Below are 56,070 nucleotides of genomic sequence, written 5' to 3'. Positions count from 1 at the left end.
AGAAGCTAACGTTGGTGCTCCTCAGGTTGCTTATAAGGAAACGTTTACAAAGACTGTAGAAGTAGACAGCAAGTATGCAAAGCAGTCTGGTGGACGTGGACAGTACGGACATTGTAAGGTTCGCTTTGAGCCAATGGATGCCAATGGTGAAGAACTGTTTAAGTTCGAATCCAGCGTTGTCGGCGGTGCGATTCCTAAGGAGTACATTCCAGCAGTAGGGGAAGGTATTGAGGAAGCAACAAAGGCTGGTATTCTTGGTGGTTTCCCTGTAGTTGGTGTTAAGGCTACTGTATATGATGGTTCTTACCATGAAGTCGATTCCAGTGAAATGGCATTCCATATTGCCGGTTCTATGGCGTTTAAGGATGCGATGAACAAAGGTGGATCTATTCTTCTTGAGCCGATCATGAAAGTAGAAGTAACTATGCCAGAAGATTACATGGGTGATGTTATCGGTGATATCAACTCCCGTCGTGGTCGTATTGAAGGCATGGAAGACATCGGTGGAGGCAAGATGGTGAAAGCATATGTACCGCTTTCAGAAATGTTTGGTTATTCCACAGATTTACGTTCCAGAACTCAGGGACGTGGAAACTTCTCCATGTTCTTTGAAAAGTATGAACAGGTTCCGAAGAGTGTTCAGGAAAAAGTTCTTGCAGATAAAAAGGATAAATAATTCCTAACTGGTTCTACTGGGTTTCGGGCATCAGCAACCGCCCGAAACCCGTCAAATAGGCTTGAAAATAGTGCATAAATAGCATATAATAAAAAACAGCCTAACATATAAAAACAAAGCTCAGAAAGAGCATAATTAAGGAGGACGTTATAAAATGGCTAAAGCTAAGTTTGAAAGAAACAAAACCCATTGTAATATCGGTACCATCGGTCACGTTGACCACGGTAAAACAACTTTAACAGCTGCTATCACAAAGACACTTCATGAGAGATTAGGTACTGGTGAATCAGTAGCTTTCGAGAACATTGATAAGGCTCCAGAAGAAAGAGAGCGTGGTATCACAATTTCTACTTCTCACGTTGAGTATGAGACAGAGAAGAGACATTATGCACACGTTGACTGCCCAGGACATGCTGACTACGTTAAGAACATGATCACTGGTGCTGCTCAGATGGACGGCGCTATCTTAGTTGTAGCTGCTACCGATGGTGTTATGGCTCAGACAAGAGAGCATATCCTTCTTTCCCGTCAGGTAGGCGTTCCTTACATCGTTGTATTCATGAACAAATGTGATATGGTTGACGATGCTGAGTTACTTGAATTAGTAGACATGGAAATCCGTGAGCTGTTAAACGAGTATGAATTCCCAGGCGATGATACACCAATTATCCAGGGTTCTGCTTTAAAGGCTCTTGAAGATCCTACAAGTTCTTGGGGAGATAAGATCCTTGAATTAATGTCTGCAGTAGACGAGTGGGTTCCAGATCCAGTTCGTGAAACAGATAAGCCATTCTTAATGCCAATCGAGGACGTTTTCTCAATCACAGGTCGTGGTACTGTTGCTACTGGTAGAGTAGAGCGTGGTACATTACATGTATCTGATGAAGTTGAAATCGTTGGTATTCATGAAGAAACACGTAAAGTTGTTGTAACTGGTATTGAGATGTTCCGTAAGTTACTTGACGAAGCTCAGGCTGGTGATAACATCGGTGCATTACTTCGTGGCGTTCAGAGAACTGAAATCGAAAGAGGACAGTGTATCGTTAAACCAGGTTCTGTAACTTGCCATCGTAAGTTCACAGCTCAGGTTTACGTTTTAACAAAAGATGAAGGTGGACGTCATACTCCTTTCTTCAACAACTACAGACCTCAGTTCTACTTCAGAACAACTGACGTAACTGGTGTTTGCGAATTACCAGCTGGCACAGAGATGTGTATGCCTGGCGATAACGTAGAAATGTCTGTTGAGCTGATTCACCCAGTAGCTATGGAGCAGGGTCTTCGTTTCGCTATTCGTGAAGGTGGACGTACAGTAGGTTCAGGAAGAGTTGCTACTATCGTTGAATAATTAAAATTTAAAGCCGAGCCCTTTGTTATGAGGGGGTCGGCTTTTTCTTTTTGTCTTGTGGTACTAAAAATGAGAAGGGGAGAAAAGCCAAGCTCAATTAGTATAACTGGCGTGGCTATGTCGGAAATCGTGAATTCTAATTTGTTTTATACCGGTCCTGGCGCAGGTCCGTTACCGAAAGTAAAGTAATTCAAAAAGGACAACGAGAAAAGGGATGAAGTCGAAAGGAAGTTGGAAAAAGGAAGCAGGACCGCCATTGCTCCCACTACCAGGAAAAGGTAATTACACATTGATGTGAGATATGCTATTATAACGACATGAGATAACCGTGTACAAGGTGGTGAGCCTCCCCAGAAGGTGGGTGATGCCGATGTTTGACTTCAAGGACTTAATGCAGTTCGGAATGTTCATCATTGCATTACTTGCCTTTATCTATTCGCTGATAAAGAAGTAAGTACATAAAAAACCGCCCCTTGTACTTTGACGAGGACAGGGGCGATCTTTCAAACCATTATTCCGAGGTCAACCACTTTGTGGGCGGCTATCTCTTTGTAATTCAAATATACCATTAGTGCATTGTAATGTCAATGGTTTAGTTTATATAATCTCTATTAAAATATAGGCGGGTATTCGGTATTCCGAGCTCGCCTTTTTGGTACTAAAATGGCACTACAAAATTGTTCAGCCATCGCAAATGTAACAAACTTTCGGTAAAATCATCATAAAAACCATGGAAAACATCACCTTCAAAGGCTTACAAACCCTCTTAAAAGGTTGCTACTATCGTTGAATAATAATTAAATTTAAAGTCGAGCCCTTTGCTATGAGGGGTTCGGTTTTTTTGTCGTAATATTATAATGAATCTATTTTAAATAATCAAAGTTTGAAATTGAGTTATCTTATTTATTTGGATACAGGGGCTGTAAATCTGAAAGTTCAAATAAACATTGTGAACACCGGAAATATATGGTAATATATTTCCAGGAGTAATCGAATACAGGGTGAAACCTTCCAGATTTTATGTCTTTACGTCATAATGAGATGGGAGGTGGTGCTGGATATGTTTTCATTTGCAGACGTGCTTTTATTTTCAACCTTTATCCTGGCATTGCTGACTTACATAGATAAGTTAAAAAAATAGCCTACCCTGCGGCAAACAGGATAGGCGGTGTCCATTAGGACATTAGTCTTTATACTGGGAGCTTCCACCTTGTGTGGTGGTTACTCTTTTGTAATTTTAATATATCATTGGTGGACCGTACTGTCAAGTTTAATTTATAACCTTTGTAAAAGAAGGGAAAATCCCATTCATTAGTTGTAGTCCATAGGTATTCGATATTCCGGTTCTGCTTATATGGTACTAAAATAGTACTGAACATAGTTCGGACATTGCAAATAGAATAAAGTCTCAATGAAATCATCATGAAAGTCATGAGAAATACCGCTTTTAATGGTTTACAATGAATAATGAACCATTGATACGATCTTGTAACCACACATGTAGAAGAGGCTTATCCCAATCATGTTAAATTTAATAGAGAATGTCAAAATAGAAATCCATTAATAAATTCCGATATATATAATTCAATACTCAAAGGAGAAAATATGAGTGAGTTTCATATTAATTTATTTAAATTTTTTGATGAATTTGGTAATGCAAGAAAAATGGTTCTTTCAACCGTTGACAATAACAAAGTAACATCTAGAATGATGAGTGTTGTTCGAATAGAAGAAAGTTTTTATTTTCAAACGGATAAGACCTTTAGGAAATATCAGCAAATAAAAAACAATCCTTTGGTTGCACTTTGCATAGATAATATTCAGATTGAAGGAATTTGTAAAGAAATAGGGCATCCAACTAAAAGTGAACCTTTTTGTAATGTTTATAAAGAATACTTTAATAGCTCATATAAGATGTATTCTTCATTAGATAATGAGCGATTATTTATGGTAACACCTACATATGTAGAAAGATGGATCTATATAAAAGGAATTCCCTATTTAGAAATATTTGATATTAAGAAGGAAAGCTATAGCATAGAACGATACGAAACGTAAATATAAGATGGCTGAGATATGTTTTTCTTCCAGTGCTACTGGAAGATGTAATAGTACAGCTTCTTCACTAAGGCAAATTAATGATGAAGAAGCTGTAATGCTTTATTAACCATTTACTCCTTCTTGCAAGACTATTAAGAAGGATCATCCCCGATCTCTTTGTTCAGCCATAACAATCCATTTTTGAATCGTTGATCTGCAAAGGTATGGTGGCCTCCATGATCCTTAGTAACGGTCACTTTTCCAGGAAATTTGCTTTCCAGAAACTGAGCTGTCTGCTCTGCGTATTCTTTCGCCTTTTTCATAGGTCCTGATTTTCCTTTCCCTTCGCCTTCCCCATAATGCAGATAAATTGAGCGTGTCTCTTTGCTTAGAGAACTATTTTCTAAATATTCAGACCAATTACTATACCAGAAGGAGCTGCATATTCCAGCAACATGACGCCAGCAGTTTTGGATTGTCAGAGCATAGATTCCGATAAGACCTCCCAGAGAGTAGCCCAGCATAGAGCTGTTGTGTATATCTGCCTGATAAGTTTCGCAAAGCCAGGGAAGAAGACGATTCCTGAGAGATTCAAGATACTGGCTTCCCTCGCCACTAAAATCTGGAAAACGGGAGGACATAGCAGGTGCACGCCACGGGGTGTATTCGGACAGCCTGTCCACAGGGCATATCATCACCATTATAAATTCTCTTCCAATTCCTTTTTGCCAGAGGGTTTCTAACTCACTTATCACAGGGGAGAGGGCTTTATAAGCCTGATCTCCGTCTTGAACCAGGACGACTGGATATTTTTGTTCTCTATTCTTATCCCATGAGCGGGGCAGATATAGGTATAGCTTATGATCTTCCCATTGTGTTTCCATAATAGAAGGTTCTTTTTCTGTATTTTTTGAATTCATGATCCAATCCTTTCTTTTTTATTACCGCTTTTGATTCTGCTTGGAGCAAATCCCATGTGTTTTTTGAATAACCGGCTAAAATAGAATTCGTCTTTATAACCAACGGATACGGCGGCTTGTCTGACGCTGTATCCATTCTCACTTAGCAATGCAGCCGCAGTTTCCAGGCGGTATTCAATCAGATAGTCAATGGGACGGATCCCCATAACTTTATAAAAAAGATAGGAAAGCTGTTCTGGCTTTTTTTCAAAATTGGCGGCGATATCTGCCAGCGTCAAAGACTGGGTGTAATGGTTTCGGATAAACAGTGCAATTTCATTAATGATGTTTAATTCTTCTGCTTCCTGTTTGCTGATTTCAGAACAAAATAAGATATCAAACAGTTGTTGTGTCATGAAGTTCATGCGGAAACGGGAACGGATGTCATGGCAGTGAGAGAGTTTTAAAAACTCCTCCAGGCAGTCATGAACTCCTTTTTTATCAGTAATACTCAATTCGTACGCAGAATGTATAAAATCAGTGCTTCCTTTGTTTGTGTATTCAAAGGGATCATAATATAAATTGATGTGGCAGAAGGGCTCACTGCCTTCGACAAAAAACGTGAGCTGTTTTCCAGGACAGCCATGAATTACTTTTCCAGGTAAAGCATCAAAGCTTTCGGAGTCAAAGGAAATACGGGCCTTCCCACTAACAGGAAAGATAAAGGCTGCCCGTGTCGTCTCATATGAGGCAGGTGCCTGTTCTGGTAATTTATTAAAAGAGACTGCTTTGAGAATCGTCAATGGGAATCTGGCATATTCTTCGGCTAATTGAGTGCGAAATCCAGGCATTATAAACCTCCTTTCCTATCATTTCTGTCTTATTCATTATAGAGGAAGAGTTTTTTTTCGTCAATGAAGATGGTAATTGTGATATTTTTTATCATTTAATATTTAATAATTGTCCATGTATTTAAAGAATTATCTATTCCCATTCCCTGTGGAAATTCGTATAATGAGTTTCGGTTAGTTTAAACTAATAGATAGAAAGGAGGATTCTTTCTTTGAATCATCATATGTCAGAGGCATATATAGAGAATCAGAAAAGCAGAAGGGTCTTTGGATTGCTGCTGGCAGGTATGGTCTGTCTTCTTCTTGTCTCCATTGTGATATCCATGTCCTTTGGGTCCATGAAGATTGCTCCCTCTCATACTTATGGAATTCTTCTTGAAAAGCTGTTTGGAATCCGGTTAGATGAGTCATTAACCGGACGGATTTCAGAAGTAAATATTATTTGGGAAATTCGTTTTCCCAGAGTGCTTCTTGGAGCAGCGGTAGGAGCAGGTTTGTCCCTTTGCGGAATGGCAATGCAGGCGGCAGTTCAGAATCCTCTTGCAGAGCCTTATATTCTGGGAATTTCTTCTGGTGCTTCTCTTGGAGCAACATTTTCAATTATGCTGGGAATTGGTTCTTTAAGCTGGATATCCATCAATGGAAGCTCCTTCTGGGGATTCGCCGGAGCGTTAGGAGCTGCATTTTGTGTGTTGATGCTGGCTTCGGCGGGAAGCAAGATGACAAGTTCTAAGCTGGTTCTTTCCGGAACTGTGGTTAATGCTTTGTGTAATGCCTTAAGCAACTTTATTATTTTTATGGCTGTGGACGCCCAGGGAATGCAGAGCGTAAAGTTTTGGACTATGGGTTCTCTTGCAGGAGCAAAGTGGAAGAATATTCCTTTTCCTGTAATTTTAACGTTTTTGTGCGTTCTTATTTTCCTATCACAGTACAGAACTTTAAATGCCCTTCTTTTAGGAGATGAAGCGGCCGTAACGTTAGGAATACCTGTTGCCCGTTACCGGAGAGTTTATATGGTGTTATCCTCTCTTTTAACTGGTGTTTTAGTGGCTTATTGCGGTATTATTGGATTTGTTGGTCTTATTATTCCTCATATTACAAGAGCAGTAGCAGGGGCTGATCACCGGAGAATGACTCCACTGTGTGCGGTTGGCGGAGCAATCTTTATGATTTGGGCGGATACCTTTGCAAGAATTGCAGTAAAGAATTCCGAACTTCCCATTGGAATTGTTACAGCACTGATTGGAGCGCCGTTCTTTGTGTATATTTTAATACGCAAAAGCTATAACTTTCGGGAAGGATAAGGAGGAACACAATGGAGTTAAAAGTAGACGATTTAAAGGTCAATATTGGCAGCCTGGAAATCGTCAAAGGTGTATCTTTACATATAAAGGCAAACAGGTTTGTAGGGCTGTTGGGACCTAATGGAAGTGGCAAATCTACACTCTTAAAAGCGATTTACAGGGTTTTGAAGCCCAGCAGCGGAGTTGTTTATCTGAATGGAAAAAATCTGTCCAAGGTTCCGGAGAAGGAACGGGCCAGGGATATGGCAGTTGTATCCCAGTTTAATCAGGTTGGATTTGAATTTACGGTTCAGGATATTGTTATGATGGGGCGGACTCCGCATAAAAAGCGGCTGGAGGGAGAAAGTGAGGCTGACTATCAGATTGTTTCAGAAGCTCTTGATAAAGTGGGGATGAACCATTATTCCAAACGCAGGTATTCGACTTTATCCGGAGGAGAGAAGCAGCGGATTATACTGGCAAGAGCACTAGCCCAGGACCCCAAGATACTCATTCTTGATGAACCAACCAATCATCTTGACATAAAATATCAGCTCCAGGTTTTAAATATTGTAAAACATCTGGATATTGGTGTTCTTGCAGCTCTCCATGATCTTTCCCTTGCTTCCATGTTCTGCGATGAGATTTATATGCTGAAAGATGGGACAGTCATGGGAAATGGCAGTCCGGGAGAAGTGATTACCTCAGAGATGATACAGGATATTTATGATGTAAAAGCTTCTGTTTTAACAGATCCGGATACAGGACAGCTTTCCATTCATTACCGGATTTAATTACTATGATTATAGAAAAAGGAGATTATAATGAAAAAGAAATTAAAAGGATATCAGGCAGCAGCAGCCCTATGTGCAGTAGTTTTTTTTACCGTTGGATGTACTGCAAAACCAGCTAAGACAAATCAGGAGACAGAAACAAGTCAGACACAAGAGCAGACACAGGCTTCGGATTTTCCTCTTACTTATACTGCATATGACCTGGATGGAACCGGTCATGAGCAGACGGTCAATCAGGTGCCAGATAAGATTATTACCAACAATCAGTCCAGTACAGAATTGTTATTAAAGCTGGGACTGGGAGATCAGATCATTGCCACCGTTTTAAAAGATAACCCTACCACTGATGATTTAGCAGCCGCTTATGATGCCATTCCTGTTATGGCAGATAAGAGGGATATTTCTAAAGAAAAGATCGTAGGGATGGAACCTGATATTGTAGTTGGAAGGGTAAAATCATTTACTCCTGAGACCCTTGGTTCTGTCAGTGATTTAAATGATATGGGAATCGCTGTATATACCCAGGAGTCGACCCGGATGGATCAGGAGATTACCATGGATTCTATTCTTGGCGATATTGAACAAGTAGGAAAGATTTTTGATAAGAAAGATCAGGCTGATAAAATGGCAGAAGAGTTAAAAGACCGTCTGACAGCCACAGAAAATTCTTTAAAATCCTTAGACGGGGAGCCTTTAAAAGTTCTTCTTATGGTCAATTACCAGGACGGTACATTTGGCGGATACGGCAACAATGCCTCTCTTCAGAAAGATCTCCTGAAACGTCTTCATGCAGTCAATGTACTTGATAAAGGAGGCAGTGGTCTTTCCGCAGAAAACTTAATTTCCATGAATCCGGATGTGATTGTTTATGTAAAGGGAACCCATAACGAAGAAAATGACCAGAATGCAGTAGAAGATATGCTTTCCAATGAAATGTTTCAGAGTGTAAAAGCCATAGAAGACGAAAAGGTCATGTCAGTTTCCTACAATGATCTCATGGGAGGCGGTTACCGGACTTTTGATTGTATGGAGGAGATGGCAGACTTTTTCTATCCTGAGATCAGCAGATAAATACAAGCAGTTTGAAGACAGAAGCCTTAAGGTTTTATTACAAATTAGTAATAAAAACGTTATTGTAAAAATTAGGGAAATTGGTTATTATTGTATAGGACCTGATTATGACAATATGGAGGAATTAACATGAAGAAGATAAAGATAGGAAGGGCTGTAACCGGGCTTCTGTCGGCTGCATTTTTGTGCTGTGCCACTGCTTTTGTTTCGCTTGCAGATGTGAGTTCTGATCATGAGCAGACAGCCATTCAGTCCTGCCTGATCAATTCTGACAAGGAGAATGTGACCGTACAGGTGTCGGGAAATGTTAACATGGAAGGAACTGATGGTATCCTTTATCTGGTGGAGCAGCAGCCTTATCAGAACAATCTGGACGGAAGAACGGATTATGCAGCAAAAGCAGCACCTGGCAGCACAGTTTCATTTACATTTTCTTTAAACAGGAACACCGCTCAGGACAGACTCTACAGCAAGTTTGTGGTAGCCGTATGGGATGGCACCAAGTACATAGAGATCAGCAAACCCCATTACATCACAAACCCTGAGATGGTAGCTTCCAATACCACTCCATTCAGCGATCCCCTTACAAAAAAAGGATTGAACATCCAGCTTAATATGCTTAGCGATGCCTTTGATTTAGGAGTAAAGCATGTAGCTACCAATATTTCATTCCATCAGATTCTTGGTGAGGGAATTGATTATGAGTATGATGGAAAAACATATCATTTTGATAAGAATGTAATTAAAGGCTATGATGAGACCATCAGCGCGTTATCTGGGAAAGGTATGACTGTTACAGCCATTATTTTAAACGGCTGGAACGATGCCACTCCTGATCTTTTATATCCGGGAACCAAGAAGAATTCCAAAGCATTTTACTATATGTTTAATACAGCAACCCCTGAGGGACTTGACCAGACCAGAGCCATTGCTTCATTTCTGGCAGACCGCTACAGCGGTGCCAATCCTGATTCTGGAAAGATCTCCAATTGGATTGTAGGCAATGAGATTAATAACCAGCAATGGAATTATATAGGTGCAAGAGATCTTACCAGCTATGTAAAGGCTTATCAGAGTGCGTTCCGCGTTTTCTATACAGCAATTAAGAGTGTGAGTGCCAATGACAGAGTATATTTTTCTCTTGATTATAACTGGAATAACGAGATTGACAATAAGGTGAAATACGGAGGAAAAGCCGTTGTAGACAGCTTTAACTCCATTGCCAATGAGCAGGGACAGATGGATTGGGGCTTATCTTACCATCCTTATCCAGTTCCAATGACAGAGCCTGAATTCTGGGATAATGATAAGACAGGTCTTATTACCAATGATTTTAATTCTCCAGTCATTAATTTTAAGAATCTGAACACGCTGACCGATTATATGGCACAGGAAGCTTTAAAGTCACCGAATGGTCATGTACGCCACATCATTTTGACCGAGCAGGGATTTACCGCTACAAGCCAGTCAAGGGGCAATGTTCCTCAGATACAGGCAGCAGCTTATGCTTATTCTTACTACATGGTTGACAGCAATCCTTATATTGACGCCTACATCTTAAGCCGTCAGGTGGATGCACCTTCTGAGGTGAGAAGCGGGTTATCCTTTGGTCTTTGGGAATGTTCGATGGACCGGGGAGATGACATCGTTGCCACAAAGCGCAGGAAGATCTGGCAGGTATTCAGAGATATTGATAAAAAGAAATACACATTGGAATCAAGTGAATTCGCAAAACCTATTATTGGTATTGAGAAATGGTCTGATGTTGTGCCAAACTTCCGTTGGAAGGCTTTGGAGAAATAATAAAAAAGATATAGCGGCAGGTAATGAATTATCTGCCGCTATATCTTTTTTAATTGCCTGTAGACCAGGTCAATGCACCATAAGCGTCTAAGATGCCGCCGCTTAATACTTTTCCGTTTAAGGTGTCCAGTCTTCTGCTGGAGTCAAGTAAGATCTGTTTGGTCTCCAATAAGGAAATATCAGTACGGTACGAATAAAGCATAGCTGCTACTCCGGTTACCATAGGAGCCGCCATGGAGGTTCCGCTCATAAAGCCGTATCCGTTGTTAGGAATCGTACTCAGAATGTAGGAGCCTGGAGCAGCGATATCCACACTTTTTACTCCAAAGTTAGAATCTTTGCTCAAACTGCCGTCAAAAAGAATATTAGCTACAGATATTACGTTATCATAAGGCAGAGAAGCAGGGTATACTGGATTGATATCTGTGTCATAGCCAAGTCCGGATATACCGCCGTTGCCGGCTGAGACAACAAACAGCATCGGAGAATTTTTTATGGTCTCTGCCAGTTGTGGACTGTAACTGGTGGTACCCATACTTAAGTTGCAGATCGAGGCGCCGTTGGCTTGGGCGTAGTGAATTGCCTGGATAACAGCATCGGGGGTTCCGGTTCCATCTTTTCCTCCAAGTGCTTTTAACGGCATGATTTTAACATGTTGATTATCTGTAATGCCTGCGATTCCATAAGCACCTCTTGCAGCGCCGATGGTACCTGCTGCATGGGTTCCGTGGCTGTCATCCTTCCCGGAAAAGATCTGGTTGTTGCCGGAATAAAAATTCCATCCATGGATGTCGTCTACAAAACCATTTCCATCGTTATCAACACCGTCTCCGTCAATTTCACCTGGGTTTGTCCAGATGGAATCCTTTAATTCCTGGTGGTTGATATCAATGCCAGTATCAATGATGGCTACGATAACGGATCGCTTATTCTCTGCTTTGTCATAAAGTGTCCATGCAGGTTGTATGTTAATATCAATTCCCGGCACAGCTTTTGTTACTTTAGATTCATAATCCCCCGGACCTGGTTTTGGGAGGTCGATTCCCATGCTGGATTTGATTCCATCGTAAACATTATCAACAGACTGAAACTTTGACTGCAATTCAACAAGACGAAACTCTCCATCATTCTTTAACCCCCACTGGTAGGTGGAAAATTCATCTGCCGGTGACAGGTTTACAAGTCCTGGTCCAACGGCAAGAGAATGAAGCGCTTGTCCGGTTTCTGCGGAAAATGAATGGAGCAGGGAAGGTGCTTCTATGGTCTGGCTAAAAGACAGACTGCCAAGCAGTATAGCAAGAGACAGACATGCACCTTTCATTATTTTTTTCATTGTTTCTTTCTCCTCACTATGAAGCAATATTGAAACTATTACCATTATATCATAAACCCTACGTGCTAGCTCTTTAAATTATGTAAAAAAATAAATTTCTTTTTCGGTCATTCAATTAATAATTGAAATATATTTTTATTCTATGTTATGATTGTCTGGAAATAAGAAAAGAGGAAAGAAATATGTGTGAAAAAATCCAAAAAGCGTTACAGGGCGGTCTAATTGTTTCCTGCCAGGCATTACAGGGAGAACCTCTTTTTGGTGCCGGTCTTATGGCACCTATGGCTTTAGCAGCGCAAGAAGGAGGAGCAGCAGGAATCCGTGCAAATTCAGTTGAAGACATCTTGGAAATTAAAAAGATTGTAGACCTTCCGGTTATTGGGCTGATCAAACAGGAATATTCTGATAGTGAAGTTTATATAACACCAACTACGAAAGAAGTGGATGCACTTTCTGCCTGCAAAGCAGATATTATTGCAGTGGATTGTACCAGACGAAGCCGCCCTGGTGGCAGGACACTGGCAGATTTTTGGAAAGAAATCCGTGCAAAGTATCCCAATCAGCTTTTTATGGGGGATTGTTCTGATTATGAAGAAGGAATGTATGCCGCTGAAATGGGATTAGATTTTATCGGAACAACTTTAAGTGGATACACCAGTGCAACGAAAGGAAAAAGCTTACCAGATTTTGAATTAATGACCAGGCTTGTGAAGGATTGCAAAATACCGGTTATTGCAGAAGGAGGAATCTGGACCCCAGAGCAGTTAAAGAGATCATTCCAGTCAGGCGTATTTGCTGCTGTGGTGGGAAGTGCGATCACAAGACCAAAAGAAATCACCAGATATTTTATAGAAGGATCTGGTTGCCGTACAGGAAATCAATAAGATAAAAGAAAAAGGGAGCGTATCATCATGAAGGGTGATTTTTTAACCAGAATCCGTCTGGAGTACAACCAGTTTACAAAAGCGGAAAAGAAAGTAGCAGATTACATTCTTCAAAATTCCAGAGAGGTTCTTTTTATGTCCATAACTGGTCTGGCAGAAGCGTGTGAAGTAGGAGATACCAGCGTGTTCCGTTTCTGTAAAACGCTGAATTTAAAGGGGTATCAGGAGTTTAAGATGATGCTTTCTTTAAGTCTTCATGATGAGACAACGGGGCAGGGGAGGCTGGAAGGAGATATCAGCTTGAAAGATTCTTTTGCAGAGGTCTCCAGAAAGGTTCTTAATACCAATATGAGTGCTTTAGAGGAAACGTATTTCCTTTTGGATGAAGAACAGTTTTCAAAGACCATTGATTGTCTTCATGATGCAAAACGGATTTGTTTTTTCGGCGTTGGTGCCAGTATGATATCCGCTTTAAAGGCTGCAAATAAGTTTATGAGAATTGAACCAAAGGTATTTTGTATTCAGGATGCACATATGCAGGCAATGGCAGCCTCTATGATGGAAAAAGGGGAAGTGGCTGTGCTTTTTTCCTATTCCGGAGCAACAAAGGATACCATACATGCAGCCGAACTTGCGAGGAAAGCAGGCGCAGTTACGATCTGCATAACGAGATTTTTAAAATCGCCTCTTACTTCTTTTTCAGATATAACTCTTTTATGCGGTGCCAATGAAGGCCCTTTGCAGGGCGGATCAACATCATCAGAGATCAGTCAGCTCTTTTTAATTGATTTGATGTATACGGAATATTATAGAAGGTATTTTGAACAGTGTAACAGGAACAATGAGAAAGTTTCTGCTTCTGTGCTTGATAAAATGTATTGAGAATATGATTATAAGAAAACAGGAAAGGAGAGATCCCATGGAAGAACAGAAATTTCGAAATAAAATAACCTGGTTTACCTTTCTATTCAGTATGCTGGTTATATGGGTTCACTCCTACAATGCGGTGCTTTTTCTTGGAGGTACAAAAGCAGCTTACCAGGCGGATTATATGGAGCGTTTTTTAGGAAATACGGTAGCTCAGATGGCTGTTCCGGGTTTCTTTCTGATTTCTTCCTATCTGTTTTTCCGCACTTTTACCATAGAAAGAATCTGGCAGAAATGGAATTCGAGAATCAGGAGCATTCTTGTTCCCTATATTGTATGGAATTTTCTTTATTATATCGGGTATGCGGCAGGAAGCAGAATTCCGGTTCTCTCTCAGATCATTGGAAAAGGCAGAATTCCATTTACAATTAATCAGGCAGCAGGTGCGGTTCTTCATTATACTTATAATTACGTGTTCTGGTATCTGTATCAGCTTATTCTTCTTGTTCTTTTTGCTCCTCTTATTTATTTCTTTATCAGGCGTAAGATTACGGGAATCTTATTTCTTTCTGGTTTATTTGCAGCCATCTATATGGGCTGGAACCTGCCCTTTGTAAATCTGGATGCCATGTTCTATTATTCGTTTGGCGGATTTGCAGCAATACATGCAAAAGAGGCAGCAGAAAGTGTCTGGAGCAGGAAGAAATTTTTTCTTGGAATATTTCTTGTGATAGCAGCACTATTTCTTTATAAATTTGATTTTCCAGGAGAAGCAAAGGGGGAGATGGCGGCTTCAGCAGTTATATTCCGATTGTTTGTTCCACTTTCTTTGTGGCTGGCAGTCCCAGAAAAATATCTTTTTCCAGCAGAAGGCTATATGAGTCAGAACTTCTTTTTATATGCCCTTCATTTTGCCATAGTGCGGCTTATAAACAAAACAGGAGCATTTCTGCTCCCGTCTGTTCCCTTGATTCCACTTATTATTTTTCTAGCCATGCCGGCGGTCTGTGTGTGTATCAGTTATCAGATCAGCCGTCTGTTAAGACGGTTCCTTCCAAGAATCTGGTATCTGTTAAACGGAGGTCGATGACCAGCGTCCAGATGCACCGCAGGGCAGGATCAGCCCTGTCTTTGTAACGGGCAGTCCAACTTCTTCTGCTTTTACTTCGCCGCCGAACTTGTCTCTGACCTCTGTTGAAATCATGTAAGACAGTACAGAAGGAGCAAGCCCGGTGGTATAAGAGTTAATAAGGAAGAAAACCGGTTGTTCAGAGAGAATCTGAGTGCAGAGTTTAACAAGAGGGTAAATGGCATCTTCAATCTTCCAGATCTCGCCTTTTGGACCTCTTCCATAAGAAGGGGGATCCATGATAACCGCATCGTAACGGCTGCCTCTTCGTATTTCTCTTTCCACAAATTTCACACAGTCGTCAACGATCCAGCGGATAGGCGCATCTTCAAGACCAGAAGAACGGGCATTTTCTTTTGCCCAGCCAACCATACCTTTGGAAGCATCTACATGGGTGACGGCGGCACCAGCCTTTGCTGCGGCTAAAGTAGCGCCTCCCGTATAGGCAAACAGGTTAAGCACTTTCACAGGTCGTCCGGCTTTTTTAATCTTATCGCTGAACCAGTCCCAGTTGGCTGCCTGCTCCGGGAACAGGCCTGTATGTTTAAAACTAAATGGTTTTAATTGAAATGTCAGTTCTTTATAACCAATGGTCCATTGTTCAGGAAGATGAAAGAATTCCCAGTCGCCGCCGCCTTTGGCACTTCTGTGATAATGTCCGTTCATCTTTTTCCAGCCTTTTTCTGTCTTTGGGGTGGACCAGATTACCTGCGGATCAGGGCGCACAAGAAGATAGTCTCCCCAGCGTTCCAGTTTTTCTCCCTCTGAACAATCTATCACTTCATAATCTTTCCAGCCATCTGCAATCCACATAATTGGCGCCGCCCTTTCTTTTATCAATCATTTGTTTTTATGATTCTATGATTATACTGGAAACAGTCAAGAGCGTCAAGTATGCTAAAATGTCTATCATTGCAGGAGCATTTTTGAAAAGGAAGTGAAGAGAAATAATTTTGTAATAGAATTGAAAGATTAAAACAGTTGAATTATCCTCCATTAATTGTTAGAATAAATAATAATAAAAGGAAATCCCTGTAAGGAGTGACGATATGAAAAGAAAAGGTCTCATTGTTCTGGCAGTAGCTGCTGTGCTGGCTGCAGGTACTGTGTCAGTGAATGCCTGGGCGGCAGAGGGCTGGACTCAATCTGGAAATACCTGGATGTATAATGATTCAAGCGGGAATAAGATGACGAATGTCTGGAAAAAAGGTGCGGACAACTTATGGCGTTACTTAAACAGCAGTGGTGAGATGGCAGTGAATACCTGGGTGGAGAACATTTATTATGTGGATGCCAATGGAATTTTAGTAACGGACAAGTGGATGAAGTTCCAGGATAATAACTCTACTGAATATAGATGGTATTATTTTGGAAGCAGCGGAAAAGCCATTATGGATAACTGGTCCAAGATTAACGATAAATGGTATTATTTCGATTCCAACGGAGAGATGCAGACAGGCTGGGTTCTGGATGATATGTATTACTGCGGCAGCGGGTCAGACGGTGCCATGAGAACAGGCTGGCAGAAGATCTATGGGCCGGACAGCAACTATGATTCCAACAGAATAAGTCCTGGAGACAATGATGATGGAAAGGCCTGGTATTATTTTGGCGATAACGGCAAGAAGTTTGTGCCAAAGAACTTTTCTGGAGACTATGGAACCTATAAGATCAACGGAGTTGCCTATTGTTTTAATTCAGAAGGTGCGCTTCAAACCGGCTGGAAGAACGTGGGCGTGGATAATGCGGAACATGAGATTCAGAATTACAAGTACTATGATGCCGGCGGAAAGATGAGAGTGGGCTGGTATTCGGTGGAACCACCAGAGGATATAGCCGGATATGAGGAGAGTGTGGAATGGTTTTATTTTTCTACTGCCGGAGTTCCAAAGACTGGTCCCAAAGAAGGAAAAGCAACCACCCAGAATTTGATTAAGATCAATGGTAAGACCTATCTGTTTAATGATCTTGGTAATCCAGTGTATGGTCTGCAGAAGGTTTCCATTGGCGGTACCTCTGATTATACCGCATTTTATTTCGGAGATAAGAAGACAAGTACCATGCAGAAAGGCAGAATTAAAGTAGTAGAAGGGGATGGAAGTGACGCTACTTATTATTTCAGCGACAGCGGACGGGGATATACAGGCGTAAAAGATGGTTACCTCTATTATATGGGGAAACTCCAGCAGGCTGAGAGTGGAAACAGATATGAACCGATTGCGATTCCCACCGGAAGTACTACAACCACTTATGTGGTTAATGCCTCTGGAAGAGTAGCTAAGAATACAAGCGTCAAAAGTGCGGAGGGCGTAAAATATAAAACCGGAAGCAATGGTAATTTATTAAAGGTAGATGAAGAAAAACCTTCTGGAAATGAAGGCAGGACTCCTACAGAACCAACCTGGAAATAAGAAAAAAGTCCAAAAGGCGTAAAACCTGAGAAAATCAGATTTTACGCCTTTTTTTTCAAAAAAATGCTTGCATTGTAAAAAAAAGTGTGCTATTATGTTAAGGCTGTGGCATGATAGCTGTGAAACGTGAGGTTGCTGCTTATAAAAGCAGGTTTTCCGTGGAGCGAATGTCAAGTTAGGAAACTGGCGACAAGTCACTGTACAATTTAAGATTCTGTTCTATGGAATGGAAATTCTGTGTGAGGTCTGTTTGGACACACACGGGAGCGTGTACAGTCACCGCTTGTCGTACTTCTACTAAGTGCGAAAAGGAGGCGACTTTTTTTATGGCAAGTCAAGTAATGAGAATCACATTAAAAGCGTATGATCATCAGTTAATCGATCAGTCAGCAGTCAAGATCATCGACACTGTAAAAAAGACAGGATCTAAAGTGAGCGGACCGGTACCGTTACCAACCAAGAAGGAAGTGGTAACAATTTTAAGAGCGGTTCACAAATACAAAGATTCCAGAGAGCAGTTCGAGCAGAGAACTCACAAGAGACTCATTGATATCATTACACCAAGTCAAAAGACAGTTGATGCATTATCCAGATTGGAAATGCCAGCAGGTGTATACATTGATATCAAGATGAAGAACAAATAATCTTCATCAAAAACATTTTAGGTAATATCCTGAAGGGTTTTAATATAGAAGTAACACTTTTTCCTGTAAGGAATCAACATCTCTGCCTGGCAGAGTCATAGTGTTCCACATATATTGGGCTGTTCTAGGATGATTGCTCAGGCAATCCGCTGTAGAATAAACAAACAGGAGGTAAAAACATGAAGAAGGCTATTTTAGCGACTAAAGTCGGAATGACACAGATCTTCAATGAGAATGGAGTATTAACTCCAGTAACCGTTCTTCAGGCTGGTCCTTGTTCCGTAACACAGATCAAGACCGTTGAAAACGATGGTTACAGTGCAGTACAGGTAGGTTTCGTTGATAAGAGAGGGAAACTTGTCAGCAAGCCGGTAAAAGGGCATTTTGATAAGGCTGGTGTATCTTATAAAAGATATGTAAGAGAATTCAAATTTGAGAATGCTGCAGAGTATTCTGTAAAAGATGAAATCAAAGCTGAGATCTTCGCAGCAGGCGATAAGATCGACGTAACCGCAATCTCCAAAGGTAAAGGTTTCCAGGGTGCTATTAAAAGACATGGTCAGTCCAGAGGACCTATGGCTCACGGTTCCAAATTCCACCGTCATGCAGGTTCCAACGGTTCTGCTTCTGACCCAAGCAAGGTATTTAAGGGCAAGAAGATGCCAGGACAGATGGGTAACAAGAAAGTGACTATCCAGAATCTTGAGATCGTTCGAGTTGATGCAGAAAGCAACCTGATTTTAGTTAAGGGTGCTGTACCAGGACCTAAGAAGTCTTTAATAACAGTTAAGGAAACAGTAAAAGCAGCGAACTAATGCTTTTATAAGAAAGGAGGATCATACAGATGGCAAACGTATCTGTTTACAATATCGAAGGTAAAGAAGTTGGTACATTAGAGTTAAACGATGCAGTGTTCGGTGTGGAAGTTAATGAGCATCTTGTACACATGGCAGTCGTAAGCCAGCTTGCAAATAAACGCCAGGGCACACAGAAAGCAAAAACACGTTCTGAAGTATCCGGCGGCGGAAGAAAACCATGGAAACAGAAAGGAACCGGTCATGCCAGACAGGGTTCAACAAGATCTCCACAGTGGACAGGCGGCGGAGTAGTATTCGCACCAACACCAAGAGATTATACAATCAGACTGAACAAGAAGGAAAGAAGACTTGCTCTTAAATCCGCTTTAACCAGCAGAGTGAACGAGAATAAGTTCATCGTTGTTGATGATTTAAAGTTTGACGAGATTAAGACAAAGAAATTCCAGACTGTATTAAATAACTTAAAGGTATCCAAGGCTTTGGTTGTTGTTGGAGACGACAGCACAAACGCAGTACTGAGCGCAAGAAACATTGCTGCTGTTAAGACTGCATTTGTTAATACAATCAATGTATACGATATCTTAAAGTACAACACAGTTGTTGCTACCAAGACTGCTGTTGCAGCAATCGAGGAGGTGTACGCATAATGGCAGATATTAAATATTACGACGTAATCCAGAGGCCTGTAGTAACTGAGAAGAGCATGAATGCAATGGCTTCCAAGAAGTATACATTCATTGTACACACAGATGCTAACAAGACTATGATTAAAGAAGCTGTTGAAAAGATGTTCCCAGGTGCTAAGGTTGCTACTGTGAACACCATGAATTTAGAAGGAAAGACCAAAAGAAGAGGTACAACTTTCGGTAAGACTTCTAAGACGAAGAAAGCGATTGTTCAGTTAACTGCTGACAGCAAAGATATCGAAATCTTCGAAGGACTGTAAGATCAGAACATCTGGTTCCGGAGTTTGATCCATTTAAAGGGATGAGACAGATACTCCAGATTGTGCAAGGGTATCATCGGGACCATAAAATGATGGGACGATAGAAACAGTTCGTCTATGTGATGAACATTATATCACGATAAACAAGATACGCCAGGCGGCGTTGAAAGGAGAAATAATCATGGGAATCAAAAAGTATAACCCATATACCCCTTCCAGAAGACATATGACCGGTTCTGATTTCAGCGAGATCACAAAATCAACTCCTGAAAAATCTTTGATCAGCAAGACAATCAAGAAAACAGCTGGCCGTAACAATCAGGGTAAAATCACAGTGAGACATCGCGGAGGCGGCGTTAAACGTAAATATAGAATTATTGACTTTAAGAGAAACAGCAAAGATGGAATTGTAGGAACTGTTGTTGGTGTTGAATACGATCCAAACAGAACTGCTAACATCGCTTTAATCAGCTATACAGATGGTACAAAAGCATATATCCTTGCTCCTGCTGGTTTAACAAACGGAATGAAGGTTATGAGCGGTGCGTCTGCTGAAGCTAAAGTTGGTAACTGCTTACCATTAGGCAACATTCCAGTTGGTGCACAGGTTCATAATATTGAACTTTACCCTGGAAAAGGCGGACAGTTAGTTCGTTCTGCAGGTAATGGCGCACAGTTAATGGCAAAAGAGGGCAAGTATGCAACTCTTCGTCTTCCTTCTGGCGAGATGAGAATGGTTCCGATCAACTGCAGAGCAACTATTGGTGTTGTTGGCAATGGCGATCACAACCTGATCAACATCGGTAAAGCTGGTAGAAAACGTCATATGGGATTCCGTCCTACGGTACGTGGTTCTGTTATGAACCCGAATGACCATCCTCACGGCGGTGGTGAAGGCAAGACTGGTATTGGCCGTCCAGGTCCAAGTACACCATGGGGCAAACCAGCACTTGGCTTAAAGACCAGAAAGAAAAACAAGCAGTCTAACAAGTTAATCGTTAGAAGTAGAGATGGAAAAACCGTTAAATAATTAAAGGAGGTTAGAATCTATGGCTCGCTCACTAAAAAAAGGACCATTTGCAGATGCTCATTTACTCAAAAAAGTAGATGCTATGAACGCAGCAGGACAGAAGCAGGTAATTAAAACCTGGTCTCGCCGTTCTACGATCTTCCCACAGATGGTTGGACATACAATTGCAGTTCATGATGGCAGAAAACACGTTCCGGTATATGTTTCAGAAGATATGGTTGGACATAAACTGGGTGAATTCGTTGCTACAAGAACTTACAGAGGACATGGCAAAGACGAGAAAAAGTCAGGCCGTAAGTAAGAACCAAACAAACTCCCGCCGGGCGATCGTAAGGATTCCCAAAGGGCGTTATAGTTGAAAGGAGGATTCACCATGGCTAAAGGACATAGAAGCCAGATTAAGAGAGAAAGAAATGCTCAAAAGGACACCAGACCATCAGCAAAGTTATCCTATGCTAGGGTTTCTGTTCAGAAAGCATGTTTCGTATTAGATGCCATCAGAGGCAAAGACGTACAGACAGCACTTGGTATTGTACTTTACAATCCCAGATATGCTTCTTCTTTAATAGAGAAGTTATTAAAATCAGCAATTGCAAACGCTGAGAATAACAACGGTATGGACCCTGCAAAACTTTACGTAGAGGAATGCTTTGCAAACAAGGGACCGACAATGAAGAGAGTAAAACCGAGAGCACAGGGCCGCGCTTATAGAATCGAAAAGAGAATGAGCCATATTACGGTTGTGCTTAATGAAAGATAAGGAGGCAAAGAATGGGACAGAAAGTTAATCCACACGGCTTAAGAGTCGGTGTTATTAAAGACTGGGACTCAAAATGGTATGCTGAAGCTGATTTCGCAGACAACTTAGTAGAAGATTATGCGATCAGAAAATTTCTGAAGAAGAGATTATACAGTGCCGGCATTTCTAATATTGAAATTGAAAGAGCATCCGATCGCGTGAAAGTTATCATTCACACAGCAAAGCCAGGTGTCGTAATTGGTAAAGGCGGCTCTGAGATCGAGAGATTAAAGGTTGAGGTTCAGAAGCTTACAGATAAGAAATTATTTGTTGACATTAAAGAAGTGAAAAGACCAGACAAAGATGCTCAGTTAGTTGCTGAATCAATTGCACAGCAGTTAGAGAACCGTGTATCTTTCCGTCGTGCTATGAAGTCTACCATGGGTCGTTCCATGAAAGCTGGAATTAAGGGAATTAAAGCTGCAGTCGCAGGTCGTCTTGGCGGTGCAGATATGGCTCGTACTGAATTCTACAGCGAAGGAACCATTCCGTTACAGACATTAAGAGCAGACATTAACTATGGTTTTGCTGAAGCAAATACAACATTCGGTAAGATCGGTGTTAAGGTGTGGATCTATAATGGCGAAGTACTTCCAACTAAAGGAAATAAGGAAGGGAGAGATAAATAATGTTAATGCCTAAAAGAGTTAAGCGTCGTAAGCAGTTCCGTGGAAACATGGCTGGTAAAGCGTTAAGAGGCAATAAGATCAGCAACGGTGAGTTCGGTTTAGTCTCTTTAGAGCCATGTTGGATCAGATCCAATCAGATCGAAGCAGCCCGTGTAGCTATGACCCGTTACATTAAGCGTGGTGGTAAAGTCTGGATTAAGATCTTCCCGGATAAACCTGTAACAGCAAAGCCAGCAGAGACCCGTATGGGTTCCGGTAAGGGCGCTCTGGAATACTGGGTAGCAGTAGTAAAACCAGGCCGTGTATTATTCGAAATCGCTGGAGTACCTGAAGAAACAGCGCGTGAAGCATTACGTCTTGCTATGCACAAGTTACCATGCAGATGTAAGATTGCTGCTAAAGCAGATTTAGAAGGCGGTGAATGACAGTGAAAACTAATAAGTATGTTGAAGAATTAAAGGGAAAAACAGTTGCTGAACTGAATACAGAATTAGTAGCTGCAAAGAAAGAACTTTTCAACTTAAGATTCCAGAATGCGACGAATCAGCTTGACAACACAAGCAGAATCAAAGACGTTCGCAAGAACATTGCCAGAATTCAGACTGTTATAACTGAGAAGGCTAAATTAGCTTAAGTTGTAGTTTCTAAAAGCATGACACACACGAGTGCGTGTAAACTTATGGATAGATAAGGCCGGTGAGGCCATAAACTCGAAAGGAGAATACCTAACGTGGAAAGAAATCTTAGAAAAACCCGTACTGGTAAGGTGGTAAGTGACAAGATGGATAAGACCATCGTTGTGGCTATCGAAGACCATGTAGAACATCCTTTATACGGCAAGATCGTAAAAAGAACGTATAAATTAAAAGCTCATGATGAGAAGAATGATTGTAACACTGGCGATACAGTAAAAGTTATGGAAACAAGACCGTTGTCCAAAGACAAAAGATGGAGACTTGTTGAAGTTATCGAAAGAGCGAAATAAATAATTTTCAGGAAGGAGTAATAGGCATGATTCAGCAGGAAACCAGATTAAGGGTTGCCGACAATACTGGTGCAAAAGAGTTACTTTGCATCCGTGTTATGGGTGGATCTACAAGAAGATATGCTAGTATTGGTGATGTTATCGTTGCTACTGTTAAAGATGCAACACCTGGTGGTGTTGTTAAGAAAGGCGACGTTGTAAAAGCCGTTGTTGTGCGTACTGTAAAGGGCGCTCGCCGTAAAGATGGTTCTTATATCAAGTTCGATGAGAATGCTGCCGTAATTATCAAAGATGACAGAACTCCAAAAGGAACTCGTATCTTTGGGCCGGTTGCCAGAGAGTTAAGAGAGAAACACTTCATGAAGATTGTTTCCTTAGCTCCGGAAGTATTATAGGGAGGTGTCGGACTGTGCATAAAATTAAAAGAAATGACCTTGTGAAGGTTATTACAGGAAAAGATAGAGATAAACAGGGCAAAGTTCTTCATGTAGATACAAAGACGAACAAAGTGACTGTTGAAGGAATTAACTTAATTACAAAACACGTGAAACCAGGTGCAGGCAATCCACAGGGCGGTATCGTGCAGAAAGAAGCTGCACTTGATATCTCCAATGTAATGCTTGTTGTTGACGGAAAAGCTACAAGAGTTGGCTTTGACGTAAAAGATGGCAAAAAAGTTCGTGTTGCAAAAGCTACCGGTAAGGTAATCGACTAATTCGGAGAGGAGGAATAAAAATTGGCTAGATTAAAAGAGATGTATAAGACAGAGATCGTAGAAGCTATGATGAAAAAGTTTGAATATAAAAACATCATGGAAGTACCGAAGTTAGATAAGATCGTCATCAATATGGGTATTGGTGAAGCAAAGGATAATGCCAAAGTTTTAGACTCTGCAGTTAGAGATTTAGAGATTATCTCCGGACAGAAAGCAGTTTTAACAAAGGCTAAGAAATCAATTGCAAACTTTAAGCTTAGAGAAGGTATGCCAATCGGCTGTAAAGTTACATTACGCGGCGAAAGAATGTATGAATTTGCTGACCGTCTGATCAATCTTGCGCTTCCACGCGTTCGTGACTTTAGAGGTGTAAATGCTAATGCGTTTGATGGCAGAGGAAATTATGCCCTTGGTATCAAGGAACAGCTTATTTTCCCTGAGATTGACTACGATAAAGTTGACAAGGTAAGAGGTATGGACATTATTTTTGTTACTACCGCTAAAACAGATGAAGAATCCCGTGAACTTTTGACATTATTCAATATGCCATTTGCAAAATAGTAGGAGGAATAATCCATGGCTAAGACTTCAATGAAGATCAAACAGCAGAAACCTGCAAAATTCTCCTCAAGAGAATATAATCGTTGCAGAATCTGCGGTCGTCCACATGCTTATTTAAGAAAATACGGAATCTGCAGAATCTGCTTCCGTGAATTAGCATACAAAGGTCAGATCCCAGGCGTTAAAAAGGCAAGCTGGTAAATATAAGGAAGGAGGCAATTTCAAAATGACAATGAGCGATCCAATCGCAGATATGCTTACGAGAGTTCGTAATGCAAATACTGCAAAACATGATACAGTAGATGTACCTTCATCCAAGATGAAATTAGCTATTGCTGATATCCTTGTGAAAGAGGGATACGTTAAAAAATATGATATCGTAGAAGACGGTGCATTCCAGTCAATCAGAATCACCTTAAAATACGGTAAAGATAAGAATGAAAAAATCATTACAGGTATTAAGAGAATCTCCAAACCAGGTTTACGTGTTTACGCAAACAAAGAGGAGTTACCGAAAGTACTTGGCGGTTTAGGAACTGCAATTATTTCTACAAACCAGGGCGTGATTACTGATAAAGAAGCACGTAACCAGGGTGTAGGCGGAGAAGTATTAGCATTCGTTTGGTAGGCATTGAACACTTAATAAGCGTGAGCTACAGGCGAAACGCGAATTTAGTGTGAAAGCCGTTCTTCGACCAGAGGGAGAAGAACTTCCCTGTGAAACGTAGTGGGACGCAGGAAAAATGCATCTGAAAACAGAGGGAACGAAACGTTCCTTCCGAGAATTTAAGGAGGTAGACGGCATGTCACGTATCGGAAGAATGCCTATCGCAATTCCAGCAGGTGTTACTGTTGCAATTGCAGAAAATAATAAAGTGACTGTAAAAGGTCCTAAGGGAACTCTTGAAAGAGTTTTACCAGCAGAGATGACAATCAAAGAAGAAGATGGTCATATCGTTGTTACCAGACCAAATGATTTAAAGAAGATGAAATCTTTACATGGTCTGACAAGAACATTAGTAAATAACATGATCGTTGGTGTTACAAGCGGTTATGAAAAGAAGCTTGAAATTAACGGTGTTGGTTACAGAGCTCAGAAACAGGGGAACAAACTGATCCTGTCTCTTGGTTACTCCCATCCGGTAGAGATGATCGATCCAGAAGGCATTGAAGCTACAATGGAAGGTCAGAATATCATTTTCGTTAAAGGTATCGATAAAGAAAAAGTTGGCCAGTACGCTGCTGAAATCAGAGATAAGAGAAGACCTGAACCTTATAAGGGCAAGGGAATCAAGTATGCTGACGAAGTGATCAGACGTAAAGTTGGTAAGACTGGTAAGAAATAATTAAGGAGAGTGTAAAGATGGTTAGCAAACAGTCAAGAAGCGAAGTTCGCGTTAAAAAACACAACAGATTACGTAACCGTTTTGCAGGCACTGCAGAAAGACCGCGTTTAGCTGTGTTTAGAAGCAATAATCATATGTATGCTCAAATTATTGACGATACAGTTGGTAAAACTTTAGTTGCTGCTTCTACAGTAGAAAAAGATGTAAAGGCAGAATTAAAGAAAACTAACGACGTTGATGCTGCAGCATATATAGGTTCCGTAGTTGCAAAGAGAGCTATTGAAAAAGGTATCAAGGGAGTTGTCTTTGACAGAGGCGGTTTTATATATCAGGGTAAGATTCAGGCATTAGCAGACGCAGCAAGAGAAGCTGGTCTGGAATTCTAAATAGAAAGGAGAAGACACAGGTGAAACGTACAATTGTTGATGCAAATCAGACAGAGTTAAATGACAGAGTAGTTGCTATTAAGCGCGTATCTAAAACTGTTAAAGGCGGACGTACCATGAGATTCTCTGCTTTAGTAGTCGTAGGCGATGGCAATGGCCGTGTAGGTGCAGGTCTTGGCAAAGCTGGCGAAGTTCCAGAAGCAATCCGTAAGGGAAAAGAGGCTGCTGTTAAGAATATGGTTAATATTCCGATTGATGAAAATAACAGTATTACTCATGACCACATCGGAAAGTTTGGAAGTGCTTCCGTACTTCTTAAGAGAGCTTCTGAAGGTACAGGAGTTATCGCAGGAGGTCCTGCACGTGCAGTTGTAGAGCTTGCAGGTATTAAGAATATCCGTACAAAGTCCATGGGCTCTAACAATAAGACTAATGTTGTTTTAGCTACAATCAAAGGTTTAACTGAGTTAAAGACTCCTGAGGAAGTTGCAAGACTTCGCGGTAAATCTGTTGAAGAGATTTTAGGCTAAGGAGGATAAGAAAATGGCAGATAAATTAAAGATCACATTGGTGAAATCCCCGATCGGTGCAATTCCTAAGCATAAAGCAACTGTTTTAGCATTAGGCTTGAAAAAGCTTCATAAAACAGTTGAAATGCCGGATAACAATGCGGTTAGAGGTATGATCGCAAACGTGCGTCATTTAGTAAAAGTAGAAGAGATCTAAAATAAAGTAAGGAGGTGCAAGCGATGGATTTATCAAATTTACAGCCTGCGTTAGGTTCCAAACACAGCGATAACTTCAGAAGAGGCCGTGGTCACGGTTCAGGAAACGGTAAGACAGCAGGTAAAGGTCACAAAGGACAGAAAGCCCGTTCTGGTGCTCCAAGACTAGGTTTTGAAGGCGGTCAGATGCCTTTATACAGACGTATTCCTAAGAGAGGCTTTACAAACAGGAATTCTAAAACGATTGTGGGCATTAATGTAAGTGCTTTAGAAAGCTTCGACAATGGCACAGTTGTTACTGTTGAATCTTTATTAGAGAGCGGAATTGTTAAGAATCCGCGTGATGGAGTTAAGATCCTTGGAAATGGAGAATTAACCAAAAAGCTTACAGTAAAGGTAGACGCTTTCAGCGAAGGCGCAAAAACCAAAATCGAGGCTTTAGGTGGAACCTGCGAGGTGATCTAATATGTTAAAAACACTCCGTAATGCCTTCAAGGTCAAAGATGTAAGAAAGAAACTTATCTTCACATTTTTGATGCTGGTGGTTACCAGAATCGGTTCTCAATTACCGATTCCAGGAGTTGAAACAAGCTTTTTTAAAGATTTTTTTGCTCGGCAGAATAATGATGCATTCGGATTTTTTAACTCCATGACAGGTAGTTCTTTTACGAATATGTCTGTTTTTGCTCTGAGCATTACCCCTTACATCACATCTTCTATTATCATGCAGCTTTTAACAATTGCAATTCCCAAGCTTGAGGAAATGCAAAAAGATGGTGAAGACGGAAGAAAAAAGATAGCAGAATACACCCGTTATGTAACAGTTGGTCTGGCTTTGATCGAGTCCGTCGCTATGGCGATTGGATTCGGCGGTCAGGGACTGTTAAGAGAGTTTAATGTGTTAAGTATTATCATTGCAGTTGCAACGATGACCGCTGGTAGTGCGCTCCTGATGTGGATTGGTGAGCGGATCACAGAGAATGGTGTTGGAAACGGTATTTCCATCGTCTTGTTATTTAACATCATTTCCAGTGTTCCTACTGATGCGGCAACTTTATATGATCGCTTTATAGTTGGAAAATCAGTTGCTGTGGCAGCTATTGCAGCAATTGTTATCATTGCAGTTATTGTGGCAATTGTAGTGTTTGTCGTTGTCCTTCAAGGCGGCGAGAGAAGAATTCCAGTGCAGTATTCAAAGAAGATGCAGGGACGGAAGATGGTGGGCGGACAGGCTACCAATATTCCATTAAAAGTGAATACAGCCGGTGTTATTCCGGTTATCTTTGCTTCCTCTCTTATGTCATTTCCAGTTGTCATTGCTCAGTTTCTTGGAGATAAGGTTAATTATGACAGCATAGGAGGTCATATTTTAACTGCACTTAATTCATCCAGTTGGGTTCGGATTGACCAGCCCATCTATTCGTTAGGAATAATCGTTTATGTGGCTCTTATCATTGTGTTTGCATATTTTTATACTTCCATCACATTTAATCCGCTGGAAGTGGCGAATAACATGAAAAAGTCAGGCGGTTTTATCCCGGGTATCCGCCCAGGTAAGCCAACCAGCGATTACCTTAACTCAATTTTAAACTATATTGTATTCTTAGGTGCATGCGGTTTGACGATTATCTGTATTATCCCGATTGTAGTCTCCGGTTTATTCAGCGTAGGTCATTTATCCTTCGGAGGTACATCACTTATAATTATTGTCAGTGTTGTACTTGAGACATTAAAAGCAATCGAATCCCAGATGCTTGTGCGTAATTACAAAGGATTTTTAAACGATTAAAGGACAAACCAAGGGAAACATGTCATACGTGTTTCCCTTGGGATTTGTGCTATTTAAGCTTATGTTTCAAAGGAGGGACTGTTGATGAAGATCATCATGTTAGGTGCCCCAGGTGCCGGCAAGGGTACTCAGGCAAAGAAGATTTCCGAAAAATATCAGATTCCGCATATTTCTACCGGAGATATTTTCCGTTCTAACATAAAAGAAGGAACAGAATTAGGAAAAAAGGCAAAGGGCTATATGGACCAGGGAGCGCTGGTTCCTGATGAGCTTACGATTGGCATGCTGATCGACCGTATTCAAAAGGAAGACTGTAGTAATGGCTATGTGCTTGACGGATTTCCAAGAACCATACCTCAGGCAGAAAGTCTAAAGGAAGCCATCTCTAAGATGGGACAAAAGGTTGATTTTGCAATCAATGTAGATGTACCTGACGAAAATATCATTAATAGAATGTCCGGTCGCCGTGCATGTCTGACCTGTGGTGCTACATATCACATTGTGTATAATCCAACCAAGGTTTCCGGTGTCTGTGACGCATGCGGTGCAGAACTTGTATTAAGAGATGATGATAAGCCGGAGACAGTAAAGAAACGTCTGAATGTTTATCATGATCAGACTCAGCCTCTCATTGATTATTACAAAAATGATGGTGTGCTTGTGAATGTTGACGGAACACAGGAATTAAATAAAGTGTTCTCTGATATCGTTTCTATATTAGGAGCATAGTTTATGTCAGTGACGATTAAATCTGCAAGAGAAATAGAACTTATGAGAGAGGCTGGAAGGATTCTTTGCATGACTCACGAAGAACTTGCAAAAGCCTTAAAGCCTGGAATGACAACCTGGGATATTGATCATCTGGGAGAAGAGATCATAAGAAGCTATGGCTGTATCCCTTCCTTTCTAAACTATAACGGATATCCTGCTTCCATCTGTGTTTCTGTTAATGATGAAGTGGTACATGGGATTCCGAGCAAAGAACGGGTTTTAATGGAAGGCGATATTGTAAGTCTGGATGCCGGCGTTATTTATAAAGGCTATCATTCTGATGCGGCAAGGACTTACGGGATTGGGGAGATTACTCCGGCGGCCGGCCAATTAATTGAAGTGACAAGACAAAGTTTCTTTGAAGGGATTAAATTTGCAAAATCTGGCAATCATCTAGGTGATATATCCGCTGCGATTCAAAAATATGCAGAATCATTTGGTTATGGAGTTGTCCGGGATCTTGTAGGACATGGAATCGGTTCTCATCTCCACGAGGAGCCTGAGGTGCCGAATTTTGCCCAAAAGAGACGAGGAATCAAATTAAGACCGGGCATGACCCTTGCTATTGAGCCTATGATTAATGAAGGAACTCCTGATGTAGCATGGCTTGATGATGACTGGACCGTTGTTACAGAAGACGAAAAGTTGTCTGCTCATTATGAGAACACCATTTTGATCACAGAAGGCGAGCCAGAGATTCTCAGCCTGATTTTAAAGGATCATTAAGGAAATGACTATGGAATTAGAAGCTGGATCCCTGGTAGAATCAACAGCCGGACATGATAAAGGCAGTTATTTCTTCATATTATATGAAGAAGGCGAATATATTTATCTGGTGGACGGAAAATACCGGCGTATGGACTGTCCCAAGAAGAAAAAGAAAAAGCATGTAAAACCCCTTTTATGGGAGAAACAAACCCCAGGATCAAAAATCCGGGAGAAAAAGAAAGTCACCGATGAAGAGATCAAACATTTCATCCGATGTTTCAAAAGAGAAGAACAGGTTGTTAGGAGGTAAGATTTATGTCAAAAGCAGATGTTATTGAAATTGAAGGAACCGTTGTGGAGAAGCTGCCCAATGCGATGTTCCAGGTTGAACTGGAGAACGGGCATCAGGTACTGGCTCATATTAGCGGCAAACTTCGTATGCACTATATCCGTATTTTACCAGGAGATAAAGTGACGCTTGAAATGTCCCCTTATGATTTAAGCAAGGGAAGAATCATCTGGAGAGATAAATAAGGCGTTTCGTACTATGACACACCAGGCTAAAGGGTTAATAAATATATAGAAAAAACGCTTGCATTATTTTGGTTTTAGTGATATAATGCTGTAGCGACTTTGTTGAAATACTGGGTGTATTATGCCTAAATGGGCAGCACTGGTTTTAAAATAAAAACACGCTGCGGTATACTCAGAAAGCTCTTTAGAGAAAGGTTCCATCGTTTCCAGAATAAGTCTTAAGGATTTATCAGGGATCGGGGAGCAATTTCGCACATAGGTCCGGTTACCGGACTGTTTGTGCTTTATATAAAGAGCGCATAAAGGAAAGGAGAATTGCTGTGAAGGTTAGATCATCAGTCAAACCGATTTGCGAAAAATGCAAAATCATTAAAAGAAAAGGCAGTATCAGAGTAATCTGTGAAAATCCTAAGCATAAGCAGAGACAAGGTTAAAAATAATTAATGGAGGTGTACTACACACATGGCTCGTATTTCAGGTGTTGATTTACCAAGAGAAAAGCGTGTTGAGATTGGTTTAACTTATATCTACGGTATCGGTAGAACAAGTGCAAGCCGTATTCTCAAAGAAGCTGGCGTTAATCCTGACACTCGTGTTAAGGACTTAACCGATGATGAAGTTAAAAGACTTGCAGAAGTAATTACAGAATCTCAGACTGTTGAAGGTGATTTACGTAGAGAAATCGCTATGAACATCAAGAGACTTCAGGAGATTGGATGCTACCGTGGAATTCGCCACAGAAAGAGCCTTCCGGTTCGTGGTCAGAAGACAAAGACCAATGCAAGAACACGCAAAGGTCCAAGAAAAACTGTAGCAAACAAGAAGAAATAAGAATTACACTTAGTGAGGTATCTCTGAACTTAGTGTGACAGCGTGCCCCGCTTTATCGGGCAAAGCCGTTCTTTGACCGTAAGGGAAGAGAACATCCTTACCAAATTAACAGCGAATCACGTTACATGTTTTAAAAACAGGAATAACAGGATTCAGAATTTCGTACCCTGTGCCGGCTCTTTAAGATTTCCAGGGCAGGGCGGAGCAAGTAAAAAGAAAGTAGGTTAGTTTAAAATGGCTAAAAAAATGTCCACTACTAAAAAAGTGACAAAAAAGCGCGTAAAGAAAAACGTTGAACGCGGACAAGCACATATCCAGTCATCTTTTAATAACACAATCGTGACATTAACGGATACACAGGGTAATGCGTTATCCTGGGCAAGTGCTGGCGGTCTGGGATTTAGAGGTTCAAGAAAATCTACTCCATATGCAGCTCAGATGGCGGCAGAAACTGCTACTAAGGCAGCTCTTGTACATGGTTTAAAATCAGTAGACGTTATGGTTAAAGGTCCTGGTTCAGGCCGTGAAGCAGCTATTCGTGCACTTCAGGCATGCGGTTTAGAAGTAACCAGCATTAAGGATGTAACACCAGTTCCACATAATGGTTGTCGTCCACCAAAACGCAGAAGAGTCTAATTAGGAGGTAATTACAGTGGCAGTTGATAGAGTTCCTGTTCTTAAAAGATGTAGATCCCTTGGTCTTGATCCGATCTATTTAGGAATAGATAAAAAATCAAAAAGAGAATTAAAAAGAGCTAACAGAAAGATGAGCGAGTACGGCATCCAGCTTAGAGAAAAGCAGAAAGCCAAGTTCGTTTATGGAGTTCTTGAAAAACCTTTCCGTAACTACTATGCTAAGGCTGAAAGAATGAATGGTCTTGTAGGTGAGAACCTTATGATCCTTCTTGAAAGAAGACTTGACAATGTAGTATTCCGTATGGGATTCGGAAGAACAAGAAGAGAGACCAGACAGATTGTTGATCATAAGAGCATTCTTGTAAATGGTAAATGCGTAAACATCCCTTCCTTCTTAGTTAAGCCAGGCGATGTAATTGAAGTAAAAGAAAAATGCAAAACCAATGCAAGATTTAAAAGTGTTCAGGAAGCGACTGCTGGCCGTATGGTTCCAGCATGGCTTGATGTTGATCATGAGAATTTACGTGGTACTGTTAAAGAGTTTCCAACAAGAGATGAGATTGATGTTCCAGTGAATGAAATGCTTATCGTCGAGTTGTACTCCAAATAATTGAAAGTCTGTTGATAGAAGCCGGCTTTCGCCCGGGGGGCATCTGCCTCCGGGCAAGGTTTGAGTATAAGACCCTCGATACAAAATACCCAAAAGGAGGGGCTATTAGTGTTCGATTTTGAAAAACCAAACATTGAGATTGCTGAAATCTCAGAAGACAAAAAATATGGCAAGTTTGTAGTTGAACCGCTTGAAAGAGGTTATGGTACTACTTTAGGTAACTCCTTAAGAAGAATCATGCTATCTTCCTTACCGGGCGCTGCAGTCAGTCAGGTAAAAATCGACGGCGTTTTGCATGAATTCAGTTCCATATCTGGCGTAAAAGAAGATGTGACTGAAATCATTATGAACATCAAGAGCTTATCTATTAAGAATAATAGCGACACCAATGAAGCGAAAGTTGCATACATCGAGTTTGAAGGCGAAGGTGTTGTAACTGCAGCGGATATCCAGGCTGATCCTGATATTGAGATCATGAACCCGGAGCAGGTAATCGCTACCCTTAGCGGCGGTACAGACAGCAAGTTCTATATGGAGCTTACCATTACCAAGGGCCGTGGCTATGTGAGCGCAGACAAGAATAAGAGTGAAGATTTACCGATTGGCGTTATAGCCGTTGATTCTATCTATACACCAGTAGAACGCGTCAACATGACGGTACAGAACACCCGAGTAGGTCAGGTCACTGATTATGATAAGCTGACATTAGATGTATTTACAAATGGAACCCTGGCACCAGACGAGGCTGTAAGCCTTGCTGCAAAAGTGCTGAGTGAACATTTAAATCTTTTCATTGATTTATCTGAGAATGCCAAGACTGCTGAAGTTATGGTAGAGAAGGAAGATAATGAAAAGGAAAAAGTGCTTGAGATGAACATTGATGAACTGGAACTTTCCGTTCGTTCATACAATTGTCTTAAGAGAGCTGGAATCAATACGGTGGAAGAACTGTGTAACCGTACTTCCGAAGATATGATGAAAGTTCGTAACCTTGGCCGCAAGTCTTTAGAAGAAGTGCTGGCGAAGTTAAAAGAGCTGGGTTTACAGCTTAATCCAAGTGATGATACCAATGCTTAATTGGCGTTTAAACGCTTGAATTAGATGGATACCATCTTTGCGGATTCTGCAAAGAAACCCGCCAAATGCTCAAGGTATGGAGAATTAGCACTGGTACAGTAAGACCGAAGAAGCGTGTATCTGTGTTCCACAAATGGAGGAATTATAAGATGGCAGGATATAGAAAGCTGGGAAAAACTTCCAGCCAGAGAAAAGCATTAATCAGAAGCCAGGTAACTGCATTAATATATAATGGCAAAATTGTAACAACAGAAGCAAGAGCAAAAGAGATTCGTAAAGTTGCAGAAGGTCTGATTGCTTTAGCTGTAAAAGAGAAAGATAACTTTGAGACTGTAACAGTTACAGCAAAAGTTGCACGCAAAGATAAAGAAGGCAAGAGAGTCAAAGAAGTTGTAAACGGCAAGAAAGTTACCGTATATGACGAAGAAGAGAGAGAGATCAAAAAAGATCTTCCTTCCAGACTTCATGCCAGAAGACAGATGTTAAAAGTTCTCTACGATGTGACTGAAGTTCCGACTGAAGCTGCAGGAAGAAAGAAGAACACAAAGTCTGTTGATTTACCTAAGAAGCTTTTTGAAGATATTGCACCTAAGTATGTTTCCCGTAACGGTGGTTATACCCGTATCGTTAAGATCGCTCAGCGTAAGGGTGACGGAGCAATGGAAGTTCTTCTTGAGCTTGTATAATTAAATAATCGAATCCCGATATGGAAGTTTCTTCTGTATCGGGATTTTTTTGTCGTTTGATAGGAAATGTTATTCCTGCCCTTATAAATGCAAGAATAAAGAAAGAATATCGTAAGTTGACGGTGTGTTGCTTTCCGGGCTATAATGTTAAATATAGAATAATTTGGCTGAATTGCCAGATTCCTTAAATAAAAGAACGGGAGGAATAAATATGAAACATGTTACGAGACTAATGGCTTTGGCATCACTGATTACTCTGATGGGAGTCAGTGTTCCTTTTGAAGCATTAGCCGCCGCAAAAACCATAACGTCCGTTACAATTAATGCAGGTTTGGAAGACTTAACCCCAGGAGAGACATTACCGTCAGAGACTTCCTTTAAGACTACGGAAGGTACTGGCAATTATGTTTATACCAATAACAATAGATATGAAGTGTCAGATGTGGAGTGGCTTACGTCAGATACTAAAGAGATGAAGATCGGTTCTGAGCCTAAGATGAAAGTAACCTTGCACGCTTCGGACTCTTCTGAATATGCGTTTAAAGGTGGATACCAGGCGAGTAATGTAAGCATTAAGGGCGGGACATACGTGTCATCTAACCGGTCTGGCACAGATACTTTATATGTTACTTTTACATTTAAGCCCATTAAAGGGACCTATGAATCACCGGAAGAAGCTGACTGGAGAGATTCCGGTTATGGCAATGCCAGATGGAGCAGTGTAAAAGAGGGATCTGGAGCATATGATGTGTATCTGTATCGTGGCAGTTCTATCATTAAGAAGGTTGAGAAGTTAAAAGCAACGGCTTATAATTTCTATCCATATATGACAAAAGCAGGAACCTACACATTTAAAGTCCGTACAGTTCCTTCTACAGAAAAAGAACAGAAATATGGAAAGAACAGTGACTGGACGGAATCCGGTGAGATCTATGTACCTCAGGAAAAAGTATCTGATGGACGGGGGCAGGAAAGCGGCAATGGTACTCCTGTTTTATCCGGTCAGGACGTAGGCTGGATTAAAAGCGCAGATATCTGGTACTACCGATATCCGGATGGTTCTTACCACAAAAACAGTTGGGCAAGTATTAATGGAAACTGGTATTTATTTGATTCCAATGGAGCCATGCTGACCGGGTGGCAGCAGAAGAATTCTATCTGGTATTATTTAAACCCATCCAGTACAACTGGCACAGAAGGTGCCATGGTTAAGGGCTGGATTAAATTAAATAATGTATGGTATTATTTGAATCCGTCTACAACAACTGGTACGGAAGGTGCTATGATAACCGGCTGGATTAACCACAATAATAAATGGTACTACACAGAAAATGGTGGTGTTATGCAGGAAGGCTGGAAGCAGGTAAATGGTAAATGGTATTATTTCTATCCAGGTGAAGGCTCTATGGCAGTCAATACTACCATTGGAGGATTCCCTGTAGATGGGAATGGTGTCTGGAATAAGTAATAGCAGGAAAGAAGGGGGATACAGATGAAATGGATGCGCAGGAAGACACCTTGGCTGATGTTTTTATGTACTGTCATGATTTTTGGATCAGTGATGACAGCCAATGCTGCAGCGGGCAGACTGCGGATTCGCCTGGAGCATGGAAATAAGAGCAGTTGGACAGAAGGAATTCAAATACCAGTGGTAACGGTTAATTTTTCAGAAGAAACTCCGGAATGGAGTAAGGATCCGGAACACTGGATACCTGGGAAAAAGGTAACGGCAGTCATAAAAGTACCTGATGTCTATACCAGTTCTGAATGCACTGTTTACGGCGGAAAACTGCTGTCTGTAAAGGCTGGTGACGAAGAATCAGAGATCAGGGTTACCTACGTTCCCGCAGCAAAATTAGAAGCAACAGAAAAAGCGGGCTGGAGTGATACAACCAAAACAAAAGCATCGTGGAAAAAAGTTCCCTTTGCTTCCAAGTATCAGGTGGTTCTCTACAAAGAAGGCGGTATATGGGTAAAGAGTCTTACCACGTCCTCTACCAGTGTGGATCTTTTAAAATACATGGAAAATGGAACGAAATATTATTATACAGTAAAAGCGGTTTTAAAAGACTCCTCAGAAGAAGAATATTTAAAAGAAGGGGAACCCGTTGTTTCAGACGATTCCGTTGTTCAGGAGCTGGGTGAGACTAACGGAACCTGGGCAGAATATAAAGACGGAAAAAAGTATCGGTGTGAAGACGGAACATATGCTGTTGATTCATGGAAGATGATAGGCGGAAAATGGTACTATTTTAACAAAGACGGATTTGCCATGACAGGCTGGCAGCACATAAGCGACCATTGGTATTATCTGGGAGCGGGTCATGTAATGTTAACTGGCTGGCAGCAGATAAATGGAAAATGGTATTATTTAAATCCGGCAGGCGATATGGCAACCGGCTGGATTCAGCCACAGCCAGATAAATGGTATTATCTTTATTCCGATGGCAGTATGGCAGTTAATACTATAATTAATGATTTATATTCTGTTGATAGTTCTGGTCTTTGGGTCCAATCCAATTAAAATAAGAGAATGGTGCAGGGTTTTATATCTGTGCCATTTTTTTATTTTATAAAACATTTGTGACGATGCTTGACTGTTTGACATAATTCAACTAAAATTATGTGTCATAAGCTTGTATAAAATTAAGACAGAAAGGTCTGCTATGGGAATAATAAAAGCGTCAAAGCTGATATTTGATTATGTCAGAAGAGATGAAGAAGAAAATATAGAAGAGATAAAACGTGCCATCGATGATGTGGATTTAGATATTGAGGCAGGGCAGTTCGTTGCCATATTAGGACACAATGGTTCTGGAAAGTCTACATTTGCCAAGCAGTTAAATGCAATCTTACAGCCGACAGAAGGAACCGTCTGGATTCAGGGACTTGATACTGCTCTGGAAGACAATCTGTGGGAAGTGCGTAAGAGAACTGGAATGGTGTTTCAGAATCCCGATAATCAGATCATCGGAAATATTGTAGAAGAAGATGTAGGGTTCGGTCCTGAGAATCTGGGCGTTCCAACAGAGGATATATGGAAACGGGTGGAAGAAAGCCTGGAAGCAGTAGGAATGGCACCATACCGTTTAAAATCGCCCAACAGGCTGTCAGGAGGACAGAAGCAGCGGGTTGCCATTGCCGGAGTTATGGCAATGAGACCTCAGTGTATTGTTTTGGATGAACCAACTGCTATGTTAGATCCGAATGGACGCAAAGAAGTGGTAAAGACTGTTTTGGAATTAAATAAAAAAGAGGGAATTACCGTACTTCTGATTACTCATTACATGGAAGAGGTAACGGATGCTGACCGGGTAATTGTTATGGACGCAGGAAAAGTGGTTATGGACGGAACTCCAAAAGAGATATTTTCCAGGGTAGAAGAACTGAAGTCTTACCGCCTTGATGTTCCTCAGGTTACCGAGTTAGCTTATGAGCTGCAAAAGCATGGTGTGGATTTACCCGATGGAATACTTACTTTAGACGAGCTGATGGAGAATCTTGTTCCGAAGTTTTCTAGTCACGTTTCCCGAGAGGATTCCATGAAAGGAGAGGACCGTGGGAATTAAAGCTGAAAATCTGAATTATATTTATGGGCATGGAACCGCTTTTGAACAGCATGCCTTAAAGGAAGTGAATTTTGAGATCAAGGATGGAGAATTTATTGGACTGATCGGACATACAGGTTCCGGGAAATCCACCTTGATTCAGCATTTAAATGGACTCATCCGGGCTACCAGCGGAGCAATCTATTATAATGGAAAGAATATCTATGAACAAGGATACGATATGCGGTCTTTAAGAAGCCATGTGGGACTTGTCTTCCAGTATCCGGAACACCAGCTTTTTGAGATGGATGTATTTACAGATGTGTGTTTTGGTCCGAAAAACCAGAAGCTTTCCAAAGAAGAAGTGGAAAACAGGGCAAAGGAAGCACTTGTCATGGTAGGAATGGATGAAAGTTATTACAAACGTTCTCCTTTTGAACTTTCCGGCGGTCAGAAGCGCCGGGTTGCCATTGCTGGTGTTCTGGCAATGAAGCCTGAGGTTCTGATCCTTGACGAGCCGACGGCAGGACTGGACCCAAAGGGAAGAGACGAAATTCTGGACCAGATTGACCGGCTCCATAAAGAACATCACATAACCATCATTCTGGTGTCCCACAGCATGGAGGACATTGCCAGGTATGTTGACCGTATTTTAGTTATGAATCATGGGCAGAAGGTGTTTGATGATACCCCCAAAGAGGTGTTTAAGCAGTACAAAGAACTGGAAGCCATTGGTCTTGCAGCGCCGCAGATTACCTATGTGGTTCATACGCTGAAAGAACAGGGAATTCCGATTGATGATAATATTACAACCGTGGAAGAAGCCAGAGACGAGATTTTAAGGCTTCTGGGAAAATAGATCAGGAGATACTATGTTAAAAGATATTACGTTGGGACAGTATTATCCTGTGGACTCCATTCTTCACCGACTGGACCCCAGGACAAAACTGTTTGGGACTATGGTTTTTATCATATCCCTTTTTGTTGTAAACAGCATTTGGGCATATTTACTTGCAACTGTATTTCTGGCAGTTGCCATCCGGTTAAGTAATGTTCCGTTTTCTTATATGATCCGTGGATTGAAAGCAATTGTTTTCCTGCTTTTGATCAGTGTCAGCTTTAACCTGTTTCTGACTCCGGGAGTAGAGATTTTTCGTTTGGGGTTTGTGAAGGTGACAAAGGAAGGGATTCAGATTGCAGCATTTATGGGAGTGCGGCTTATATATCTGGTGGTTGGTTCTTCCATTATGACATTGACTACCACACCCAATCAGTTGACGGATGGGCTGGAAAAGAGTTTAAAGTTTCTAAATAAAATAAGGGTGCCGGTTCATGAAGTAGCCATGATGATGTCCATTGCTCTTCGTTTTATTCCGATTCTTGTAGAGGAAACAGACAAGATCATGAAAGCACAGATGGCAAGAGGGGCTGATTTTGAGACAGGGAATCTGATTCAGAGGGCAAAGAACATGATTCCTCTTCTGGTACCTCTTTTCATATCTGCATTTCGAAGGGCTACGGATCTTGCCATGGCAATGGAAGCCAGATGTTATAGAGGCGGAGAGGGCCGCACCAAGATGAAACCACTCCGATATGCCAAAAGAGATGGGGGTACCTATCTGATTTATCTGGTGTATCTTGGAATGATTATAAGTCTGCGGGCAATTCTATGATAAATTCTGCCAAAAGGAGAACACATGAAACGGGTAAAGATGATCGTTGCCTATGACGGCACCAATTACTGCGGATGGCAGATTCAGAAAAATGGTATTACTATAGAAGAAGTATTAAATAAGAAGCTTTCAGAGTTATTAAAAGAGCCGATTGTTGTTATCGGTGCCAGCAGAACCGATTCCGGAGTACATGCCATGGGAAATGTGGCTGTGTTTGATATGACCAGCAGAATGCCTGGGGATAAGGTCTGCTTCGCATTAAACCAGCGGCTTCCTGATGATATTCGTATTCTGCATTCCGAAGAAGTTGCACCGGATTACCATCCAAGAAAACAAAATTGCATTAAAACATATGAATATAAGATTCTAAACCGGAAGATTGAGATTCCTACCCAGCGTCTGTACAGCGATTTCTGCTATATTCCTCTTGATGTGGAAAAAATGCGAAAAGGAGCAGCTTATCTGGTAGGAGAACATGATTTTAAAAGCTTCTGTACGGTCAGAAAGCAGGCGGAGGAGACGGTCAGAACTATTTACAGCCTGGATATTGAGATGGAAGAGGGTTTGATTACCATACGGATTAAAGGAAGTGGATTTTTATATAATATGGTAAGAATCATTGCCGGAACGCTTATGAAAGTGGGAATGGGCGCTTATCCGCCTTCTCATATGGAGACCATTCTTGACGCCAGGGACAGGATGGCGGCAGGTCCTAAGGCAGCGGCAAGAGGGCTTACACTGGTCAGCCTGGACTATGAAAAGAAACTAAAGAAAGAAATACACGGTGAAAATAAAGATTGGAGTTATACTCTTTGTCAGGAGCAGGTGATTTCTGCGGGAGATGCCTGGCTGACAATCCACCGCTGCCGGGAAGAAGACTTTGAACGGCTTCTAATACGGGTGGTTCATCAGGCGGTTCGAAACGGTGCTTTGAGGGTATATGTGAAAGATGAGGAAATAGATGGAAGAATCCGGATTGGAAGACAATATGGTTTTTATATTTTCCAGCGTGCACAGGAAGATTCCCCTTGGTATGTCACACAAAAATAAGCTTTAAAACCTTGATTTTATGGGGGAAAAAGGTTGACACATTGGATGGAATGTAATATAATGTATAACTGTGACGTTAGGCGAAAATGTTCAGCCATGCCCCGGAGTGAGCATTTTTTCATATAACATATTTAGAAATTTTTTTTAGTTTCTGAATAGAGCGTATTGTATTTTGATACGGACCATCGGATTATGGAATGTGCTTTCATAATGCGGTTATGAATTAAAACACCAGAATTTACAGGAGGTTGTCCAATGAAGACTTTTATGGCTAGTCCAGCAACAATTGAGAGAAAATGGTACGTCGTTGACGCTACAGGATATACATTAGGACGTTTGGCATCAGAAGTAGCTAAGGTATTAAGAGGTAAGAATAAACCGACCTACACACCACATATGGATTGCGGTGATTATGTGATCGTTGTAAACGCAGATAAGATTTCCGTTACAGGTAAGAAGTTAGATCAGAAGATTTATTACAATCACTCTGAGTATGTTGGCGGAATGAAGGAAACAACATTAAGAGAAATGATGGCTAAAAAGCCTGAGAAAGTTATGGAATTAGCTGTTAAGGGTATGCTTCCAAAGGGACCTTTAGGAAGAAGCATGATAACAAAACTTCATGTATTTGCAGGTGCAGAGCATGATCATGCGGCTCAGAAACCAGAAGTTTTAGAAATCAAATTTTAATTAGAGGTACTGAAAGGAGGAAGTTATCATGGCTAATGCAAAATTTTACGGAACAGGCAGAAGAAAAAAATCTATCGCTAGAGTATATTTAGTACCAGGTACAGGTAAGATCACAATCAACAAGAGAGATATTGACCAGTACTTAGGTCTTGAAACATTAAAGGTTGTTGTTCGTCAGCCATTAGTTGCTACAGAGACTATCGAGAAGTTTGATATTTTAGTAAACGTTCACGGTGGTGGATTCACTGGACAGGCTGGTGCAATCAGACACGGTATCTCAAGAGCTTTACTTCAGGCAGATGCAGACTATCGTCCAATTCTCAAAAAAGCTGGTTATTTAACAAGAGATCCAAGAATGAAAGAAAGAAAGAAATACGGCTTAAAAGCTGCTCGTCGTGCACCACAGTTCTCAAAGAGATAATCTCTTACGAGAAAATATCAACAAAATATACGCCATACGGCGATCAGAACCTCCCAAGACGATGCGAATACAATTCGTATTCGTCTGGGAGGTTTTTGTATTACAAGAATAAAGAAATGGTGGATGAGGTAAAATGGAGCCATATTATTATAGTCAGATGAATAAGCAGCAGCAAAGAATTTACCAGTTGATTAAGAGCGGCGTGGAGTCGTTCTCCCAAAGCTTTGATGTCCCGAGAATTGATGGAACAGAGCTGAGTGATATTTTTCATAAGTTAAGATTGGATTGTCCGGAAATATTTTATGCTTCTACATTTCGTTATTCTTTCTATGATGATTCTACGTTGTTAAAGGTAAAACCGGTTTATTTGTTTGAAAAGAATAAAATCAAAGAGCATCAGCTTGCAATGAAGACCAGGGTGGAGAAACTTGTCCGGGTGGTGAAAGAGAAAAGTGACTGGGAAAAGGAACAGTACATCCATGACTTTATCTGTGAAAACGTGACTTATGATAAGCTTAAAAAACAATATTCCCATGAAATTATAGGTCCCCTGGGACAGGGAGTGGGAGTGTGTGAAGGAATCGCAAAAGCGGTAAAGATCCTTTGTGATCAGTTGGCAATTCCCTGTATTGTTGTCATTTCGGAAAATAATCCGGAGAAGAACATTAAATACCGCCATGCCTGGAATGTGGTTCGGATTGATGGAGCATGGTATCATCTGGATGCAACGTTTGATAATACACTAGGCAAAAAAGAAGTGAGATATGACTATTTTAATCTGGGTGATAAAAGTATGTTTAAGGATCACGAGCCTTTGATCTATAAAGCTCCTGTGTGCAGGGAAGATAATAGGTTTTATTACAAAGAGAAAAAGCTATCTTTCACCAAACAGGAAGATGTGGAAAAACGCTGCAAACAGGCGGTTAAAAAGGGAAAAGTACTGACCTTTCAGTGGCGAGGCGGTTACCTCACAAAGACGGTTATTGAGGAGCTGCTGCATAGGATCGCTGAGGCAGGTACAGAAAAAAACATGCACAGTCAGGTTTCAATTAACTGGCAGCAGGCGGTCATACGTGTGAAATTTATTCGGGAGCAGATAGATGCTTCGGTGAAGATGGAAGATGCGTACGAAGAAGAGAATGATGCCGTATCATTAGAATAGAGGACAAGTTTTGATAAGAAATATGATATCTGTTCTATAAAAGTATGGGTTTTTCTGATAGACAAAATCACGTTCATTCCAAAATTTAATAATTATTTTAAATTTAGTTTATAAAAATATAATTGGACTCTATTGAAATAAAGGAATATAATAGTTCTTATGTTTGAATCGTAAATAGTGTTTTTTTAAAAAGGATAAGATAAATTTATGAAAAAGAGCATATGCAGATTTGAGACTCAATTACGTTTAAAATAATCATTAATAAGGAGAAAAAAGAATGAATGAAGTGATCCAAAATATTTTGACAAGAAGAAGTGTAAGAACCTATCAGGAAAAACAGATTTCTGGTGAAGATTTAAATGCAATACTGGAAGCGGCAAAGTTTGCTCCCAGCGGAATGGGAAAACAGTGTTGGCATTTTACCGCAATACAGAACAAAGAAGTCATTGACAAACTTGTCCTGACCGTTAAGGAAGCATTGAAGAAGTCTGAGATTGAACAACTGAAAAAGATGGCCGACAATCCTGCATTTAATCCTTTTTATAATGCTCCTACTATAGTTCTTACTGCTTATGATAGAAATGCACAGACAGGAATGGAGGATTGTGCGGCAGCACTTCAAAATATGTTTTTGGCGGCTCATTCATTGAATATTGGTTCATGCTGGATTCAGATATTAGCCATAACCTGCAATGATCCGGAAGTAAGAAGTTTGCTTACTGAGTTGGGGATTCCAAAAGATTATGATTTGTGTGGAACTGCAGCACTTGGGTATAACAGCAAGGAAGCTCCAAAGGCAGCGCCCAGAAAAGAAGGCATTGTTACGATTATAAAATAATATGGGAGAATTTGGCGCAGGCAATGTCAGGAGAATAGTAATTTTATATTGACGTTTAAGCCATAATGTGATAACATACCACATAATTAAATATTTGCACTACAAAGGATTGCGATGCAATCCGGAGTATAAGAAAAGGCTATGAAAAGAAAGAGTAGCATTTTCGATTCCAGACAGAAAGATGCCGGTTGATGAGAGGCTCATGGATAGGAGATGTGAATACGTCTTGGAGCTGCGCACCAAAACTGGAAAGGAGTAGGCTGCGACGGAAAGCACACCGTGATCAAGTGCAAGGGTATCGCCAATGCCGTACCCGATAAGGTAGACAGTGTGAGCTGTCTATGAACTTAAGGTGGTAACACGAGATCAACTCTCGTCCTTTTGGAAACATCAGGACGGGAGTTTTTTATTTTACAGGAAGATAGAAACGCCTCGACTCTTTGTTTTCTGTATTTCTTATAGATTCTGCAAATATTTATAAATATACGAACAGGAGATGTTGAAGGATGTTAACACCAAAGGAGCAAATAAAGATTATCTGCAAAGGAGTCAATCACTGCGTCAGCGAGGAAGAGCTGTTTGCAAAACTGGAGCGGTCTTACAATCAGAACAAGCCTCTTATCATCAAGCTGGGGCTTGATCCATCTGCACCAGATATTCATCTTGGGCATGCCGTTGTTTTGAGGAAGATCAGGCAAATGCAGGAACTTGGACATGAGGCGGTTATTGTAATCGGAGATTTTACGGGAAAGATTGGAGATCCCACAGGAAAGTCAAAAGGAAGAAAGGCATTGACTGAGGAACAGGTGAAACAAAATGCACATACCTACCAGGAACAGATTTTTAAAATTCTGGATCGGGAGCGGACCAAGGTGAGGTTTAACAGTGAATGGCTTTCAAAGCTTAATTTTGAAGAGGTGATCAGTCTGGCGGCTTCTACCACGGTTGCAAGAATGCTGGAGCGGGATGAGTTTGAAAAACGTTTTCAGAATGAGGTTCCCATTGGAATTCATGAGTTTTTTTATCCGCTGATGCAGGCTTATGATTCAGTAGAATTGCATGCGGATATTGAGCTTGGGGGAACGGATCAGGTTTTTAATATTCTTATGGGAAGAACCCTTCAAAAAGCCAGGGGCCAGGAGCCGCAGGCAGCTTTATTTATGCCCATTCTGGAAGGGCTTGATGGAGTGGAGAAGATGAGCAAAAGCCTTCAAAACCATATCGGAATCAGTGAACCGGCAGAAATAATGTTTAAAAAGGTTATGGAAGTGCCGGATCACCTGATCATCAGATATTTTGAACTGGCAACGGATGAGCATCCAGACAAAGTGAAAGCCATCCAATCAGAGCTTCTTGCAGGAATTAACCCCAGGGATATCAAATTCCGGTTGGCACAAATTATTACTGGACTATACCACTCGGATGAAGAACTGCAGAAGGCAGTTTCTTACTATGAAGCCGCTTTTAGCAAAAAGACGGTTCCAGATGACATTCCTGTTTTGCTTTTGGCAATCGGAAAAGAGACGGTGAATGACACCATCCCTCAATTAGCTGCCATGGGACTGGTAAAAAGCAGAAGTGAATTTTTACGTCTTATGAAGCAAGGGGGAGTCAGACTTAATGGAGAGAAGATTGGAGAAGAGGAACTAAATACAGTGTTGTTTAATCTTGATGTTCTGAAAATAGGGAAAAAGGTGTTTGTAAGAATTAATAAATAAGAAATGTAAGTGATACAGAAAATAGTTCGGGGAATTGATTATCTGGGATCGCTTGAGGCTGAGATGAAAACCATGAAGGAAGGAGAAAAACGGAAGTGAGTACAGAAGTTAAGTTTTATGAAGAGGCAGAGGATCATAAACTCCGATTTGCGGTGATTATAAGCAGATACAATGGAAAATGGGTGTTCTGCAAACACAGAGAACGAAATACCTATGAGGCACCGGGGGGACATCGGGAAGCTGGGGAGACCATTTTCCGCACAGCAGAAAGGGAACTGCAGGAGGAAACAGGTGCCATTGATTTTAATATAATACCGTTATGTGTCTATTCCGTAAAGGGTAATACAAGGGTCAATGAGAAATATGATCAAGAAACATTTGGGATGCTTTATTTTGCTGAAATTTATAGTTTTGAGAAAGAGCTGCATAGTGAAATAGAAAAGATATTGATTACTGAGGACTTGCCAACAGAGTGGACGTATCCTCTGATACAGCCTCGATTATTGGAATTCGTTAGAAAATCTGGCTGTATGTAAGTTTTTTTATAAAACTAAATCAGTATGTTTTTATATTTATTTAATCTTCTTATTTAAAATTATTGGAAATGGGCTTGTACTTTGACAAATCGGCAGTAGTAATAATAGTTACAAATTTTCATGTTGCTTAAGAGGCGAATGAATGATACAAATAAGATAAATACAAAAAGTAGGGAGTTATGTATAATGGTAGCAAGGGGGTGAGATGATGAAGAACATGAATTTGAAAATATCCGTACTGAGAAAGAAAAAAAGAATCACTCAACAGGAATTGGGAGATGCATTAGGTGTATCATACCAGACAATTAGCAAATGGGAAAATAAAGTAACAATGCCTGATATCGTAATGTTACCTGAATTAGCTGAGTATTTTAATGTAACAGTTGATGAACTACTTGGATTAAGACCATTGAAGGAAGAAGAATACCTTTCTGGAAAAACAGATACAAAGGAATTTTGGGATAAAAGGTTTGACTATCTTCTGAGGACAAGAAAATCCCATTGGAATACCGATTATATGAAATTTTTAATCGATCATGTATGGAAGGTGCACGCCCCTGTCAGGGTTCTGGACTGTGGATGCGGATACGGTTCACTTGGGCTTTTCATGATGCCCTTGCTGCCAAAAGGCAGTACTTATACCGGAATTGATTTTGCAGATCAATTAATGAAACAGGGAAAGGAGATGTTTTTAAATTCAGGAATTCAGGGGGAATTTATTAAGAACGATTTTTATCAATATTCGATTAATCAGAAATATGATATTGTCATATGCCAATCCGTATTAAGGCATATTAAGTCTTCTGAATCATTTATTTCTAAAATGCTTGATCATGCCAGGGCTGGTGCACTTATTATATGCATAGACACCAACAGAGAGTTTGAATGTGATGGCTTATATGTAGAGGGAATGGATTACAGTTATTTATGTGATCATACGGGTTTGGATAAAAACTGGAAAATGGAATTGGAAAGAGAAGGCCGTGATTATGCTGTTGCCATGAGAACCGCATATATCATGCAAAAATTAGGCATGAAGCAAATTGAAATTCGAATGAATGATAAAGTATCCTTTGTTTCTCCTGAAATGGAAGATTATCACCAGACAGTAGAAGATTTTATGGAGTTCAACGATTGGAACCATGGAATTGATGAGGTTCAACTGGAAAGAAGTATACAATATTTAATAAATCACGGCATGAGCAGAAAGGAAGCAGATCGTTTTCTTCGTAAAAATTATGTGATTGCGGATTATTTTAAACAAAACAGTGGGAATGTTTCCTATACGCATTTTATTGGGAAAATGATAACGTTTGGAAGAAAAGCTTCTATTACTTAACTTTTGATTCAATCCTATGATTTTTCTTTCCTATGATTGTACCGTGTAATTGCACAAGTACTTTTATAAAAAAGTTTGAGATAGATTTTGTTATATTATTTGATATAATACGATAAAGGGCAGTCATACATATGATTATAATTGACAAAAACATTTTTATCAGGCTTAAATAATTTAACAATAATGAAAAATCAAATCAAAAAGAAATCAAAAAGAAATCAGTTTATTGAAGAAAATTGTAGAGTGTTATTGATGTAACAACGATAGATAGATCAACAACAAATGGAGAAGGCGGCATGGAGAAGAACTATAAATTTTTAAAAGCTTATCAAGACAATGATACAATCAGAAAAAGTTTTAATGGTCTGGCACAGACAACTTTTGGTATTGATTTTGAAGACTGGTATCAGAATGGATATTGGAAAAATAAATATATTCCTTATTCCTTCGTAGACGGAGATCAGGTGATTGCCAATGTTTCCGTAAGTCCCATGAGGTTTCTGCACAACGGTGCAGTTCGAAACTATATTCAGCTTGGAACCGTTATGACAAGTAAACCCTATAGAAATCAGGGATTGATTCGTAAACTGATTCATGAAGTTGAATCCGACTATCTGGGGAAAGCCGATGGATATTTTCTCTTTGCCAATGACCGGGTACTTGATTTTTACACAAAATTCGGATATCAAAGTGAAAAAGAATACAGTTGGTCAAAAGAAATGAATATAGATACGGGAATGACTGCAAAAAAGGTGTCAATGAAAGGAATGGATGACTGGAAACGCTTTGAGAAATTTATGGAATCCAGCAATGTTCAAAGCAGCTTATGGATGCAGGAGAACATGGAACTTATCATGTTTTATACAACTGGATTTCTGAGTGAAAATGTGTATATGGTCGAAAGCCAAAAGGCATATGTCATTGCAGAGTTTCAGAAAGGAACCTTGTTTTTACATCAGATTTTTTCGCCTCAGAAAATCAATATAAATGAAATAGCCTCTGCTTTTGGAAAAGATGTTAAAAAAGTGATCCTGGGATTTTCACCGTTGGAAACAGAGGATTTTAAATTAGAAGAAATTACGGAGCAGGATACTACGTTGTTTGTAAAGGGGATTTTAACCGGCACGATTGAGAAGTTTCACCAAAGAATACCAACGTTGTCGCATACGTAAAAAAAAATATGTTGTAAAGTATCTTTGTTTAATATGCGAAAGTTAGCTTGAATTGTACAATTAAATATTTAATTCTTTGACCTGTGATGGAGGATATTGAGGTGCACCTCCCTGGATTAAGAATTAATTGAATCCAAGAGGTATAATGTATTATCTTATTAAAAAGATGTCTATACATGTTTAGTAATCTTAACGATGTATTTATTGGGGGAGGAGATATGGAAAATATCACCATTGATGAAGTGAAATTTAAACTGAGGGAGTATCATGATTTTCAGTGGGTTCATAAGTATGGAAAAGTATTCTGTGTTTTTGACCAGACAGGATCAGGCTGCATTGGTTTTGGAGTTGAGAATAGGGATAAGCGGTATTTCATAAAAGTTGCGGGAGTTCATACAATGGAAGCAGAGATTGATCCTGGGGAATCGGTGAAGGTTCTAAAGGAAGCAGTAAAACTGTATGAAATTTTAGATCACCCAAACTTAATTAGAATTAGAGAGCATTTTCCGGTTGGAGAATTGTATGCAGCTGTCTTTGATTGGGCCGAAGGGGAGTGCCTGTATGATCATTGGAACTTTGATTATTATAAAGATAATCCTCTTATAAAATCTCCATCTAATAAATTTAAAGAACTGCCAATCTGGAAAAAATTTCGTACGGTTGATACATTATTTTCTTTTTTGGAATTGACAGCAGAAAAAAATTATGTTGCGGTTGACTTTTATGATGGCAGCATCATCTATGATTTTAATTTGGATGCTACCATGATTTGTGACATCGATTTTTTTAGAGAAAAGCCGGCTTTCAACGATATGGGGGAACAGTATTGGGGGAGCAAACGGTTAAAGGCACCGGAGGAATACATTCTTCATGAGTCTATTGATGAGAGAACCAATGTATTTACCTTAGGAGCGTTAATCTTTCATTTTTTTGGAGGTTTTACGGAGCAGGAAATAAAACTTAGATATAAAAATAATTGTTTTTCACCCTGTTGTTTGGATCGCTGGGAGTTAAACGATAAGGCATATGAAGTATTGGTAAAGGCAGTTGCAGGCGATCGGCTGGATCGCTATCAGACAGTGAAAGAATTTAGAAAAGAATGGACGCTGGCAGTGTCTGAAATATAATAATCCGGCGCTTGTTATAACGAAAATGATGCTTCCAGGTTTAACCAAGGGAATAGGAATTATTTTGTTAAGTTAAAGGGGGATGAAAGAATGAATCATTTAGGAACCGTTGTACTGGAAACTGACCGTTTGATTTTGAGACCGTTTCAGCAAGAGGATGCCAAGGATATGTACAACAACTGGGCAAGTAGTGAGGCGGTTACAAAATATGTAACCTGGCCCGCCCACGAGTCTATGGATCAGACAGAAATGATCCTTAAAATCTGGGTGAAAAATTATGTGGATCCTAAGTGTTATCAGTGGTGTCTGGAATACAAAGAGAACGGTGAGGCAATCGGCAGTATGGGAGTTGTTGGAATGGATGAAACCATAGACGCTGTTGAAATCGGTTACTGTATCGGAGAGTCTTATTGGCATAGGGGGATTACAACGGAAGCTCTCCGGGCCGTGGTTCAGTTTCTGTTTGAAAAGGCAGAGTGTAACAGGATTTCAGCGAGACATGATACAAAGAATCCCAACTCAGGTAAAGTCATGAATAAAGCAGGACTACAATATGAAGGAACCCTTGTCCAGGCGGGCAAAAACAACGAAGGGGTTTGTGATCTGGCAGTGTATGGTCTTACGAAAGCTATGTATATTTCCAGATCCCATGAAGATTTCGTAAAAGAAACCAGTGAAAACCCATTGACAAGAGAATCTTAAAATGTTACAAATAATGCTTATAAGAACCCAGATGCCATACATAAAGACAAGGAAGTGAAAGCGATATGAAAAACCCTCTGAATTACCAGGTGACGGAATATGACTGCGGTCCCACTACATTGCAAAATGCCATGAGTTATCTCTTTAAGAGGGAAGAAGTACCGCCGGATATTATTAAACATATTATGCTTTTTTGTCTCGATTCCTATAATGCAAAGGGTGAGTTTGGTAAAAACGGAACATCTAAAATGGCAATGATGTTTCTAAGTGACTGGCTCAATCAGTTCGGCAAGATGAAGAAGTTTCCCATACACAGTGAATATCTCACGGGTGAAGAGGTATTTATAGGAGAGAACAGCCGGATTATGTATGCCCTGCAGCAGGGGGGAGCCGTAGTGGCACGGGTGATGTATGGGTGTTGGCATTATGTGCTGCTGACTGGAGCCGATACCAGGCAGGTTTACCTTTTTGATCCCTATTACAGGAAAAAGCCCTTTCCGCAGCCGGAGCTGAAGCTGATTACCGATATGCCTTACAGCAGGAATCGCAGCGTTCCGTGGGAGATGGTAAACAGCACAGGAAAAGGTTCCTATGCCCTTGGACCTGTTGATACCAGGGAAGCAACTATCATCTTTAACCGGGATACCCAGAAGAAACCGTCTGATACCATTGAATATTTTATTTAAGATGTCATGAGGGATACGAAAAAAGGAGCTTTTCAGAATCAGGGAATACGGATACGGCTTTCATAAGTTGGATGTTACAGCGAAGTGGTTTTAAACTGCTTCGCTATTTTTGTGCGGCAGGGCAATCAGGGAAATTGGTAAGAAAATCATGGAATTTTATCGAAGGAAGACTGTTTATGGTATAGCATGGATGGAAAAAAGGTATTATAATGGTGTTGTACTATCAAAGTCTGAGTTCACACGAAGTACAGCGTTACAGAGAAAATAGTATATATGCGGGAGGTATTTTATGCAGACATTTAAAGAATTGTATGAAAGTACGGTCAAAACAGTACTGGATAAGAATTCGGATTCAACGGCGCCAGAGCCTGTTAATTACGATCCCTATCATTTGGATTGTCTTTTAAATCCGGAGAAACACCCCTTGGTAATCCGTACGGAGAAATGCACCTGTTCCAAAGAAAAACGGAGTGAGTGTCTGGACCGCTGTCCATTTGGGGCACTGAGTATGGGAGAGGATGGGATTCTTGTAGATCCGGATCTTTGTTTTGGATGTGAGAAGTGTATTGACGGATGTGCAAAAGAGAAACTGACAGCGAGTACGGACATCATTCCGGCTCTAAAGGCAATCCGAAGCTCGAAAGGTGTGGTATATGCCATGATCGCACCTGCATTTTTAGGACAGTATTCCAAAGAGGTAACCCCTGGAAAGTTACGGACAGCGCTGAAAGAAGTGGGATTTGACGGAATGCTTGAAGTGGCTTTATTTGCGGATATTCTTACTTTGAAAGAAGCCCTGGAATTTGACAAGAACATTAATGATTCCAGTGACTTTCAGCTTACCAGCTGCTGCTGTCCCATGTGGATTGGTATGATCCGTAAGATCTATCATCAGCTTCTTCCCCATGTACCAGGATCAGTTTCTCCTATGGTAGCCTGTGGAAGAGTAATAAAAGCACTGCACCCTGATGCCATGACCGTATTTATCGGTCCTTGTCTGGCGAAGAAAGCGGAGGCAAGGGAAAAGGATCTGGCAGGAGCGGTTGATTATGTACTTACCTTCCAGGAGGTAAAAAATATCTTTGAAGCTCTTGGAATTGACCCGGCTTCCATGGAAGAGAGCGAGAAGGATCATTCTTCCAAGGCAGGCAGGATCTATGCCAGAAAAGGCGGAGTCAGTGAGGCAGTAGAGCTTACGGTAAAAGCCATTAACCCTGATAAAAAGACAGAGATCATCTCCAAAAAGGCGGATGGGGTACCAGCCTGTAAAAAGATGATTCAGGATATTATGGCTGGCAACATTGAAGCCAACTTCTATGAAGGAATGGGCTGTGTAGGAGGTTGTGTTGGCGGTCCGAGAGCCATACTGGGAGTAGAACAGGGAACGGAATTAGTCAATGATTACGGCGACAATGCCACCTATCAGCATCCGGCAGAAAATCCATATGTCATTGAGCTTTTGCACCGTTTGAATCTGGATACCATTGAAAGTCTCTTAGAGGAAACGGATTTATTCAGCCGGAACATTACTTAAAAATCATAAAACCATTTCAATCAGCACACAGAGAAACGAAATGGATCAATTAAGATACAATTTCCATGCTTAACACCAGACCTTGTTCTGGTGTTATTCTTTTGGAGAAACGATTTTTGCCAGACTGTTTCCCGGATTGTGACTTGCATTTTCCCCTCTAAAAATGATAATATAGTAAGGTATGTATGGACGAGGTCCGAAAAGAAAGGAAATGGTTATGACAACAGGCAGAATGAATCAACTGGTGACAATGGTGAATCTGTGCAGCAGTGTGGTGGAAGGGGTTGAGCATCTTATGACATCACGGGGGAATGAACGGTTGAAGGAAGATGCTGTTTCAGGACTTATGGCTCTGGTTGGAAATTTAAAAGAGATGCAGGGGGATCAGTCCGTGATTCACGAGACCAGATGGATGGCAGAGATCATAAAGAACTGGCTGTTTGTCTACGACCATGAGTTTAAAGACAGGCTTTACCGGTGGTATTTTTCTGCATTAAAGGAGATCCGTAATTTGATGACGGAAGAACTGGAGATCTGTCCTGTCTGCGGAGGAAAAGGGACTCCCCATTACAGTGCTCTTTTTTATGCGGAGGGAGGTGCCGAAAGAGAAAGCCTGCAAAAACCGGTTCGGATCTTTATGAAATGCAGGGAATGCCAGAATTATTACCTTGCAAGAGAGCAGGACCGTCTGTTAAAAGAGAAGAAAAAGCATCGCCGCACCAAAGCAGGCTGTGAACGGTTACTGGCTGATGTGGGAAGATTTGTTTCAGAGGGAGTCATGCTGTTTATCGGTGACAAAAGAAGTCAATTATATAAAGAGGCAGAAAAGGCAGGATACTCTTTAAAGGCTGTATCCCTGGAGGAATTTCAGGATGGAATAGTAACAGGAACTTATTGTGCTGTGATTCTGGACCAGTTTCCAAAAACCAGAGATGTCAGGGATATTTTCGTTCATACCCTGGATTATCTGGAGGAAGACGGAATATTGTGGTTTGATTGTCTGGATCTGGACAAATATCTTCACAATCTGGAAAAAAAGGGAACTCCCATATGGAAGCAGGAAGTCAATGAGGTCTGCTTTACCAGGGAAGGACTGGAGGTTCTGGCACAGACCTGTGGATTATCCATTGAATCCTATCGCTGTGTAGGAACTACATACGGCCGTATGGAGGTCATTGCCAAAAAAACAGTCTGAAAGAAGGAATGAGATATGGGTCATCTGACAACCCGTGATGCGTACTTGAATTTAAGTGACCGCATCAACTGGTTTACACAAGGGGCGCCTGCGTCAGAGACGCTTTATAAGATTCTTCAGGTTTTGTACACGGAAAAAGAGGCGAAGTGGGTATCCCTCCTTCCGGTACGTCCATTTACGGCAAAAAAGGCCGCTAAGATCTGGGGGACAACAGAATACAAGGCAGAAAAACTGCTGGAACATCTTTGCGAAAAAGCTCTTCTGGTAGATTCCTGGCATGAGGGAGTGCGTAAATTTGTTATGCCGCCGCCCATGGCAGGTTTTATAGAATTTGCTCTGATGCGGACCAGAGGAGACATCGACCAGAAATACTTAGGTGAATTGTATTATCAATACATGAATGTGGAAGAAGATTTTATAAAAGATCTATTCTTTGTCACAGAGACAAAACTGGGAAGGGTCTATGTACAGGAGCCGGTTCTTACCAATGAAAAGACCAATCATATTCTGGATTATGAGAGAGCTACCCACATCATTGAGGAGGCAAAGTACATTGGACTTGGTCTGTGTTATTGCAGACATAAGATGTCTCATGCAGGACATCCCTGTGAGATTGATGCACCATGGGATGTGTGTCTGACCTTTGACAATGTGGCCCGTTCTCTTTCTGAACACGGGGAATATACGAAGCTGGTTTCCAAAGCAGAAGCACTGGATGCCCTGGAACGGTCTTATGCCAGTAACCTGGTTCAGATCGGAGAAAATGTGCGGGAACATCCGGCATTCATGTGCAACTGCTGTGGCTGCTGCTGTGAGGCATTGCAGGCAGCAAGAAAATTCAGTCCCATGCAGCCTGTGGCAACCACCAATTACCTGCCTCATATATCGGCGGATTCCTGTGTGGGGTGCGGTAAATGTGAAACTGTCTGTCCTGTGTTAGCCATCTCCATGGAAACAGGAAGCGATGGGAAGAAAAAAGCCGTGGTTGATGAAGAAATCTGTCTGGGCTGCGGAGTCTGTGCGAGAAACTGCGGCGTCAAGGCGATTGAATTAAAACGCAGACCAAAGCAGATTATAACACCGGTAAACAGCACACACCGGTTTGTTCTTCAGGCAATTGAGAAGGGAACACTCCAGAATCTGGTATTTGATAATCAGGCATTTGCCAATCACAGGGCAATGGCAGCTTTATTTGCCGCCATTTTAAAGCTTCCTCCTCTAAAGCAGGCGTTAGCCAGTAAGCAGTTTAAATCCATTTATCTGGATAAGCTTTTATCTCATTATCAAAAGAAATCATCGGAGAAGACAGCAGAAGATCCAAAGACAAGTTAAGGGTTGGAAGGAATAGAGAAGTGTTCGATAAATTAACGGAAAATGACATAAAAAAGATCAGGGAAGAGATTCAGCACCGGAAACTGGTGGTCCGCAAAGAGGCTCTGGAGGCAGTAAAGGAAGCCAGAGCCCATGGCGATTTAAGTGAAAACTTTGAATATCATGCGGCAAAAAAGGACAAGAACCAGAATGAAAGCAGAATTCGTTACCTGGAGCGGCTAATTAAGACCGCACAGGTTATATCCGATGAGTCCAGTGAAGATGAGATCGGTCTTTATAATACGGTAGATCTGTATTTTGAAGAGGATGATGAAATCGAAACCTATAAACTGGTTACAACCGTCAGAGGCAATTCCATAAAGGGGCTGATCAGTTCTGAGTCCCCTTTGGGAAGTGCCATTATGGGGCATAAAGTAGGGGACAGGGTATATGTAAAGGTGGATGAAAATACTGGATACTATGTGGTGGTCAGACGACTGGAGAATACGAAGGATGATGGCAGTGACCAGTTGAGAAGTTACTGATCCATGGGAGAAAACGAATGATTAAAAATATTGTATTTGACATGGGAAGAGTGCTGGTAGATTATGAAGGCGACAAAGTCTGCCGTATTTTTATAGAGGATGAAACGGAAAGAAAGGCAGTGACAGCTTCCGTGTTTGATTCCCAGGAGTGGCTGTTTCTCGATATGGGTCTTATGAGTGAAGAAGAGGCATTAAAGAGAATGCAGGC

General features: G+C 40.8%; 70 protein-coding genes and 1 other annotated feature (2 of these 71 only partly in view). Of the genes, 66 read left to right on the top strand and 4 right to left on the bottom strand.

The features are described from left to right. The 4 genes from fusA to FAY33_RS06040 form a co-directional block, all read left to right on the top strand. Positions 1–676, top strand: partial view of an elongation factor G gene (gene fusA / locus FAY33_RS06055; RefSeq protein WP_143319866.1) — the end only. It extends 1,445 nt beyond the left edge of the window; the window shows 676 of its 2,121 coding nt (coding positions 1,446–2,121); the start codon falls outside the window, past its left edge; the stop codon is at positions 674–676. A gap of 154 nt (positions 677–830) precedes the next feature. Further along, positions 831–2,024, top strand: a complete 1,194-nt coding sequence (gene tuf / locus FAY33_RS06050; protein WP_143319865.1) for an elongation factor Tu — start codon at positions 831–833, stop codon at positions 2,022–2,024. 364 nt (positions 2,025–2,388) lie between these two features. Beyond that, on the top strand, positions 2,389–2,478 hold the full coding sequence (locus FAY33_RS20130) for a putative holin-like toxin (protein WP_143319863.1): 90 nt from the start codon (positions 2,389–2,391) through the stop codon (positions 2,476–2,478). 1,151 nt (positions 2,479–3,629) lie between these two features. After that, a complete protein-coding gene (locus FAY33_RS06040; protein WP_143319862.1) occupies positions 3,630–4,082 on the top strand; it encodes a pyridoxamine 5'-phosphate oxidase family protein in 453 nt (150 codons plus the stop codon). A 134-nt stretch (positions 4,083–4,216) separates the two neighbouring features. Here FAY33_RS06040 and FAY33_RS06035 read toward each other — a convergent pair whose 3' ends face one another. Both FAY33_RS06035 and FAY33_RS06030 read right to left on the bottom strand, forming a co-directional pair. Continuing rightward, positions 4,217–4,984: an alpha/beta hydrolase-fold protein gene (locus FAY33_RS06035; protein ID WP_143319861.1), complete on the bottom strand. Its 768-nt coding sequence runs from the start codon at positions 4,982–4,984 to the stop codon at positions 4,217–4,219. Beyond that, on the bottom strand, positions 4,981–5,814 hold the full coding sequence (locus FAY33_RS06030; RefSeq protein WP_143319860.1) for an AraC family transcriptional regulator: 834 nt from the start codon (positions 5,812–5,814) through the stop codon (positions 4,981–4,983). The genes FAY33_RS06035 and FAY33_RS06030 overlap by 4 nt, the downstream gene beginning before the upstream one ends. A 212-nt stretch (positions 5,815–6,026) precedes the next feature. Here FAY33_RS06030 and FAY33_RS06025 point away from each other — a divergent pair, with 212 nt between their 5' ends. From FAY33_RS06025 to FAY33_RS06010, 4 genes are all read left to right on the top strand, one after another. Beyond that, positions 6,027–7,118, top strand: coding sequence for an iron ABC transporter permease (locus FAY33_RS06025; protein WP_143319859.1), 1,092 nt, complete (start codon positions 6,027–6,029; stop codon positions 7,116–7,118). Between the two features lie 11 nt (positions 7,119–7,129). Next, complete coding sequence (locus tag FAY33_RS06020) at positions 7,130–7,891, top strand: ABC transporter ATP-binding protein (protein ID WP_143319858.1); 762 nt, start codon at positions 7,130–7,132, stop codon at positions 7,889–7,891. A 30-nt stretch (positions 7,892–7,921) separates the two neighbouring features. Further along, positions 7,922–8,962: an ABC transporter substrate-binding protein gene (locus FAY33_RS06015; protein ID WP_143319857.1), complete on the top strand. Its 1,041-nt coding sequence runs from the start codon at positions 7,922–7,924 to the stop codon at positions 8,960–8,962. A gap of 129 nt (positions 8,963–9,091) precedes the next feature. Beyond that, the gene (locus FAY33_RS06010) at positions 9,092–10,765 is read left to right on the top strand and encodes a DUF5722 domain-containing protein (protein WP_143319856.1); all 1,674 of its coding nucleotides are present in this window, start codon (positions 9,092–9,094) and stop codon (positions 10,763–10,765) included. A 49-nt stretch (positions 10,766–10,814) separates the two neighbouring features. Here FAY33_RS06010 and FAY33_RS06005 read toward each other — a convergent pair whose 3' ends face one another. Then, a complete protein-coding gene (locus FAY33_RS06005; protein WP_143319855.1) occupies positions 10,815–12,098 on the bottom strand; it encodes a S8 family peptidase in 1,284 nt (427 codons plus the stop codon). A 182-nt stretch (positions 12,099–12,280) separates the two neighbouring features. On the opposite strand from FAY33_RS06005, the gene FAY33_RS06000 reads away from it, so the two are divergent. From FAY33_RS06000 to FAY33_RS05990, 3 genes are read left to right on the top strand one after another with little or no spacing between them, the layout of a single operon-like run. Next, complete coding sequence (locus FAY33_RS06000; protein WP_143319854.1) at positions 12,281–12,982, top strand: N-acetylmannosamine-6-phosphate 2-epimerase; 702 nt, start codon at positions 12,281–12,283, stop codon at positions 12,980–12,982. A 27-nt stretch (positions 12,983–13,009) separates the two neighbouring features. Beyond that, a complete protein-coding gene (locus FAY33_RS05995) occupies positions 13,010–13,864 on the top strand; it encodes a MurR/RpiR family transcriptional regulator (RefSeq protein WP_143319853.1) in 855 nt (284 codons plus the stop codon). Positions 13,865–13,901: 37 nt separating this feature from the next. Then, positions 13,902–14,939 carry an acyltransferase gene (locus FAY33_RS05990; protein WP_143319852.1) on the top strand — a complete coding sequence of 346 codons (1,038 nt, stop codon included), beginning with the start codon at positions 13,902–13,904 and terminating at the stop codon, positions 14,937–14,939. Here the strand turns inward: FAY33_RS05990 and FAY33_RS05985 are convergent. After that, on the bottom strand, positions 14,922–15,791 hold the full coding sequence (locus FAY33_RS05985) for a class I SAM-dependent methyltransferase (RefSeq protein WP_143319851.1): 870 nt from the start codon (positions 15,789–15,791) through the stop codon (positions 14,922–14,924). The two genes, FAY33_RS05990 and FAY33_RS05985, sit on opposite strands and share 18 nt — an antisense overlap. A gap of 236 nt (positions 15,792–16,027) precedes the next feature. Here FAY33_RS05985 and FAY33_RS05980 point away from each other — a divergent pair, with 236 nt between their 5' ends. From FAY33_RS05980 to FAY33_RS05710, 55 genes are all read left to right on the top strand, one after another. Further along, complete coding sequence (locus FAY33_RS05980; RefSeq protein WP_143319850.1) at positions 16,028–17,389, top strand: cell wall-binding protein; 1,362 nt, start codon at positions 16,028–16,030, stop codon at positions 17,387–17,389. Between the two features lie 326 nt (positions 17,390–17,715). Beyond that, on the top strand, positions 17,716–18,033 hold the full coding sequence (rpsJ, locus tag FAY33_RS05975) for a 30S ribosomal protein S10 (protein WP_143319849.1): 318 nt from the start codon (positions 17,716–17,718) through the stop codon (positions 18,031–18,033). A 179-nt stretch (positions 18,034–18,212) separates the two neighbouring features. Further along, positions 18,213–18,848: a 50S ribosomal protein L3 gene (rplC, locus tag FAY33_RS05970; RefSeq protein WP_143319848.1), complete on the top strand. Its 636-nt coding sequence runs from the start codon at positions 18,213–18,215 to the stop codon at positions 18,846–18,848. Positions 18,849–18,877: 29 nt separating this feature from the next. Next, positions 18,878–19,498, top strand: coding sequence for a 50S ribosomal protein L4 (gene rplD / locus FAY33_RS05965; RefSeq protein ID WP_143319847.1), 621 nt, complete (start codon positions 18,878–18,880; stop codon positions 19,496–19,498). Further along, entirely contained in the window at positions 19,498–19,797 is a 300-nt protein-coding gene (gene rplW, locus FAY33_RS05960) for a 50S ribosomal protein L23 (RefSeq protein WP_143319846.1), read from the top strand. The genes rplD and rplW overlap by 1 nt, the downstream gene beginning before the upstream one ends. Before the next feature lie 181 nt (positions 19,798–19,978). Continuing rightward, a complete protein-coding gene (rplB, locus tag FAY33_RS05955) occupies positions 19,979–20,827 on the top strand; it encodes a 50S ribosomal protein L2 (protein ID WP_143319845.1) in 849 nt (282 codons plus the stop codon). Between the two features lie 19 nt (positions 20,828–20,846). Further along, the gene (gene rpsS / locus FAY33_RS05950; RefSeq protein WP_143319844.1) at positions 20,847–21,128 is read left to right on the top strand and encodes a 30S ribosomal protein S19; all 282 of its coding nucleotides are present in this window, start codon (positions 20,847–20,849) and stop codon (positions 21,126–21,128) included. A gap of 72 nt (positions 21,129–21,200) precedes the next feature. Then, positions 21,201–21,587, top strand: a complete 387-nt coding sequence (rplV, locus tag FAY33_RS05945; RefSeq protein WP_143319843.1) for a 50S ribosomal protein L22 — start codon at positions 21,201–21,203, stop codon at positions 21,585–21,587. 11 nt (positions 21,588–21,598) lie between these two features. Further along, entirely contained in the window at positions 21,599–22,255 is a 657-nt protein-coding gene (rpsC, locus tag FAY33_RS05940; protein ID WP_143319842.1) for a 30S ribosomal protein S3, read from the top strand. After that, entirely contained in the window at positions 22,255–22,680 is a 426-nt protein-coding gene (gene rplP, locus FAY33_RS05935; protein ID WP_143319841.1) for a 50S ribosomal protein L16, read from the top strand. Before rpsC ends, rplP begins: the two co-directional genes overlap by 1 nt. A 2-nt stretch (positions 22,681–22,682) precedes the next feature. Next, on the top strand, positions 22,683–22,889 hold the full coding sequence (gene rpmC / locus FAY33_RS05930; RefSeq protein WP_143320046.1) for a 50S ribosomal protein L29: 207 nt from the start codon (positions 22,683–22,685) through the stop codon (positions 22,887–22,889). A 96-nt stretch (positions 22,890–22,985) separates the two neighbouring features. Continuing rightward, positions 22,986–23,240 (top strand): 30S ribosomal protein S17, encoded by a 255-nt coding sequence (rpsQ, locus tag FAY33_RS05925; RefSeq protein ID WP_143319840.1) that lies wholly within the window; start codon positions 22,986–22,988, stop codon positions 23,238–23,240. A gap of 26 nt (positions 23,241–23,266) precedes the next feature. Next, positions 23,267–23,635: a 50S ribosomal protein L14 gene (gene rplN / locus FAY33_RS05920; protein WP_143319839.1), complete on the top strand. Its 369-nt coding sequence runs from the start codon at positions 23,267–23,269 to the stop codon at positions 23,633–23,635. A 14-nt stretch (positions 23,636–23,649) separates the two neighbouring features. Continuing rightward, positions 23,650–23,955, top strand: a complete 306-nt coding sequence (gene rplX / locus FAY33_RS05915; protein WP_143319838.1) for a 50S ribosomal protein L24 — start codon at positions 23,650–23,652, stop codon at positions 23,953–23,955. A 21-nt stretch (positions 23,956–23,976) separates the two neighbouring features. Beyond that, positions 23,977–24,516, top strand: a complete 540-nt coding sequence (gene rplE / locus FAY33_RS05910) for a 50S ribosomal protein L5 (protein WP_143319837.1) — start codon at positions 23,977–23,979, stop codon at positions 24,514–24,516. Positions 24,517–24,531: 15 nt separating this feature from the next. Then, on the top strand, positions 24,532–24,717 hold the full coding sequence (locus tag FAY33_RS05905) for a type Z 30S ribosomal protein S14 (protein ID WP_077609795.1): 186 nt from the start codon (positions 24,532–24,534) through the stop codon (positions 24,715–24,717). 25 nt (positions 24,718–24,742) lie between these two features. Further along, the gene (gene rpsH / locus FAY33_RS05900; protein WP_143319836.1) at positions 24,743–25,144 is read left to right on the top strand and encodes a 30S ribosomal protein S8; all 402 of its coding nucleotides are present in this window, start codon (positions 24,743–24,745) and stop codon (positions 25,142–25,144) included. 175 nt (positions 25,145–25,319) lie between these two features. Further along, on the top strand, positions 25,320–25,862 hold the full coding sequence (gene rplF, locus FAY33_RS05895; protein ID WP_143319835.1) for a 50S ribosomal protein L6: 543 nt from the start codon (positions 25,320–25,322) through the stop codon (positions 25,860–25,862). Between the two features lie 17 nt (positions 25,863–25,879). Further along, a complete protein-coding gene (rplR, locus tag FAY33_RS05890; protein WP_143319834.1) occupies positions 25,880–26,248 on the top strand; it encodes a 50S ribosomal protein L18 in 369 nt (122 codons plus the stop codon). A gap of 20 nt (positions 26,249–26,268) precedes the next feature. Continuing rightward, positions 26,269–26,778: a 30S ribosomal protein S5 gene (rpsE, locus tag FAY33_RS05885; protein WP_143319833.1), complete on the top strand. Its 510-nt coding sequence runs from the start codon at positions 26,269–26,271 to the stop codon at positions 26,776–26,778. 13 nt (positions 26,779–26,791) lie between these two features. Further along, entirely contained in the window at positions 26,792–26,974 is a 183-nt protein-coding gene (rpmD, locus tag FAY33_RS05880) for a 50S ribosomal protein L30 (RefSeq protein ID WP_143319832.1), read from the top strand. A 23-nt stretch (positions 26,975–26,997) separates the two neighbouring features. After that, positions 26,998–27,438: a 50S ribosomal protein L15 gene (rplO, locus tag FAY33_RS05875; protein ID WP_143319831.1), complete on the top strand. Its 441-nt coding sequence runs from the start codon at positions 26,998–27,000 to the stop codon at positions 27,436–27,438. Between the two features lies 1 nt (position 27,439). After that, a complete protein-coding gene (gene secY, locus FAY33_RS05870; protein ID WP_143319830.1) occupies positions 27,440–28,762 on the top strand; it encodes a preprotein translocase subunit SecY in 1,323 nt (440 codons plus the stop codon). Between the two features lie 84 nt (positions 28,763–28,846). Then, entirely contained in the window at positions 28,847–29,491 is a 645-nt protein-coding gene (locus FAY33_RS05865) for an adenylate kinase (RefSeq protein WP_143319829.1), read from the top strand. A gap of 3 nt (positions 29,492–29,494) precedes the next feature. Continuing rightward, positions 29,495–30,259 carry a type I methionyl aminopeptidase gene (gene map / locus FAY33_RS05860; protein ID WP_143319828.1) on the top strand — a complete coding sequence of 255 codons (765 nt, stop codon included), beginning with the start codon at positions 29,495–29,497 and terminating at the stop codon, positions 30,257–30,259. A gap of 10 nt (positions 30,260–30,269) precedes the next feature. Continuing rightward, on the top strand, positions 30,270–30,551 hold the full coding sequence (locus tag FAY33_RS05855) for a KOW domain-containing RNA-binding protein (RefSeq protein ID WP_243126615.1): 282 nt from the start codon (positions 30,270–30,272) through the stop codon (positions 30,549–30,551). A gap of 5 nt (positions 30,552–30,556) precedes the next feature. After that, entirely contained in the window at positions 30,557–30,775 is a 219-nt protein-coding gene (gene infA, locus FAY33_RS05850; RefSeq protein ID WP_143319826.1) for a translation initiation factor IF-1, read from the top strand. Positions 30,776–31,095: 320 nt separating this feature from the next. After that, positions 31,096–31,209, top strand: a complete 114-nt coding sequence (gene rpmJ, locus FAY33_RS05845; RefSeq protein ID WP_003497809.1) for a 50S ribosomal protein L36 — start codon at positions 31,096–31,098, stop codon at positions 31,207–31,209. A gap of 28 nt (positions 31,210–31,237) precedes the next feature. Then, positions 31,238–31,606, top strand: coding sequence for a 30S ribosomal protein S13 (gene rpsM, locus FAY33_RS05840; protein WP_143319825.1), 369 nt, complete (start codon positions 31,238–31,240; stop codon positions 31,604–31,606). Between the two features lie 234 nt (positions 31,607–31,840). Continuing rightward, positions 31,841–32,242: a 30S ribosomal protein S11 gene (gene rpsK, locus FAY33_RS05835; RefSeq protein WP_024348298.1), complete on the top strand. Its 402-nt coding sequence runs from the start codon at positions 31,841–31,843 to the stop codon at positions 32,240–32,242. A 16-nt stretch (positions 32,243–32,258) separates the two neighbouring features. Continuing rightward, the gene (rpsD, locus tag FAY33_RS05830; RefSeq protein WP_143319824.1) at positions 32,259–32,852 is read left to right on the top strand and encodes a 30S ribosomal protein S4; all 594 of its coding nucleotides are present in this window, start codon (positions 32,259–32,261) and stop codon (positions 32,850–32,852) included. A 108-nt stretch (positions 32,853–32,960) separates the two neighbouring features. After that, positions 32,961–33,929 (top strand): DNA-directed RNA polymerase subunit alpha, encoded by a 969-nt coding sequence (locus tag FAY33_RS05825; protein ID WP_143319823.1) that lies wholly within the window; start codon positions 32,961–32,963, stop codon positions 33,927–33,929. 149 nt (positions 33,930–34,078) lie between these two features. Then, positions 34,079–34,615 carry a L17 family ribosomal protein gene (locus tag FAY33_RS05820; RefSeq protein WP_143319822.1) on the top strand — a complete coding sequence of 179 codons (537 nt, stop codon included), beginning with the start codon at positions 34,079–34,081 and terminating at the stop codon, positions 34,613–34,615. A gap of 211 nt (positions 34,616–34,826) precedes the next feature. Next, entirely contained in the window at positions 34,827–36,083 is a 1,257-nt protein-coding gene (locus FAY33_RS05815; RefSeq protein ID WP_143319821.1) for an N-acetylmuramoyl-L-alanine amidase family protein, read from the top strand. Positions 36,084–36,107: 24 nt separating this feature from the next. After that, positions 36,108–37,139 (top strand): N-acetylmuramoyl-L-alanine amidase family protein, encoded by a 1,032-nt coding sequence (locus FAY33_RS05810; protein ID WP_143319820.1) that lies wholly within the window; start codon positions 36,108–36,110, stop codon positions 37,137–37,139. Positions 37,140–37,281: 142 nt separating this feature from the next. Beyond that, positions 37,282–38,184 (top strand): energy-coupling factor transporter ATPase, encoded by a 903-nt coding sequence (locus tag FAY33_RS05805; protein WP_143319819.1) that lies wholly within the window; start codon positions 37,282–37,284, stop codon positions 38,182–38,184. After that, positions 38,174–39,022, top strand: coding sequence for an energy-coupling factor transporter ATPase (locus tag FAY33_RS05800; protein WP_143319818.1), 849 nt, complete (start codon positions 38,174–38,176; stop codon positions 39,020–39,022). The genes FAY33_RS05805 and FAY33_RS05800 overlap by 11 nt, the downstream gene beginning before the upstream one ends. Before the next feature lie 13 nt (positions 39,023–39,035). Continuing rightward, on the top strand, positions 39,036–39,836 hold the full coding sequence (locus tag FAY33_RS05795; protein ID WP_143319817.1) for an energy-coupling factor transporter transmembrane component T: 801 nt from the start codon (positions 39,036–39,038) through the stop codon (positions 39,834–39,836). 24 nt (positions 39,837–39,860) lie between these two features. Continuing rightward, a complete protein-coding gene (gene truA / locus FAY33_RS05790; RefSeq protein WP_143319816.1) occupies positions 39,861–40,886 on the top strand; it encodes a tRNA pseudouridine(38-40) synthase TruA in 1,026 nt (341 codons plus the stop codon). A gap of 255 nt (positions 40,887–41,141) precedes the next feature. Further along, positions 41,142–41,576, top strand: coding sequence for a 50S ribosomal protein L13 (gene rplM, locus FAY33_RS05785; RefSeq protein ID WP_143319815.1), 435 nt, complete (start codon positions 41,142–41,144; stop codon positions 41,574–41,576). A 28-nt stretch (positions 41,577–41,604) separates the two neighbouring features. Further along, positions 41,605–41,997 carry a 30S ribosomal protein S9 gene (gene rpsI / locus FAY33_RS05780; protein ID WP_143319814.1) on the top strand — a complete coding sequence of 131 codons (393 nt, stop codon included), beginning with the start codon at positions 41,605–41,607 and terminating at the stop codon, positions 41,995–41,997. A gap of 133 nt (positions 41,998–42,130) precedes the next feature. Beyond that, positions 42,131–43,159, top strand: a complete 1,029-nt coding sequence (locus tag FAY33_RS05775; protein WP_143319813.1) for a transglutaminase domain-containing protein — start codon at positions 42,131–42,133, stop codon at positions 43,157–43,159. 277 nt (positions 43,160–43,436) lie between these two features. Next, positions 43,437–43,997, top strand: coding sequence for a nitroreductase (locus FAY33_RS05770; protein WP_143319812.1), 561 nt, complete (start codon positions 43,437–43,439; stop codon positions 43,995–43,997). Positions 43,998–44,129: 132 nt separating this feature from the next. After that, positions 44,130–44,381 (top strand) — a binding site (T-box leader). Between the two features lie 122 nt (positions 44,382–44,503). Beyond that, positions 44,504–45,715, top strand: coding sequence for a tyrosine--tRNA ligase (gene tyrS / locus FAY33_RS05765; protein ID WP_143319811.1), 1,212 nt, complete (start codon positions 44,504–44,506; stop codon positions 45,713–45,715). Between the two features lie 95 nt (positions 45,716–45,810). After that, on the top strand, positions 45,811–46,251 hold the full coding sequence (locus FAY33_RS05760) for an NUDIX domain-containing protein (protein ID WP_143319810.1): 441 nt from the start codon (positions 45,811–45,813) through the stop codon (positions 46,249–46,251). Between the two features lie 205 nt (positions 46,252–46,456). After that, positions 46,457–47,590: a DNA (cytosine-5-)-methyltransferase gene (locus FAY33_RS05755; RefSeq protein ID WP_143319809.1), complete on the top strand. Its 1,134-nt coding sequence runs from the start codon at positions 46,457–46,459 to the stop codon at positions 47,588–47,590. A 296-nt stretch (positions 47,591–47,886) separates the two neighbouring features. Next, entirely contained in the window at positions 47,887–48,762 is an 876-nt protein-coding gene (locus FAY33_RS05750) for a GNAT family N-acetyltransferase (protein ID WP_143319808.1), read from the top strand. 218 nt (positions 48,763–48,980) lie between these two features. Further along, positions 48,981–49,889: a hypothetical protein gene (locus FAY33_RS05745; protein ID WP_143319807.1), complete on the top strand. Its 909-nt coding sequence runs from the start codon at positions 48,981–48,983 to the stop codon at positions 49,887–49,889. Positions 49,890–49,979: 90 nt separating this feature from the next. Continuing rightward, positions 49,980–50,591, top strand: coding sequence for a GNAT family N-acetyltransferase (locus tag FAY33_RS05740; RefSeq protein ID WP_143319806.1), 612 nt, complete (start codon positions 49,980–49,982; stop codon positions 50,589–50,591). A 65-nt stretch (positions 50,592–50,656) separates the two neighbouring features. Beyond that, complete coding sequence (locus tag FAY33_RS05735; protein WP_143319805.1) at positions 50,657–51,277, top strand: peptidase C39; 621 nt, start codon at positions 50,657–50,659, stop codon at positions 51,275–51,277. A 289-nt stretch (positions 51,278–51,566) separates the two neighbouring features. Next, complete coding sequence (locus tag FAY33_RS05730) at positions 51,567–52,811, top strand: [Fe-Fe] hydrogenase large subunit C-terminal domain-containing protein (RefSeq protein ID WP_143319804.1); 1,245 nt, start codon at positions 51,567–51,569, stop codon at positions 52,809–52,811. A 217-nt stretch (positions 52,812–53,028) separates the two neighbouring features. Next, positions 53,029–54,006, top strand: a complete 978-nt coding sequence (locus FAY33_RS05725) for a hypothetical protein (RefSeq protein ID WP_143319803.1) — start codon at positions 53,029–53,031, stop codon at positions 54,004–54,006. Between the two features lie 15 nt (positions 54,007–54,021). After that, on the top strand, positions 54,022–55,338 hold the full coding sequence (locus tag FAY33_RS05720) for a 4Fe-4S dicluster domain-containing protein (RefSeq protein ID WP_143319802.1): 1,317 nt from the start codon (positions 54,022–54,024) through the stop codon (positions 55,336–55,338). Between the two features lie 20 nt (positions 55,339–55,358). Then, a complete protein-coding gene (gene greA, locus FAY33_RS05715; protein WP_143319801.1) occupies positions 55,359–55,862 on the top strand; it encodes a transcription elongation factor GreA in 504 nt (167 codons plus the stop codon). A gap of 17 nt (positions 55,863–55,879) precedes the next feature. Continuing rightward, positions 55,880–56,070, top strand: partial view of an HAD family phosphatase gene (locus FAY33_RS05710; RefSeq protein ID WP_143319800.1) — the start only. It continues 436 nt past the right edge of the window; only the first 191 of its 627 coding nucleotides appear in the window; the start codon lies at positions 55,880–55,882; the stop codon falls past the right edge of the window.

Source organism: Clostridium sp. HBUAS56010, assembly GCF_007115105.1.
Lineage (GTDB): Bacteria > Bacillota > Clostridia > Lachnospirales > Lachnospiraceae > Lacrimispora.
This window is presented reverse-complemented; position numbering and strand designations above follow the sequence as displayed.

What these genes read in the sequence shown, in the direction of transcription:
- rplD (WP_143319847.1), top strand. Translation starts at nt 18,878, where the DNA reads ATGGCAAACGTATCTGTTTACAATATCGAAGGTAAAGAAGTTGGTACA.
- rplB (WP_143319845.1), top strand. Translation starts at nt 19,979, where the DNA reads ATGGGAATCAAAAAGTATAACCCATATACCCCTTCCAGAAGACATATG.
- rpmD (WP_143319832.1), top strand. Translation starts at nt 26,792, where the DNA reads ATGGCAGATAAATTAAAGATCACATTGGTGAAATCCCCGATCGGTGCA.
- rpsI (WP_143319814.1), top strand. Translation starts at nt 41,605, where the DNA reads ATGGCTAATGCAAAATTTTACGGAACAGGCAGAAGAAAAAAATCTATC.
- FAY33_RS05755 (WP_143319809.1), top strand. Translation starts at nt 46,457, where the DNA reads ATGATGAAGAACATGAATTTGAAAATATCCGTACTGAGAAAGAAAAAA.
- FAY33_RS05995 (WP_143319853.1), top strand. Translation starts at nt 13,010, where the DNA reads ATGAAGGGTGATTTTTTAACCAGAATCCGTCTGGAGTACAACCAGTTT.
- FAY33_RS05750 (WP_143319808.1), top strand. Translation starts at nt 47,887, where the DNA reads ATGGAGAAGAACTATAAATTTTTAAAAGCTTATCAAGACAATGATACA.
- FAY33_RS06035 (WP_143319861.1), bottom strand. Translation starts at nt 4,984, where the DNA reads ATGAATTCAAAAAATACAGAAAAAGAACCTTCTATTATGGAAACACAA.
- FAY33_RS05795 (WP_143319817.1), top strand. Translation starts at nt 39,036, where the DNA reads ATGTTAAAAGATATTACGTTGGGACAGTATTATCCTGTGGACTCCATT.
- rplM (WP_143319815.1), top strand. Translation starts at nt 41,142, where the DNA reads ATGAAGACTTTTATGGCTAGTCCAGCAACAATTGAGAGAAAATGGTAC.
- FAY33_RS06005 (WP_143319855.1), bottom strand. Translation starts at nt 12,098, where the DNA reads ATGAAAAAAATAATGAAAGGTGCATGTCTGTCTCTTGCTATACTGCTT.
- FAY33_RS05865 (WP_143319829.1), top strand. Translation starts at nt 28,847, where the DNA reads ATGAAGATCATCATGTTAGGTGCCCCAGGTGCCGGCAAGGGTACTCAG.
- FAY33_RS05745 (WP_143319807.1), top strand. Translation starts at nt 48,981, where the DNA reads ATGGAAAATATCACCATTGATGAAGTGAAATTTAAACTGAGGGAGTAT.
- FAY33_RS05805 (WP_143319819.1), top strand. Translation starts at nt 37,282, where the DNA reads ATGGGAATAATAAAAGCGTCAAAGCTGATATTTGATTATGTCAGAAGA.
- infA (WP_143319826.1), top strand. Translation starts at nt 30,557, where the DNA reads ATGTCAAAAGCAGATGTTATTGAAATTGAAGGAACCGTTGTGGAGAAG.
- FAY33_RS05735 (WP_143319805.1), top strand. Translation starts at nt 50,657, where the DNA reads ATGAAAAACCCTCTGAATTACCAGGTGACGGAATATGACTGCGGTCCC.
- FAY33_RS05770 (WP_143319812.1), top strand. Translation starts at nt 43,437, where the DNA reads ATGAATGAAGTGATCCAAAATATTTTGACAAGAAGAAGTGTAAGAACC.
- truA (WP_143319816.1), top strand. Translation starts at nt 39,861, where the DNA reads ATGAAACGGGTAAAGATGATCGTTGCCTATGACGGCACCAATTACTGC.
- secY (WP_143319830.1), top strand. Translation starts at nt 27,440, where the DNA reads ATGTTAAAAACACTCCGTAATGCCTTCAAGGTCAAAGATGTAAGAAAG.
- rpsJ (WP_143319849.1), top strand. Translation starts at nt 17,716, where the DNA reads ATGGCAAGTCAAGTAATGAGAATCACATTAAAAGCGTATGATCATCAG.
- FAY33_RS05820 (WP_143319822.1), top strand. Translation starts at nt 34,079, where the DNA reads ATGGCAGGATATAGAAAGCTGGGAAAAACTTCCAGCCAGAGAAAAGCA.
- FAY33_RS05905 (WP_077609795.1), top strand. Translation starts at nt 24,532, where the DNA reads ATGGCTAAGACTTCAATGAAGATCAAACAGCAGAAACCTGCAAAATTC.
- FAY33_RS05740 (WP_143319806.1), top strand. Translation starts at nt 49,980, where the DNA reads ATGAATCATTTAGGAACCGTTGTACTGGAAACTGACCGTTTGATTTTG.
- FAY33_RS05720 (WP_143319802.1), top strand. Translation starts at nt 54,022, where the DNA reads ATGGGTCATCTGACAACCCGTGATGCGTACTTGAATTTAAGTGACCGC.
- tyrS (WP_143319811.1), top strand. Translation starts at nt 44,504, where the DNA reads ATGTTAACACCAAAGGAGCAAATAAAGATTATCTGCAAAGGAGTCAAT.
- FAY33_RS06015 (WP_143319857.1), top strand. Translation starts at nt 7,922, where the DNA reads ATGAAAAAGAAATTAAAAGGATATCAGGCAGCAGCAGCCCTATGTGCA.
- FAY33_RS05810 (WP_143319820.1), top strand. Translation starts at nt 36,108, where the DNA reads ATGAAATGGATGCGCAGGAAGACACCTTGGCTGATGTTTTTATGTACT.
- FAY33_RS05980 (WP_143319850.1), top strand. Translation starts at nt 16,028, where the DNA reads ATGAAAAGAAAAGGTCTCATTGTTCTGGCAGTAGCTGCTGTGCTGGCT.
- FAY33_RS06000 (WP_143319854.1), top strand. Translation starts at nt 12,281, where the DNA reads ATGTGTGAAAAAATCCAAAAAGCGTTACAGGGCGGTCTAATTGTTTCC.
- rplO (WP_143319831.1), top strand. Translation starts at nt 26,998, where the DNA reads ATGGATTTATCAAATTTACAGCCTGCGTTAGGTTCCAAACACAGCGAT.
- FAY33_RS06010 (WP_143319856.1), top strand. Translation starts at nt 9,092, where the DNA reads ATGAAGAAGATAAAGATAGGAAGGGCTGTAACCGGGCTTCTGTCGGCT.
- rpsC (WP_143319842.1), top strand. Translation starts at nt 21,599, where the DNA reads ATGGGACAGAAAGTTAATCCACACGGCTTAAGAGTCGGTGTTATTAAA.
- rpsH (WP_143319836.1), top strand. Translation starts at nt 24,743, where the DNA reads ATGACAATGAGCGATCCAATCGCAGATATGCTTACGAGAGTTCGTAAT.
- rpsM (WP_143319825.1), top strand. Translation starts at nt 31,238, where the DNA reads ATGGCTCGTATTTCAGGTGTTGATTTACCAAGAGAAAAGCGTGTTGAG.
- FAY33_RS05990 (WP_143319852.1), top strand. Translation starts at nt 13,902, where the DNA reads ATGGAAGAACAGAAATTTCGAAATAAAATAACCTGGTTTACCTTTCTA.
- rplP (WP_143319841.1), top strand. Translation starts at nt 22,255, where the DNA reads ATGTTAATGCCTAAAAGAGTTAAGCGTCGTAAGCAGTTCCGTGGAAAC.
- rplC (WP_143319848.1), top strand. Translation starts at nt 18,213, where the DNA reads ATGAAGAAGGCTATTTTAGCGACTAAAGTCGGAATGACACAGATCTTC.
- tuf (WP_143319865.1), top strand. Translation starts at nt 831, where the DNA reads ATGGCTAAAGCTAAGTTTGAAAGAAACAAAACCCATTGTAATATCGGT.
- FAY33_RS06020 (WP_143319858.1), top strand. Translation starts at nt 7,130, where the DNA reads ATGGAGTTAAAAGTAGACGATTTAAAGGTCAATATTGGCAGCCTGGAA.
- rplN (WP_143319839.1), top strand. Translation starts at nt 23,267, where the DNA reads ATGATTCAGCAGGAAACCAGATTAAGGGTTGCCGACAATACTGGTGCA.
- rplW (WP_143319846.1), top strand. Translation starts at nt 19,498, where the DNA reads ATGGCAGATATTAAATATTACGACGTAATCCAGAGGCCTGTAGTAACT.
- rpsS (WP_143319844.1), top strand. Translation starts at nt 20,847, where the DNA reads ATGGCTCGCTCACTAAAAAAAGGACCATTTGCAGATGCTCATTTACTC.
- FAY33_RS05855 (WP_243126615.1), top strand. Translation starts at nt 30,270, where the DNA reads ATGGAATTAGAAGCTGGATCCCTGGTAGAATCAACAGCCGGACATGAT.
- FAY33_RS05775 (WP_143319813.1), top strand. Translation starts at nt 42,131, where the DNA reads ATGGAGCCATATTATTATAGTCAGATGAATAAGCAGCAGCAAAGAATT.
- FAY33_RS05815 (WP_143319821.1), top strand. Translation starts at nt 34,827, where the DNA reads ATGAAACATGTTACGAGACTAATGGCTTTGGCATCACTGATTACTCTG.
- rplV (WP_143319843.1), top strand. Translation starts at nt 21,201, where the DNA reads ATGGCTAAAGGACATAGAAGCCAGATTAAGAGAGAAAGAAATGCTCAA.
- FAY33_RS06040 (WP_143319862.1), top strand. Translation starts at nt 3,630, where the DNA reads ATGAGTGAGTTTCATATTAATTTATTTAAATTTTTTGATGAATTTGGT.
- rplF (WP_143319835.1), top strand. Translation starts at nt 25,320, where the DNA reads ATGTCACGTATCGGAAGAATGCCTATCGCAATTCCAGCAGGTGTTACT.
- FAY33_RS05985 (WP_143319851.1), bottom strand. Translation starts at nt 15,791, where the DNA reads ATGTGGATTGCAGATGGCTGGAAAGATTATGAAGTGATAGATTGTTCA.
- FAY33_RS05730 (WP_143319804.1), top strand. Translation starts at nt 51,567, where the DNA reads ATGCAGACATTTAAAGAATTGTATGAAAGTACGGTCAAAACAGTACTG.
- FAY33_RS06030 (WP_143319860.1), bottom strand. Translation starts at nt 5,814, where the DNA reads ATGCCTGGATTTCGCACTCAATTAGCCGAAGAATATGCCAGATTCCCA.
- map (WP_143319828.1), top strand. Translation starts at nt 29,495, where the DNA reads ATGTCAGTGACGATTAAATCTGCAAGAGAAATAGAACTTATGAGAGAG.
- FAY33_RS05725 (WP_143319803.1), top strand. Translation starts at nt 53,029, where the DNA reads ATGACAACAGGCAGAATGAATCAACTGGTGACAATGGTGAATCTGTGC.
- rpsK (WP_024348298.1), top strand. Translation starts at nt 31,841, where the DNA reads ATGGCTAAAAAAATGTCCACTACTAAAAAAGTGACAAAAAAGCGCGTA.
- FAY33_RS20130 (WP_143319863.1), top strand. Translation starts at nt 2,389, where the DNA reads ATGCCGATGTTTGACTTCAAGGACTTAATGCAGTTCGGAATGTTCATC.
- rplR (WP_143319834.1), top strand. Translation starts at nt 25,880, where the DNA reads ATGGTTAGCAAACAGTCAAGAAGCGAAGTTCGCGTTAAAAAACACAAC.